This window comes from Xanthomonas codiaei (genome assembly GCF_002939785.1).
Classification (GTDB): domain Bacteria; phylum Pseudomonadota; class Gammaproteobacteria; order Xanthomonadales; family Xanthomonadaceae; genus Xanthomonas; species Xanthomonas codiaei.
On the sequence record NZ_MDEC01000001.1, the window covers coordinates 1 to 57671 of the forward strand.

Consider the following 57671-nt stretch of genomic DNA (forward strand, 5'->3'; position numbering starts at 1 on the left):
CGGCGTTGCTGCAGGATCTGCTCGACCAGTTCCGGCGGCGTGGCATGCGGACAGTGTTGAGGGCGCGAAGAACGGTCCTGCAGGCCATCCTCTCGCAGCAGGCGGTAGCGGGCCAGCCATTTGTAGGCGGTCCGCACGCTCACGCCACTGGCGTGCGCGGCCTCTTCCACTCGCAAGCCGTGCTCCACGATGCGCTGCACGAGCAAGGCTCGACCTCGCGGCGTCAAACGGGCATGTTGATGCAGGTTCATCCGGGGCTCCTGGGGGCTGGGTTGGTGTGGTAACCCCCATCTTCCAGATCGGCCCCGGATGAACAACCTACTGAGAGATCACAGCTAGAGGTGGGTAGGCATCGGTTTGCTCTGCCGCTTCACTGGCAGAGCGACGCGCTTGCTCGCGCTGCGGGAACTCGTCGAGGCTGGTGCCGTCCACGCTTCGGGTGTCGTCGCGAGCGAAAGGATAGGGTTCTCCGCGCTCGCGATACTCCCTCCATTGCTTGTGGAAGCGTTCGTCTTCCCGATCCGCCGCCTCGATCTCCTGTTGCAGTTGACGCAGCGAGCGCAGGGTCTCTTCCAGGAACAGGGCGCCGCCCGGGTCTGTGGTACTGCGGTCCTGCGCCGGGGTCGATTGCGTTCGTTGGTCTTCTGCGTCAGCAGACCCGACGGACACGTGAGTAGCGGCACTGCTTGCCAATGACTGCTCACGCGCTTGCGCGAGGGGTTCTCGGGGCAGCACCGGCGCACCATAATCAGCGAGCAAGGCGTCTGAGGGACGGGGCCGTTCGGCCTCGGCTTCTCGCTCAGGCGTGGCAGACGCTGTGGAAAGCGATGCAATCAACGGTTCTGCTGTCGCAGGCACTGTTGGGGCCATGGTCTGAACCGGCGCTGCCCCCTGCTCATGCGCCTCGTCTTGCTGGCGCACCGACGCTTGCTCCATTTCAGCCGGCTGCGTTTGCACATGGCGAGACAGCGCCGGGGACACCGCATCGGCTTGCACGCTTTGCACAGGTTGGTCGCCGGACTCCCGGCTCCTAGAGGGAGACACTTGGAGGTGCGCAGCATCACGACTCTCCGAGGCCTGTCTTTCCAGTGCGCGTGCCGTTTCTTGTGCTTGATGCGGCTGGACGTCACCTGGGCCCGTCGGCTGCTTTGGTGGGTCAAATGTGTGGTGAGCCAGGTCTTCGCCTGCCTGTTGATTCAGTACCTCTGGCAGCTGACGCGCGTTTTCCTGCGGCAACTCGGGCCGTGGTGCTTGTTGAGCCAGCGCGGCATCTTGAGCGTGCGGGTGAGGGTTCGGTTGCGGCGAGGATTCTTGACGCTGGGCCTGCTGCTGTTCGAGTCCTTGAACTTGTTGCTGCTGATCCTGTGCTAGCCGAGCCTGATCTTCCTGGGCCTCAATTCGCGTTGCTTCTTGAGCCTGGCGGTCTTGCTGCTCACGCTGCTGGTTGTCTTCGGCTCGGCGCCCCTGTGCCTGACGTTCCTGGACATCCTTTTCCTCACGCTCCTGCAGCTCGCGTTGCTGGCTGGTCTGTGCCTGCCTCTCTTGTAGTTGGCGTTCTTCTAGTTCGCGCTGCTGCTCGGTTTGGCGTTGGCCTTCCAACACCGCCTGCGCCCGGACCGCCTGTTCGCTTTGTGACTTCTCTTCGCGCTCAGGCTGTGCCTGTCGGAGGTGCTCGCGCACCTGCGCAGCATGTTGCTCTTGCGCGAGGCGATCTTGCTGTGCGCGTTCTTGTCGCGCCTGCGCCGCGACAGAGGCTTGCATGCGTGCCTGGATATCCAGCACTTGCTGCGGATTGGACGACTCGGAGGCCGAGGCGTCCCCATCTCCCGTCGCTTCGGACGCCCGAGCAAGGGTTGCCGATTCCTGTCGGTGGCCTTGCGCCTCACTCAACGCCTGCCGGATATCCTCGCTGGTGGTCACGGCCACCACGCGAGTGATCCCATCGCTGCCGCGCTGGAGGTATGCAATAGGACTGTCATAGCCGTATTGCCCCGACGCATTTCGCTGCAACTGCTGCATGGTCGGCCCGGTGATGCCGTTGGCCGCCACGGTCCGCTGCGAAGCTAGCTCTACGGCCTGCTGGGTCTGCGGGTTGACGTTCAAATCGACGCCTGCGGCCCGGTAGCGGTGCAGCAGCTCGTTTTGCTCCATCTGCTTAGCAGTGGGCGCGGGAAGCGCTTGAATCGCTGCCAGGGCTTCTTGTGACCGTTCCAGCGAGGGCTGGCGCATCTGGTTGGTGAGCTCCAAGTCCACCGCCAGGTTGCCGCTGGCAACGCCATCCTTGCCGGCCCACTGTCCTGACTCTGTGCGCTGGTAAAGCTGGGCATCCGACCCCAATACCGCGCCGGCCTTGGCTTGCGCCGCCTGAACCGCCGACGGCACTTCTACACCGTAAGACTGGGCCCGCTGAGCAGCATGGTTTTCCAGGTATGCCGCGGCGATGGCTTCGCGCTCGGTGGCGATGTTGCTTTCGATGCGGCCAAGGGCCTCTTGGGTGAGTTGCTGCGCGCGGTCCGGCGAGGCGGTTTGGTGTTCGTAGCTGCCTCGGTCGTTGGCACCGGACATGGCGGTTTTGACTGGGCGCTCCCAAAGCTCGGTGGTCGGATTGCGCCGCCAGTTCTGATTGTCCAACCCTACTTGGTCGCTGGCTCTTGCAGGGAGGTTAAACGGGTCCTGGGGCGCGGGCACCTTGCCCAATGCCAGCTCCACTGCCTTGGCGTTGGCCAGAGCACCCAACTCCTGGGATTTTTCGTAGCTCGCAACCACGGGCTGCTCGCCCGATGTGCTGCCATCATCCTGGGCAAGCTCGATGGCCGCGTCGCGCTGCCAGTTGCGACCATTGAACTGCCACTCCACGCCAGCCTTGTCGGTTTGGTGGTAGATGGCGCGGTTGTCCAGCAAATCGGCGCCTTTGTCGAACGCCTTGCTCATCAGCAGCGCATCGCCGACCACCAACGCCGCAGGCACAAAGCCGCTGCCACCAATCGCAGCGGCAGTAGAGGCGCCACCGGCCCAGCCGCCCGCGTTGCGGGCAATGGCGTGCTGAACTTCCGACTGCGCCGCCGTGGCATTGCCTTGTTCCAGCAACTCGGACGAGCGGCGCGCGGTCAGCACCGCATCGGCACCGGTGGCTAGCAAGCCACCCGAGCGCACCAGGGTGCTGGCGGATGCATTGCCCAGCAACACTTCCATGGCGGCGGCACCGCGTTGGCCTCGGGGGACACGCAGGTTATATGCGGCTTCGTCACCGAGAACCTGCTCGACCTTGAGGATGCCCTGCTCAGACAAGACCACGCGCCCATCGTGATGGGCATTGGCGATGGCGAGCGACAATCCATGACGCTGAAGCTCGATGTCCCCACCTCGAACGATGGCGGTGTTGCTGACATTGATCTGGTTGAGCGTGGTGACAATGCGAGACTCAGAGTTCGTCACACCTGCCCAACCTCGATCAACTCCAGTGAGCCCTTTAAAAGCATCAAGCTGTTGAGAATGGGCTTGGTAATAGTTCAGGCTGTTTTGCATAAAACCGTGAACTTTCATGTTTGCCTGAGCGGGAGTAAGACCAAGTGGCGTGTTGGTGTTCAAGTCATTGTTAATCAGGCCAACCGCAAGAGTATCGCGCAACTGCTCCACACGCTGGACAACGCGATTCAACGCCTCCGGGTCGCCTCGCAAAGCCGCTCGACCATCTCGCGTTTCCTGAATTTCTTCCAAGCGCTTAATTACGCCATACTGATAGGCGCCAAGCGGGCCGCCGCTGTGCGGCGAAATGACCAGAGAGTGAGCGAACTTGGGATCAGACGGCAGGAAGATGCGGTTTTCCTGTGCGTGAATATCGAACCGACCGATCTCTTGCATCTTCGCAAGCAACTTACTGCTTTTAAGCGTTTGTTGCTCAATCTCGTGATGATCTTGAAAAAGTGTCCGATATTTCGACATAAACTAAGCTCTTCTGCTCGTATTCGGCGCGTCAACGATTCACGACGTCGTAGAACCATAGCCCGTCGGAATTCCCGTTAGTGCTAATTCCGGCAGCCTCAACCGCCTCCTTGAATACCCGATCACAAAAAACGCCATCATTAAAAGGAAGCTTAAATACATGCGCATTTCCAAGCACATCACTCTTGAAAGTCAAGCGGCTACCGCCCGCAAGGCTGTAATACTTTCCAGCTTCGTAATCGTCGCTGATTTTTATATCGAGCTCCGATGCTTCCTCATCCAAAGCATCTAATGTGCGAACGACATCGCAGAGGAAGGCGCTCGGACCTTTGGAACCATCGGCCAAGCGATAGTCAGTATCAGCAAATGCGAAGGCATCCGCATCCACAGACTCCATCACCTTGCGAAGCCGCTCGGAGACCAGCCAGTAGCCACTAAAGCCTCCCTCAAGATCTTGAGGTAACGCCCCTTCCATGGGATTGTAGATCAATAGTGGCGTCTCTTTTAACGGAGGAAATCCTCCTTCGTCCGGCTGCAAAATAAGCCGGGGCGGCGTCAAAAGAGCCTGCTCATTTTCGAAGATCACCCCGTGGCCCTTTCCTCCACGCCGGGCGTCCGGCAGCAGCTCGAAAAACTCGCCCTTTCTTGGCTGATTGGTCATGTTGGTTTCCATGTGTTGCATCCCGTCCACAGGCTCGCACCCTGGGATTGCTGTGACCGAAGTCTAGCGTCATCATTGGCGGCATGGGCAGACAAGGGCATGTACCTCGCGCACCGCGCGAGCAACACCATTGCTGCCGCGCTGAAGGTGCGCAATGGGGCTGTCGTAGCCGTATTGCCCCGACTCATTGCGTTGTAGCTGCTGCATCGTTGGCCCGGTCTGGCAACAACGAGCTGTTCGCCCGATGTGCGGCCATCGTCCTGGGCAAGCTCGATGGCCGCGGCGCGCTGCCAGTTGCGACCATTGAACTGCCATTCCACGCCGGCCTCGTCGATCTGGTGGTAGATGGCGCGGTTGTCCAGCAAGTCGGCGCCTTTGTCGAACGCCTTGCTCATCAACAGCGCATCGCCGACCACCAATGCCCACGGCACGAAGCCGCTGCCGCCAAGCGCGACCGCGGTGGAGGCACCGCCGGCCCAGCCGCCGACGTTGCAGGCCAGTGCATGGGTGATCTCGGATTGCGCGGCAATGGCATTGCTTTGCTCCAGTGACTCGGCCGGGCTGCAGGCGGTTGGCACGGCATCTGTGCCAGTGGTCAGCAAGCCGCTGCAACGCACCAGGGTGCCGACTGGCGCTGGAAACATGGCAGGGAGGCAGCGATGCGCTGACCTTGGAGAACCTGCAAACATTCGGTGGCACAATCCCACAATGACGAAGGGCACGTGACAGTCACTGCCGGCTGTGGTGGACTTCGGCGGTTATCCCGACTGGAATCGCCGATGCGCCCTCTTGCCTGCCTGCTTGCTCCTTCCCTTCTTGCGTTGTGCTGCGGCACCGCGCTGGCGCAGTCCTCCGGCGAGCCGGTGCCCAATGGTCGTCTGCCGACCTGGGCGGTCCCCGAGCGCTACAGCCTGGCGCTGAAGATCGACCCGGACCAGGCGCAGTTCAGCGGCCGCACCACCATCCGCGTGCAGCTCAAGCAGGCCTCCGATCACCTGTGGCTGCATGGCAAGGAGCTGAAGGTCAGCAAGGCCACGGTCAAGCCCGGCAAGGGCAAGGCGCTGACCGCGCGCTATGTGCTGGCCGATGCGCAAGCCGGTGTGGTGCGCCTGGATTTCGGCCGCACGCTCAAGCCGCAGACGCTCACCGTGGACATCAGCTATAGCGCGCCGCTCAACCAGCAGCTGCAGGGGCTGTATCAAGTGAAGTACCAGGGCAATGCCTATGCGATGACGCAGATGGAACCGATCAGCGCGCGCTACGCGTTTCCCGGTTTCGACGAGCCGGCGTTCAAGACGCCGTTCGACATCAGCCTGACCGTGCCCAAGGACGACCAGGCGCTGGCCAACACCATCGCCACCTCGACCAAGCCGGCCGGCAAGGGCTGGAAGACGGTGACCTTTGCGCCGACCGTACCGCTGCCCACCTATCTGGTGGCATACGCGGCCGGCCCGTGGGATGTGGTGGATGTGCCCGCAATGCCGGCCACGCCACAGCGGCCCGCCGCCACCCCGCTGCGCGGTATCGCCGCCAAGGGGCAGGGCACGCGCATCACGCCGGCGCTGGATCAGACCCCGGCGATCATCGCCGCGCTGGAGGACTACTACGCGTCCGGCTATCCCTTCGACAAGCTTGATCTGGTCGCCGCGCCGGATTTCAGCGCCGGTGCGATGGAGAACCCCGGCTTCGTCACCTTCCGCGACTGGCTGTTGTTGCTGGACAAGGATTCGCCAGCGGAGAACGTGCAGCGCTCCTTCAATGTCAACGCGCACGAGCTGGCGCATCAGTGGACCGGCGACACCGTGACCATGGCGTGGTGGGACGACCTGTGGCTCAACGAAGCATTCGCCACCTGGATGCAGCAGAAGATCACCATGCAGCTGCATCCGGAGTATCACGCCAACCTGGATCGCATCGGCGGTGCGCAGTATGCGATGAACAACGACAGCCTGGTCAGTGCGCGCAAGATCCGCCAGCCGATCACTGGCAACGGCGATATCGAAACCGCTTTCGACGGCATCACCTACCAGAAGGGTGCGGCCGTGCTGGCGATGTTCGAAGCCTTCGTCGGCGAGGAGGTGTTCCGTGAGGGCATGCGCGCCTACATCGCCAAACACAAGTTCGCCAACGCCACTGCCGACGACCTGGTCGATGCGATCACCGAAGCGGCCGGCAAGGACGATGCGTTCAAGGCCGCCTTCCGCAGTTTCGTCGACCAACCGGGCGTGCCGTACCTGCAGACCCAGGTGGCGCGCGCCGGTGGCAAGACCGTGGTCAACCTGCAGCAGCAGCGCTATCTGCCGGTGGGCTCCACAGGCTCCGCCGCGCAGCAGTGGGGCGTGCCGGTGTGCGTGAAGTACGGCAAGGGCAAGAACCAGGTGGGGACTGCCTGCCAGCTGCTGGACAGTGCCAGCGGCAGCATCGTGCTGGAAGGCGCCGGCAAGAACACCTGGGTGTTCCCGAACGCGCGTGGCGCCGGCTACTACCGTTTCAGCCTGCCGAAGAAGCAGCTGGACGCGCTGGGCAAGCAGATCGACCAGCTCGACGACAGCGAGAAGCTCGCCTATGCCGATGCGATCGATGCGGCCTACCGCCATGGCGATGCCGACAGCGATGCGATACTGGCGGCGATCAAGCAGCTGGCGCCGTCCGCGTCGGCCGCTGTGTCCACCGCGCTGGTGGAACGCCTGGTGTGGATCTGGCAGCACCAAGCCAGTACCGACGCGCAGCGCGCTGCATTGCGCAAGGTGGCCGAGCAGGCCTATCTGCCGCGCCTGCGCCAGTTGGGTTACACGCGGCGCAGCGGCGAGTCGGTCGACGAGGTCGCGTTGCGGAGCTCGCTGGCCAGCCTGTTCGGCCTGCGCCTGCGCAACCCGGAAGTGCGCAAGGCCTTGCTCGCCCAGGGCGATGCCGTGCTGGCCGGCGGCAACGGAGCGCTGGACTTTTCTGCGGCCAATCCCGATCTGCTCGGCCCCGTCTTGGCGGTGACCGTGCAGGAACGTGGCGCCGCCGCGGTGGATGCCTTGATCGCGGCATTGCGCACGCATGCCGATCCGGCGCAGCGCAACGCGATGATCGACGGGCTGGGTGCGGTGCAGGATCCGGCATTGCTCAAGCGGGTGCGGGATTTTGCGCTCACCGATGCGATCAAGGTCGGCGAGATGAAGAGCCTGCTGCGTCGCGGCCATGCCGAGCAGGCATCGCATGCGTCGATGTGGCCGTGGTTCACCGCCAACTTCGACCGCATCGTGCAGCGCAGCGGTTCGTTCGATGGGGGCGGCTTGCCGGCGCTGGCTGCCAGCGGTGGCTGCAGCAGCGAAGAGGCCGAGCGCCTGGAGGCGTTCTTCAAACCGCGCCTGGCCACCCTGAGCGGTGCCGACCGCGGCCTGGCCCAGACCGGCGAGAGCATCCGCCTGTGCGCCGCGCTCCAGCAGGCACAGACCGCCAGGCGTTGAGGCCCGTGCACCGGGCTCGAGCGCCGGGCCCGGGCATGGCAGTGGCGTCGCGCCGACGGCGCGATGCCGCTCGTTGGCGTCACGCGTTGTGCCGGTACGGCAGCCATGCGCTGGGCGCGTAACGTCGCATCGCGGCGCGCTTTCGGCCAGAATCGGGGCACTCCCCACGTCGCTGGGGTCAACGTCCGGCGCGTCGGGGAGATTGCGTGGAAGCACTCATCAATGGCATCAACGGTATCGTCTGGAGCAAGGCACTGATCTTCATGTGCCTGGGCGCCGGCGTGTACTTCACCATCCGCACCCGTTTTATGCAGGTGCGCGGTTTCGTCGAAATGATCCGCCTCACCGTGGGCGGGCAGAAGTCCGATGCCGGGGTGTCCTCGTTCCAGGCGCTGGCCATGTCGATGGCCGGGCGTATCGGCATCGGCAACATCGCCGGGGTGGCCACCGCCATCGCCTTCGGCGGTCCGGGCGCGATCTTCTGGATGTGGGTGATGGGGTTCCTCGGTGCCTCCACCTCGTACGTGGAATCCACGCTGGCGCAGATCTACAAGATCAAGGATGCCGAAGGCAGGTACCGCGGCGGTCCGGCGTACTACATCGAAAAGGCGATGGGGCTGAAGTGGTACGCGCTCACCTTCGCGGTGGCCACCATCATCGCCACCGGCTTGCTGATGCCCGGCGTACAGGCCAACGCGATCGCCGACAGCGCCATCAACGCCTGCCGCGGGACCGCGCTGTGCGGGGCGATGGACGGCCAGTGGATGGGCCTGCCGATGCGCGATGCCGCCAAGTTGGGCATCGGCGTCGTGGTGGCTTGCATGCTGGGGGTGATCATCTTCGGCGGCGTCAAGCGCATCGCCAACTTCGCCGAGATCGTGGTGCCGTTCATGGCCATGGGCTACATCCTGATGGCGGTGGTCATCATGGTGCTCAATGCCGAGCGCGTGCCGGATATGTTCGCCACCATCTTCAGCAGTGCCTTCGGCAGCCATGCCGCGTTCGGCGCGTTGCTGGGCCTGGCGGTGGAATGGGGCGTCAAGCGTGGCATCTACGCCAACGAGGCCGGGCAGGGTACCGGCCCGCATGCCGCTGCGGCCGCCGAGGTCTCGCATCCGGCCAAGCAGGGTTACGTGCAGGCGTTCGCGATCTACTTCGACACCATGATGGTCTGCACCGCAACCGCGTTCCTGATCCTCACCACCGGCAAGTACAACGTGTACGCACCCGACGGCGCAACGCCCGGCCTGTATGCCGGCCTGAGCGGCGTGGAGGAGGGCCCGGGCTATGCGCAGGCAGCGGTGGAATCGGTGCTGCCGGGTTGGGGCGCGGGCTTCGTGGCGGTGGCGCTGTTCTTCTTCGCCTTCACCACCATCATGGCCTATTACTACATGGCCGAAACCAACCTCAGTTACGTCAATGGCAACCGTCGGCGCCCGTTCACAGTGTTGCTGCTGCGGCTGGGCATCCTGGGCATGGTGATCTTCGGCGCATTCCACAACGCGCAGCTGGCCTGGGCGCTGGGCGATATCGGCGTGGGCGTCATGGCGTGGCTCAACATCATCGCCATCCTGATCCTGCACAAGCCGGCGATGCTGGCCTTGAAGGATTACGAACGGCAAAAACGCCAGGGGCTGGATCCGGTCTTCGATCCTGTTCCGCTCGGCATCAAGAACGCGGATTTCTGGACTAAAAATGAAACAGCATGATAGGCGCGGCACACGGCCGACGCGCGACGGCGGCGCGGTTCCTCCGCGCAGTCCCTGGGAACGGGCCACGCCCGGTTCATCGGCAGCGCCGCCGCCGACAGCATCCGCGCGCGCGCCTGCGGCACCTTCCGGTGGCGGCAACGCGCGCGAGTTGCGGCTGTACGGTATCAACGCCGTGCAGGCGGTGTTCAAGGCGCGCCCGCAGGCGTTGCGCAAGCTGTACCTGAGCCAGGCGCGCATTCCGCAGTTCAAGGACGTGCTGGCCTGGTGCGTGGCCCAGCGCATCGGCTACCGCGTGGTGGAAGAGGCCGACCTGAGCAAGCTCGCCGCCAGTGCGCACCACGAAGGCGTGGTGGCCGACGTGCTGCGCGTAGCGCCGCAGCCGCTGCAGCAATGGCTGTCGGCGCTGCCGCCAGGCCCGGTGCTGGCGCTGTGGCTGGACGGCGTAGGCAACCCGCACAACTTCGGCGCGATCCTGCGCTCGTCGGCGCACTTCGGCGTGGCTGGCCTGCTGCTGCCGGCCGGCTCCACGCTGGGGCTGTCCGGGGCGGCGGCCCGCGTCGCCGAAGGCGGTGCCGAAGCGGTGCCGCTGGTGCAGTTGCCCGACACCGACCAGGCGCTGGCGCAGCTGCGCCAGGCCGGGTTTGCGGTGGCCGCCACGCTCGTCGATGGCGGCCAGGACGTGTTCGCCGCCAGCCTGCCGCAACGCCTGGTGTACGTGATGGGGGCGGAAAGCGAGGGCATGGACCGCCAGTTCGCGCGCGACTGCGATCTGCAGCTGTCCATCGGCGGCAGCGGCAAGGTCGAAAGTCTCAACGTGGCCTCGGCCACCGCTGTCTTCCAGGCCGCCTGGCGTGCCCGTGTGATCACTGGAGAGCGTTGATGCGTGTGTCTGCCTGGCTGCTTGCCGCCACCTGCGTTCTCACCGGCAGCGCTGCTGCCGCCACCGCGCCCACGCCCGCCGCGCCGCCGGAAGTTCGTACCGATCACGGTGTGGTACGTGGGCAATGGCAGGACGATGGCAGTGCGGTGTTCCGCAAGATTCCGTTCGCCGCACCGCCGCTGGGCGCGCTGCGCTGGCGGCCGCCGCAACCGGCCCCGGCATGGACACAGGTGCGCGACGCCACCCAGGCAGCCACGCCGTGCGTGCAGCCCGCGCTGGGCTGGAACAACGCCATGGCCAGCCGTGGCAGCGAAGACTGCCTGTATGTGGAAGTGCAGACGCCGCAGTTGCATCCGGCCAAGCCGTTGCCGGTGTTCGTCTGGATCCATGGCGGTGCCAATGTGGCCGGTGGTGCGGACGGGCATCTGCCCACCAACCTGGTGGCGCAGGACATGCTGGTGGTGACGCTGCAATACCGGCTGGGCGCGCTGGGTTTCCTGTCGCTGCCTGAGCTGGGCGATGGCCAGAACGAGGCGGCCGGCAATTACGCCCTGCTCGATCAGATTGCGGCCTTGCGCTGGGTGCGCGACAACATTGCGCAGTTCGGCGGCGACCCGGCGCGGGTCACCATTGCCGGGCAGTCGGCCGGTGGCCAGGACGTGGGCCTGCTGATGCTCAGCCCGCTGGCGCGCGGTCTGTTTTCGGCCGCGATCGAACAGAGCGGCACCGCCGGGTTCGGCTTGCCGGCGCGCAGCCTGGAAGACAACCGCGCAGTAGGCGTGAGCATCGCCAAGCGCGCCGGCATCGACGATCCGGCCACGCGCCTGGCGCAGTTGCGTGCGCTGCCGGTCGACCAGCTGCTCAAGGCCGGGCAGGGCGTGGATGTGCCGGCGCTGGACGATGATGGCTATATCTGGCTACAGGCGGTGGTTGATGGGCGCGTGCTGCCGCGCGCGCCGGCCGAGCTGTTGGCAAGCGGCGCGCAGGCCAGGGTGCCGCTGCTGATCGGCTACGTGGTGCAGGAGCTCACCTATGGCGGCGAGCAGGGAGCGCAGGCGCGCTTGCGCCGCGACTATCCCGATCGTGCCGACACCGTGCTGCAGGCGCAGCGCACGCACGCCGAGCAGCGTGCGGCGCGGCAGGGCAATGCGGCCATGCAGCTGTCCACCGATCTCACCTTCCGTTGCCCGGCGGTGACGGTCGCACAGCGCCAGGCCGCGCTCGGTGTGCCGGTATGGCATTACGTGTTCGATACCGCCGCGCCGGGTGCCCAGGTGACCCATAGCGCTGAGCTGCCGTTCCTGTTCAAGAACCTGCCGATCGGCCAGCCACCGGTAAGCCTGCAGCGTTACTGGGCCGCTTTCGTGCAGAGCGGTAATCCAAACGCCAAAGGCCTGCCTGCATGGCCGGCGTTCGCACCAGGGCATGCGGCATTGCAGTTCGACGCGCGGGGTGTGCAACAGATCAAGGATGCCCGCCCGGCCGTGTGCGCAGGCGTGGATTTGCCGTAAGAAACACCTCCTTGCCGAGGCGAGGGGGTGCGTCTGGTAGACCAACCTGCGTGGTCGTCACTGCACAAGAGAAATTGATAACAGCCCTTCTCCCTTCGGGACATTGTCCTCCTTTATGGGGGAGAAGGTGCCCCGAAGGGGCGGATGAGGGTGCGCCTCAAGCGTCTGTCAGTGCAAGCAATGATAAACGCGTCGCCACGCGCCTCCAGAAGTGACGCTAGGATTGCTTTGCCGCGAACCCTCAACCCATCCCGGTTCGCGCCCTGACTCGCGCTTGCAGCGCGGGCGCTCCACCGGCTGCGCGCCCATGGCGCGGAACCCCTGCCTTGTCACCCCGGAGCAAGATGGGCGCTGACGCTTCAGGTGCTTCCAGACCTCCAGCGCCGCAAGGTCCGGTTAGTGCCTGGCTGCTTGCGCATCGACACACACCCCGCCGGTATGGTGGGAGCCGCGATGCACAATCGATGCTGCGCGGCGACCAACCCTCCAGTTCCGTTGCGCAGGCGTATCGCTGGCCTGGGATACGCCTGCACGATGCGCGCGTCACTGCGCTCATCGCAGGCCGCTACGCGCACTGCAGCAGTGCGCGTAGACCCACGGCTGGCTCAGCGTGCGCAGCCCGGGCCACCGAAGTAGATGCCACCGTTGCGCATCTCGGGCGACAGGCTGGTGCGTGAGACGCCGGCACCCAAGGCATACGGATAGGCGTAGCCGGCAATCGCCAGGGTATAGCAGGCGGGCTGCGCCACGTTCAGCGATGACAGGCGCTGCGCCGGCCGGGTGGCCATGGTTGCGTCGCGGTAGAAATGGTTGGCCTGGAAGGCTGCCTGCCGGTAGCCGGCCGATGCAAACTTCCCGCTGCCCATCGGTGCGCTGGGGCGACCGTCCCAGGTGGAGATTTCGCCACCGGCGGAAATGAAGATGTTGGCACTTCCGTCGGCGATGTCGCCCGCATAGAGCTCGGCCTTGTAGTAGCCGATCCATTCGCCATTCAAGCCGAACCACCAATAGCCTTCGGCATTGCGCTGGAATTCCACATGCAGCAATGCCTGCTGGCCGCCGGCGCTGCTGAAGCCGCCCGCCGGTGCGGCGCCGAGCACATTCGCGCTGCTGGTCTGCACGAAGTCGGCGCAATCCAGGTTATGGCAGCCGGTGGTGAGGTAGCCGTCCTGCGTGGAGTAGATAAACAGGATGGGCGTAGTGCCCCAGCCTGCGCCGGGCTGGGTCTGCCATCCGGCTTCCAGCGTCTGGATCTGACCTTTGGGCGTGTAGCCGCCCAGCCAGATCTGGCTGATCGATTGCGCATCGTTGGCGCGTACGGCGGGCACCCAGGTGTTGAGATCGGCGCCGGCACCGGTCACCGGCGAGCCGGCGGTATCCAGATAGATGGTGGAGTAGTAATGCACCACCGAGGCAGCGTCCTGTGCGGCGGTCATGCGATGCGCGCTCGCTGGTTCGATCGCACGCGGTGTGGTGCCGCGCAGGTAGGCCTGCAGCGTTGCGTGCCGGGTCAGTTCGGTCAGGCCGATGCGCTGCAGCGGCACACTTCCGGCTTCGCAGCGTTGTGCCTTGTCCAGGGTGTCATTGGTGCTGACGCCCGGTGCGATGGCTGGCGGCAGGGCAGGCGTGCTCCCATCGCGCAAGGCCGGCTGTTGCGCGCGCGGGATGCAGTCGAACACGGTGCCGCCTTGTCGTACGCTGCCCAGCACGGTCAGCCCGTTGTAGCGGTTGAACAGATAGCGCTGCATCTGCGCGAATGCGGTAGGGTCGGCAACCTTCGACGCCGCATCGCGCTTGGCATAGCTGGCGCGCGCCTGCGTCTGCAGGAACTGCTGGAATTCGGGCGTTACCTGCGGATACGCGCGCGATACCGCGTCAGCGAGGCGCGCGCGCGCCGCTTGCGGGTTGGCAACGCGCGGCGTGGCTGGCGTCTGCAGCAGCGGTGGCATGACTTGGTCGATGTGCTGGTCGCTGGCTGGCGACACCGACACCGGCAGCAAGGTGGCCGCATAGGCGGGAGCAGCCACGCAAACGACGAGCGCAGCAAGGGCGCCGCGCGATGGCAGCGATCGATGGGAACGAAGAAGCATGCAGAGGGTCCTGGGCGCCGGAATAAAGCGGCTGGCACGCGGCGAACCGTGTCAGCCGCGCCCTCAGGTCGTAGCGGCGCTTGGAACACTGCTCGAAAGCGCACGTCCACAGTGAGGGCGCACGCATCCTAAGTTATCGACTTTGCAAATACTCAGAAGAAGTGCGATTGCGTGACATCAGGCACACGCCAAGCGCAACCGGCTAAGCGGATGCTGCGGCGTATCGGATGACTGAAGGCATGACGCGGGCGCGGCTGCGCAGCAGTACGCGTACTCACTCCAGCGGTTGGCGCAACGAGGCGCTTGCCGATCCGGTTGCCTTGCTGCAGGCGGTGGCATCGCGGCTGCCAATGGGGTGTGGATGGCGAAAGTCGCTACGCGCGCCCGCCGGGACGTTATCCATGTCCCGGCGCGCGATGCGTGCGATTACACCTCGCGGCCGAACGCTGGCTAACGGTCGACGCGGACGCAGCGCGCGATGCACGCACCATGGGTGCGTGCGGTGCGTCCAAGCCGGCCGCTGCGCACCCTACGGCTCAGTCCTTCTGCAATCGCACCGCTGCACCGCCGTTCGCCGCCAGCGCCAGTTGCAGGCTGTCAGCGCCTGTGAGCTTGCGCGTGTCGATGCGTACGTCGGTGGGCGCTTGCCCATCCGCGTAGATCGTGGCGATCCAGCGGCCCTTGCCGAGGAACGCCAACGGGACTTCCAGGGTGCGTGCCTGTTCGTTGGTCATCGCGCCCAGGTACCAGTCCTTGCCGCTGCGCCGCGCCAGGACGATGTGCTCGCCGATGGCGCCGTCGAGTGCGCGTGTCTCATCCCAACTTGCCGGCACGTCGCGCAGGAACTGCGCGGCCGGCACGTTCTCGTATTGCTCCGGGCTGTCGGACACCACCGCGAACGGGCTTTCGTACACCACATACATCGCCAGCTGCTGCGCGCGCGTGGTCATCACCTGCGGGGCGATGTGCTGCATCTTGAAGTCGGCCGGGCGCACGTTGCGGAAACCGCCCGGCGTGTAATCCATCGGACCGAGCAGCATGCGCGTGAACGGCAGCGTGAGGTTGTGCGTGGCGGTGATGCGGGTGGTCCACTTGTTGTACTCGGCGCCCAGGACGCCTTCCTGGGTCAGGTAGTTGGGATAGGTGCGCGTCAGTCCGGTCGGGTGGTACGCGCCGTGCAGGTCCACTAGCAGCTTGTGCTCGGCGGCCTTGCCCAACAGGCGGTGGTAGAAGTCCACCATCTGCTGGTCGTCGCGGTCCATGAAGTCGACCTTGATGCCCTTGATGCCGAGCTGCTGGTACCACGCTAGCGCCTCGTCCATGTGCGCATCGAGCGCGCGCCAGTGCGCCCACAGCCACAGCCCGACCTCGCGTTTGCGCGCGTACGACACCAGGCCCGGCAGATCCAGATCCGCCACCGGGCGGCGGATGTCGGCATCGGCGTTGTAGTGTCCGTCGCCGGTGCTGCCGTAGTACCAGCCGTCGTCGATCAGCATGTACTGCAGCTTCAACTGGTGCGCATGGTCGATATAGCGCCGGATGGTGGCGGTGTTCATGCCCGGATGCTCCACCCCGCTGGCCAGACTGCCCGACCACCAGTCCCAGGCCGATTTGCCCGGCCGCACCCAGCGCGCATCGAACGCCGGCGGCGGATTCAATGCGGAAATCAGGTTGGATTCGATCAGGCTCGCCGGGGTGTCGCCCAGCATGATCACGCGCCAGGGCGTGGCGAAATCGCGGCCCTTCGCATCGATGCTGACCGCCAGCGTGGGGTCGTCCAGGCGCGGCGACAGTTTTGCCGACACCCCCAGCCCGCCATCGGCGCGTCCGGTGAGATACAGGCCGGCGTAATCTCGCAGGTTCGCCTCGCCGATCGCCAGCGTGGTGCCCTTGGCATCGGTCTGGCAGACCAGCGGTAACTCGAGCAGATTGTGCGGGCGCAACTTCGAGGCCGCGATGGCATCGTACTCGCCCTCGTGGCTGGTGCCGAAACGGCCCAGGTTCAGTGTCCAGCACGCGTAATCACGCGGAAAGGCGAAGCTGGTGAGCTCATCGCGAATGCGCACATCGCCAGCATCGGGCAACACGTAACGCAGCGCCACGCCATCGTCGTAGGCGCGTAGTTCAACCTCCAGGCCTCGCTGTTGCGGGTCGGAGAGCTGCACGCGCAATGCGCGGTAATGGTCGCGCGCCTGCCGGGTCTTGCCGACCGGCAATGCGAAGCGGCTGTCATGCGTGTCGGTCGTGCTGCCTTGCACGGTCATGCCGCGACCGAGCTTGCCGGCCTTGCCGAGATCCAGCCCCAGTGGCGCGTCGTCGAGCACGATCGTGTTGCGGTACAGCACGCGGTAGCTCGGCACGCCGCCCTCGGCCAGGGTGAATTCCACCTGGGTGCGTGCGTCGGGCGATTGCACGCTCAAGCGCTGCGCCCATGCAGGTGCAGCGGCAAAACACAGCAAGGCACACGCCATGGGTAGTGCGGACTGGATCAGGTTTCGCATGGGTCCCTCCTCCTGGGGGCGACCACCCTAACGCAGAACGGTTGTCGTCGATATCGCCTTGGGGTAACGTTACCTCGCACCATGGCCGCTGAAACAGGGGCGGCAGCCACGGGCGGCACGACCAAACGCAACGCGCAACACGTCCGCTGGACGTCTGCCGATTGCATGCTGGTGGTGTGCACCGTTGCTTGGCAGTAGAGCTTGGGAGAGGCCTCTAATGCTGATGGTTCGCAAGGCGTTCGGCCGTGGAGCGCTGTGGTTGTTGTGTGGTTGCATGGCCTGGGCTGCAGTGGAGGCTGCGCCCGCTGATGCGCCTTCGCCCGGCCCATACGATGTGCGCGTGCTGGCGGGCGGGATGGGGTTGGCGAAGAAGCTTGCCGCCGATGCGCCGTTGTTGGCTGCCGACGCAGACTGGAGCGTGTCGGGCTGGGTGCGTCCTTCGCGTGCGACCGCCGGCCCGGCCTTGATCGCCGGCATTGGCGAACCGCAAACCGCAGGCCGCTATTTCACGATCGACAACGGCAGGCTCGGCTTCGTGCAGGGCGCCGACACCGTGCTGCGCAGCAGGCAGGCACTGCGTGCCGGTACCTGGACACAGATCGCGGCGGTGGCGCAAGGCGGGCAGTTGACGCTGTACGCCGACGGCCGCCGGGTTGCCAGCGGCGCACTGCGCAAGAAGGTAGTCGCACCGGTGCTGATGTTCGGCCCACGCGAACAGCCGGCCGCGTATACGCAGCACTTCGGTGGCGAGATTGCCGGTTTCGTCGCGCAAGCCGGCGCACTGGATGCTGCAGCTGTCGCGCAGCTCGCAGGCAGGGCACCTGACGCGGCCTTGCAGCGTTTCGAAGACGCCTCGCCGGCCTGGCAGGTGCAGGTCAGGCAGATGGCTGGCCAGGTTGCACCGCAGGCGCCGGCAACCTTGCCACGCAGCGCAGCGGCCTTTTCTGCGCCGGTGGCAACGCCGATACAACAGGCGCCCGCATTGCAGCCGCTGGATGCAGCGGCGTGGCGGGTGGGTGCGTGGCAGCTGGCTGCCGCACCGGATCTGGGGCAGGCCACCGGCGCCAGCCTGTCGCGCGGCGATGACGCAGGCGCTGCCGCTGCCGCGGCCTGGCATGTGGCCACCGTGCCGGGCACCGTGCTCACCACGCTGGTCGATCGTGGCGTGTATCCGGATCCGGATATCGGCCTCAACAACATGGTCATTCCCGAATCGCTGAGTCGGCAGGACTGGTGGTACCGCAGCAGTTTCGATCTGCCCGCGGCAGCGCAGGACAGGCGGCTGGAACTGCTGTTCAACGGCATCAACTATGCCGGCGAGATCTGGGTCAATGGCACCCAGGTGGGGCGCACGCGCGGTGCCTTCGCACGTGGGCGCTTCGATGTCAGCAAGCAGCTCAAGGCTGGCCGCAACGTGATTGCGGTACGCGTCTCTCCGCCGCCGCATCCTGGCATCGCGCACGAGCAGTCGATGACCGCAGGCGTGGGCGAGAACGGCGGCGTGCAGGCGCTGGATGGGCCAACCTTCATCGCCAGCGAAGGCTGGGACTGGATTCCGGCGGTACGTGATCGCAACACCGGCCTGTGGCAGGACGTGCAGTTGCACGCCACCGGGCCGGTGGCGCTTGGCGACACCCAGGTCGTCACGACCCGGCTGGCCCCGGATCATCGGCGTGCCGAACTCGAAGTCAACGTACCGTTGCGCAACGAGACCGCCGCAGTGGTACAGGGCACCGTGCAACTGGCCGTGGGCGATGTGCGCATCCAGCGCCAGGTCGAGGTGCCGGTCGGTGGCACCACACTCAAGCTCACCGCGGCCGATACGCCGGAACTGGTCATCGCCAACCCCCGGCTGTGGTGGCCCAACGGCTATGGCGAACCGGCGCTGTATCCCTTGCAGGTCGGCGTGGATGTGGCCGGTACCCGCTCGGACACCCAGCGCCTGCGCTTTGGCATACGCGAAGTCAGCTACGAACTGTCGCTGTTCGACCAGGACGGCGCGTTGCGCCGCGTGCTGGTGGATTTCAACAAGGCCCGGCAGCGTGGCGAACGCATCGTCGATGCGCGGCACAGCGCAATTCGCCCCGTGCCCGGCGGCGATGCGCAGTCGTTCTACCCGGGTGCGCAGGCCTCGCCGGCGGTGACGCCGCTGAGCGATGACGCGCTGGCGCCTTATCTGGCCATCCGCATCAATGGCGTGCGCATTGCCGTCAAGGGCGGCAACTGGGGCATGGACGATTGGCGCAAGCGCGTCTCGCGCGAACGGCTGGAACCGTATTTCCGCCTGCAACGCGACGCGCACTTCAACGTGGTGCGCAACTGGGTGGGACAGAACACCGAAGCCAGTTTCTACGAGCTGGCCGACGAATACGGCATGCTGGTCTTCAATGACTTCTGGCAATCCACGCAGAACTACAACATGGAGCCCGCCGATGCGGCGCTGTTCCTGGACAACGCCGCCGAAGTGATCAAACGCTTCCGCAATCATCCTTCCATCGTGCTGTGGTTCGGGCGCAACGAAGGCGTTCCCGCACCCATCCTCAACGAGGGCCTGGATAAGCTGGTCGCCGACCTCGATGGCACGCGCTGGTATACAGGCAGCTCCAATCAGGTCAACCTGCAGGGCAGCGGGCCGTACAACTACCGTGAGCCGGTGGCCTATTTCAATGCCCTGGCACAGGGCTTTTCGGTGGAGGTGGGCACGCCGTCGTTTTCCACCCTGGAGTCGTTCAAGGCATCGGTTCCGGCAGCGCAGGACCAGTGGCCGATCAGCGATGCCTGGGCGTATCACGACTGGCATCAGTCCGGAAACGGCGATACCGCCAGTTTCATGCGCTCGCTCACCGACAAGCTTGGTGCGCCGACCAGCCTGGACGATTTCGAGCGCAAGGCGCAACTGCTCAACTACGACACCCACCGCGCCATCTTCGAAGGCTTCAACGCGCAGCTGTGGACCAAGAACAGCGGGCGGCTGTTGTGGATGAGCCATCCGGCATGGCCCAGCAACATGTGGCAGGTCTACAGCCACGATTACGACACCCACGCGGCGTATTACGGCGTGCGCAACGCGGCCGAGACCCTGCATGTGCAGATGAACCTGCCGGGGCACGAGGTGGTGGTGGTCAACAACGCCAGCACGCCGGTGCGTGGCCTGCGCGTGCGCGCGGAGGTCTATGGCAGCGATGGCGCCCTGCTGCAGCAACGCGAGCAGGCCGTGGATGCAGCGCCTGTGGCGGTCTCGGCGCCGGTGCTGCAACTGGCGCCGTTGCTCAAGGACACCAACGGGCTGGGCTTCGTGCGGCTGCAATTGCTCGACCGCGATGGGCTGGTGCGCTCGCGCAATTTCTACTGGGTGGCCGGGAACGACTCCGCCATGCGCGGCCTCACTGCGCTGGCCGCGGTGCCGGTGCAGCTCGCCACGCGGCTGGATGACGGTGCCGAGCCGGTATTGCGCGCCAGCGTGCGCAATCCATCGCAGCAGGTTGCGCTCAATACCAAGTTGACCCTGGTGGATGCGCACGGCCAACGCATCCTGCCGGCGTATTACAGCGACAACTATCTCAGCCTGGTGCCGGGCGAACAGCGCGAGATCGAGATCCGCGGCCCGTCGGCGTCCGTCTTGCGCAACGCCACGCTGCAGCTGCGCGGCTGGAATGTCCAACCATCAAGCGGCGCGGTCAGCGGGTCCCCGTAACGCGCCAGCAAGTTGCCACGCCATGCCGGTGCATGGCGTTGTGCAGTGACGTGCGGGTTCGCGCGTCAGCCAACACCGCAGTGCCCCCCGCATTGCCATTCGAAACGGTCGTGGAGTGTCGTCATCCCTGGGAGGGGACCATGAACAAGCTGCATCGCAGTACCCGTCATACGCCGCTGGCCGCCGCGCTCGCGGTAGCACTGACCCTGGCGGCCGCACAGGCCGCCGCGCAGGACGCAGGCAGCACCGCCGGCGTCACCGAGCTGGACAAGGTCATGGTCAAGGGCGTGCGCGGCGCGCAGGCCGAGGCCATCGAAAACAAGCGCACCGCCGCGCAGATCATCGATTCGATCTCGGCCGAAGACATCGGCAAGTTGCCCGACGTCACCATCACCGATTCGCTGCAGCGCGTGCCCGGCGTGCAGATCCGGCGTTCGGCCGGCGAGGGTTCGCAGCTCAACATCCGCGGCATGCCGCAGGTGCAGACCACCATGAACGGCGAGTTGTATCTGAGCGCCGGCGGCGGCGACCAGTTCGGCCAACCGAACATCGGGCGCGCACAACCGGATTTCGTCGACATCCCGCCGACGCTGTTCAGCGGCGTGGACGTGATCAAGTCGCCCACCGCCGCCGACCTGGATGGCGGCATCAGCGGTACCGTCTCGCTGAAGACCCGCCGCCCGTTCGACCTGCCCGAAGGCTGGACCTTCAGTGGCCAGGCCGAAGGCTCCTACGGCGATCGCGTGCAGGAACTCAACGAGCTGTATTCCGGGCTGGCCAGCTTCCGCACCGAACGCTGGGGCGCGCTGCTGGCGGTCTCGTATTCCGATGCCACCCTGGAAAACAAGCACCCCAGCGTGTATTCCAACGGCGCGCAGAAATCCACCGAGCAGAACGTGGGCTTCGATTTCAACGGCGACGGCCGCATCGGCAGCAACACAGACCCGTCCAACCTGCCGCGCGACTATTTCTACAACTGGGTGGCCACCGAGCTGGACAACCGCAGCACCGATCGCCAGCGGACCGGCGTCAACGGCTCGTTCCAGTTCAACATCAACGACTCCTGGACGCTGCTGGCCGACGCGGCCTACACCAAGCTCGAAGATCACGACACCTCGGTGGCCGCGCAGCTGCACACCGGTTGGGCAACCAATCAGTTGCAGCCCGGATCGGTGGTCGATTCCAACGGCGTACTCGAATACGGCCAGTTCCGCTACAACCGCTTCCAGGCGCATTCGATGGCCGGTGTGGCCGATTCGGATTCGCTCAACACCAATCTGGAAGTGCGCTTCGATGACGGCGGTCCGTTTCGTGCGTCGTTCCGCTGGGTGCACGGCGATGCGCAGCGTACCTACGACGAAGCGCGTGCCGATGCGGTGGTGACCCGTGGCGACCGGATCACGCGCGCCAATGGGGTGACCCAGTGGGCGAACGCCAACGGCCTTCCGACCGTGGATGCTTCGGTGGATTTTCGCGGAAGCTACCCGGCGGTGAATCTGGGCACCGATGTGTCCAACCCGGACAACTGGCAGCTGATGTCCACCTGGGCGCAGGGCAACAAGATCGAGGCGAGCATGGACGCGTTTCGTGCCGACGGCACCTTCGAGTTCGATGAAGGCGTGGTGCGCGGCTTCCAGTTCGGCATCCGTTATGGCGAGCGCGAGGTCAAGCTCGATACCTATCGCTACCTGTCGCCGGTATCGACCACCTGCGCCGACCCGAATCGTTCGCTGTACTACTTCAAGGATCCGCTGATCGTGGATACCTGCAGCGGCGTCTCCGAAGCGCGGCTGCTGCCGTTCAATTCCATCCCCGGTTACTGGGCCTACTTCAACGACTTCGATCCGCTCAAGGTGACCGGCCTGGGCAGCCAGGGCTTGCCGGCGATCAACCCGCAGGTCATGAAGGACCCGGTGGGGTATCTCAACAGCCTGTACCCAGGCAACGTGGCGTACCAGCAGGCGGCGGACTCCTACAAGGTCACCGAGAAGAGCACCGCGGCGTACTTCCTGGCGAACCTGGAAGGCGGCACCGGCAGCGCGCTGCCGTGGACGGCCAACATCGGTGCGCGCATCGTGCAGACCAAGCTGGCGATCGATCAGTATCTGAGCAGCGGCAATGTGTTTATCGGCAATGTTGAATGGAACGGCGTGAGCCCGGCCATCGGCACCAATCGCCTGAACCGTCAGTACACCGACGTGCTGCCCACCGCCAATCTGTCGCTGGACATCACCGACGCCCAGAAGCTGCGCTTTGCCTACAACAAGGCGGTGGCACGTCAGGACCTGCCCGATCTGGGCCGTGGCCTGGTGAGCTTCTATGCGGTCAACGGCACGCCGCCACGCAATCCGTCGTTGCCGTCGGATGCGGTGTTGTTCCTCAATGGCCGCTCCGGTAATCCGGATCTGGATCCGTATCGCGCCACCAACTACAACGCTTCATGGGAGTGGTATTTCTCCGATGCGTCGCTGGTCAGCGTGGGCGCCTTCCTGATCGACGTGAAGTCCTTCCCCACCACCGTGACCAACATCGAGCTGTTGCCCGACGCCGATGGCGTGGCGCGTCTGGGCGGCCCGGTGGAACGCATCGTCAACGGCGGTGGCGGCAAGATCAAGGGCTTTGAAATCGGCTATCAGCAGGCCTTCGACTTCCTGCCGGGCTGGTTGAGCGGCTTCGGCACCAACATCAACTACACCTTCTCCGACGCCGATACCGACAACACCGATATCGAAGGCAACACGCTTCCCATCGGCGACAACTCCAAGCACCAGGCCAATGCGGTGCTGTGGTACCAGAAGGACAAGCTGCAGGCGCGCGTAGCCTATAACTGGCGCAGCAAACGCTTCAGCCAGATCAACAGCGGTGCCTGGGGCGACGAGCTGGCGATCTGGAACGACGACGTCGGCTATCTGGATGCCTCCTTCAGCTACGACGTCAACGACCATCTGACGCTGTACGCCCAGGCCACCAACCTCACCGGTGAAAGCGAACGCCGTTACGCGCAGTGGACCAATCACTACTACGACCAGAACATCTTCGAGCGTCGTTACTACGCCGGTCTGCGTCTGCGTTTCTGATCCGATGTACCGATGTGCGACACGGCGCACTCCCGCGCCGTGCCGCACATGGTCTTCTGTCGTCCCTCTCCAAGCGGTCATTGCGCGTTCTTCCCGTCGCCGGTGTTTTTCGGCGCTGCAGTACGTTCGACGGTAACGTCGGGCACCCTCCCATTCGGCCGCATCGTCGGGAAGCGATGTGGCCGTTTTTTTGTGCGTAATGGCACATCGATTTGTGGCGTAATGCCTGCAGTTGAAATGTCGCCATGGACAGTCGCTGGATCTGTGCCCAACCGCAATATTTGAAGATTGCTTATGGCTGATATGCGGCGTAGTTTCCGCATGGCGAACACACCACCCCCGTTCGCAGGCACAGCATCCCCATGCTGATCGCTCATTCGCTCCCTGGAGATACTCCGAACATCGCAGAGGCAACCGTCGCAACGATTATCTCGACGCGACCAGGTTGGCCTCCAAGGAATCTGAGGTCTTAGGCGAATCGTCCCCGAATGCAAGCAGGCCAACAGCCTGGTTTCTGTCTGGGCGTCGCTGAATTATTGCCGCGCAACGACTCTTCGGCGGGACGCTGACGGAGCGTCATCGAGTGGCTCCAGAAATCTCTGATGGGCGCACTGAAAAAAGGACAAGGCAGGCCAAAAAAGGCAGTGCTTCAATGCGTGTCGATAAACACCATCCAATCCTCAAGGTGAATCTCATGAAATCCAGCAAAGGCATTCGTCGTCACTTCAAGCGCACGCTGGCGCTATCGCTGTTGGCAGTGAATCCGCTGTTCGTCGCTACCGTTTGTGCGCAGGTTCATGTCGATAATCCCTTCGTGGGCGCGACCGGTTATGTGAATCCGGATTACGCCAAGAAGGTCGATGCATCGATTGCAAAGGTGAAGGGCGCGCCGCTGAAGGCCAAGATGGGTGTGGTCAAGACCCATCCCACGTCGGTATGGCTGGATCGTATCGCCGCCATCGGTGGCGGGTCGCAGAATGCCGGAAGGCTTGGCCTGCGCGGGCATCTGGATGCCGCGTTGGCGCAGAAGAAGCCCAATACGCCGATCACCGCCAGCTTCGTCATCTACAATCTGCCGGGCCGCGATTGCCATGCGCTGGCGTCCAACGGCGAATTGCCGCTGACGCCGGCAGCGCTGGAACGCTACAAGAAAGAATATATCGACGTGATTGCCGGGATCTTCGCCGATCCCAAGTACAAGGACATCCGCATCGTCAACGTGATCGAGCCGGACAGCCTGCCGAATCTGGTCACCAATTTGAACGACATGCGCTGCGCCCTGGCCAGTTCCACCGGTATTTACGAAGAAGGCATCAAGTACGCCCTCAACAAGCTGCATGCCATCCCCAATACCTACAATTACCTGGATATCGGTCACTCCGGGTGGTTGGGCTGGGACAGCAATCGCGGCCCGTCGATTTCGCTGTATACCCGGGTCGTGCAGGGCACCAATTCCGGTCTGGCGAGCGTGGACGGGTTTGTCACCAATACCGCAAATACCACGCCGTTGAACGAGCCGAATCTTCCCAATCCCGAGCTGAGCATCAACGGGCAGCCGATCAAGTCGTCGAAATACTACGAATGGAATCCGTATTTCGACGAAACCGACTTTACCCAGGCGCTGTATAACGGTTTTGTCGGCGCAGGCTGGCCGAGCACCATCGGGTTTATCGTCGATACCGGTCGCAATGGCTGGGGCGGCCCCAATCGTCCGGTCGGTGCGTTCGGCAGCGATATCAACAGCTACGTCAATTCGGGCCGCATCGATCGCCGCCTGCATCGCGGCAACTGGTGCAATCAGAAGGGCGCGGGCATCGGCGAACTGCCGACTGCTGCGCCAGGGCCGCACCTGGACGCCTACGCCTGGGTCAAGCCGCCGGGCGAATCGGATGGCTCCAGCAGCCTGATTCCGAACAACGAGGGCAAGGGCTTCGATCGCATGTGCGATCCCACCTACACCACCTCCGATGGCGTGTTGAGCGGTTCCTTCCCGGGCGCGCCCATCTCCGGCGCCTGGTTCCACAATCAGTTTGTCGAGCTGGTGAACAACGCCTACCCGGTGATCGCCACGGCCAGCACCGCAAGCGTCGTAGCCGCGCCGCGCGTCGTTCCGGGCGCCACCCGCGGGCTGACCGCCCTCGGCGGCGATCGTCTGGTCAGGCTGAGCTGGTCGCCGGTCGCGGGAGCCAGCACTTACACGGTGCGGCGTCGGACCGGCAGCGGCGCGTTCGCGATCGTCGATGCCAACGTGACATCTGCGTCCTATCTCGACCGGGCCGTCACCAACGGCGCCAGTTACGACTATGTGGTGAGCGCCAATGGCGTGGCGGGAGCGGGTGCGCCATCGGCGCTGGTGCGTGCCAGGCCGGGTGAATGACGAGGTCGCAGGGCAGCGGTATCCCGGTGTCCTGCGGCGGTGGCCAGTGCGTTGGTTGCATCGTGCGCTGGCCCCGTTGATGTAGTCGATGCGTTGTTCCATGGCGGCCACCCGGCCGCCATGGATGCGTTGCAGGCAGGCATGGAGCGCCGCGTCGCTCGATCATCAGGCACCTTCCTGGCGCAGCGCCCAGCACCTGCGAGGCGGTTTCGATCCAGCGCCACAGGCGCCTGTCCGGGTCCAAACGCAGCATGACCCGACGCCGATCGACCGCGGCGGCACGGCACCTGGAGTACCGACGCGATTACCCGGAGGACGGGCCGGCCGTCGAACCGCGCTTGACCACGGTGTATTTCATCACCTGGTGCACGCCGGCGGCCGCATCGCCCTTGCGCCGTTGCCGAATGGCATCGGCAAGCAGCGACACAGCCGCACGGCCCATCGCAGTCACCGGCTGATGCACGGTGGTGAGTTCGGGCCAGATGGTGGTGGCTACCGGCGTGTCGTCGAAACCGGCCACCGACACATCTTCCGGCACCCGCAGGCCCAGGCCGTGGGCAACGGCCACCGCGGCAGCGGCCATGTCGTCGTTGCTGCAGAAGATGGCCGTTGGCGGCTGCGGCTGGGCGAGCAAGCTGCGTGCGGCCAGCAGGCCGGAGCGATAGGTGAACAGCCCATCGGCGATCAGGTCCTCGGCAAGCGGCAGCCCGGCGGCCTGCAGGCTGTCGACATAGCCGTTGGCGCGCAGCGCGCTCGGAGTGTGCTTCGGATCGCCCTTGATCAAGGCAATGCGGCGATGACCGAGTTCGATCAAGTGGTCGACGATGGCGCGTGCGGCCTGGTAATCGTCGATCCGCACCGAACTGATCTGTGCCATCGGCGCGCCGCTGGCCACGGCCACGACAGGAATGCCACGTGCATCCAGCTCGGCGATGGTCTGGCGCGAATCGCATAGCGGCGGCGGCAGGATCACGCCATCCACGCCGGCTGCCAGTAGGCGTTCGGTGGCGGCACGCTGGCTGCGGATGGCACCGCATTTTTCCACCAGCACCTGGCTGCCATTGAGGCTGCTCTGCTCGAGCAGGCCCAGCATGAATTGATTGAGATAGGCGGCGCTGGGGTTGCTGTACAGCACGCCGATGCGCAGCAGGCCACTGGTACGCAACGAACGGCCGGCCAGATTGGGCCGGTAGCCCAATGCCTGCACCGATGCCTCCACCCGCGCCCGCATGTCCTGTCCGACATGCGGGTGGCGGTTGATCACGCGCGATGCGGTCATCGGCGACACACCGGCGTGTTTGGCGACATCCAGCAAGGTCGCCGCATTGTTCGCACTGCGTTGCCGCTTGGCCACCATCGTGTGTGCTCGTCCTGGAGTTGAAGCGCAAGCGTGCGACGCGGTGCCAGCTTACTCGTTCGGCGGCTGCACGGCGCTGGCGCGGCTGCCGAAATCGCCCTCGGCTTCGGCCGCCAGATACGCGAACACGGTGTAGGCGGCCACGTTTTGCGCGAGCGCCTTCGGGTCGATCTTGTCCAGCGTGTCGTCGGCGGTGTGGTGCAGGTCGAAGTAGTCGGTGCCATCCTGCGCCAGCCACGCCCAGGCGCCGCCCTTGGCCGAGATCGGGCCCACGTCCGGGCCGGGGCCGCCCTTGCCCGGTGCGTACTCGATGCCCAGCGGCGCCAGCACCTCGGCAATCTGTCTGGTCGCCGCGCGCGAGTCGTCCGGCGCCGCGGAGCCGGTGTTGAAGGCATAGATGCGCCCGGCGCCGAAATCGCTCTCCGCACCGATCTGATGCCGCGCCATGTCCTTGGCATCGGTGCCATGCGCGGCGGCATACGCCTTGCCGCCATACAGGCCCTGTTCTTCGTTGGCGAAGGCCACCACGCGGATGCTGCGCTTGGGTGCCTGCTTGAGTTGCCCGATCAGGTGGCCTGCCGCCATGGTGATCGCCACGCCGGCACCGTCGTCGATCGCGCCGGTGCCCAGATCCCACGAATCCAGATGCCCACCGATGACCACCACTTCCTTGGGCTTGCTGCGCCCGGTGATCTCGCCGATCACGTTGTACGAAGTCGCAGTGCCGTCCCAGCCGCAATCCAGTGCCAGGCGGATGCGCGTGGCACCCAGGGCAGCAAGGCGGGCCAGCTGGTTGGCATCGGGCACCGACAGGGCCGCTGCCGGCACCGGGGTAAGCCCTTCATCGAACCGGGTGATGCCGGTATGCGGCACGCGATGCGAATCGGTGCCGGCCGAGCGCATCACGAATCCGATCGCGCCCTTGCGGATCGCTTCCGACGGCCCCTTGCTGCGCACCGCGCCGCCGTTGCCGTAATCCTTGCCGTCGCGCGCCTTGACCATCTGGTAGTCGACGAAGGCGATCTTGCCGGTCAGTGACCCTGCAGGTGCGGCCTGCAATGCGGCGAGATTCTCGAAGCGCACCACCTCGCCTTCGACGCTGCCGCCCGGGCTGCCGCCCAGTGCGGTGATGGTCAGCGGCTGCGCATGCGCGCCGAGCACGGCGGCGCGCTCGCTGCGGCGTTCCCACTTGGGAAAGGTCACCGGCTCGGTCCACACCTTGTCGAAGCCCAATGACTGGAACTTGGCCTTTGCCCAGGCCACGGCACGCGGATCTGCTTCTCCTCCGGCGATACGCGGGCCCACTTCGGTGGTCAGCGATTCGACCACCGCAAAACCGGTGCTGTCGGCCAGCGCCTGCTCGCGCAGCTGCGCGGCGATGCGTAGCGCGCTGTCGGGGATGGTGGTCTGTGCGGCACTGGCGGACGCGCAGGCGAGCAGGGCGGAGATGGCAACAGCGAGGCGACGCATGCAGGGCGGCTCCTAACGACAAGGGGGACCCCGAGCTTATCAGCGCAAGGTCCCCCGTCTGCGTGCGAAAGGTCATCCTTCTGCGCGAAGCGCGCAACGGATGTGTCCGGTCAGGGCGTGGTCGGCGGCTTGAGCGTGTCGTTCTTGAGCGAGTCGCGGATCTCGCGCAGCAACAGCACTTCTTCGCTCGGGCCCTTGGGTGCATCGGGCTTGCGATGGCTGAGGCGGTTGATCAGCTTGACCACCAGGAAGATCGCGAAGGCGATGATCACGAACTGCACCACGGTGTTGATGAAGTCGCCGTAGCCGACCACGACGGCGGGGATCTCCTTGCCGGCGGCATCGACCTCGGCCGGCTTGAGCACCCATGCCAGCCGCGAAAAATCCACGTTGCCGACGGCCCAGCCGATCGGCGGCATGATGATCTTTTCGACCAGCGCGGTGACGATCTTGCCGAACGCCGCGCCGATGACCACACCGACCGCAAGATCGATGACGTTGCCGCGCATCGCGAATTGCTTGAACTCGCTGACCATTCCCATAGAGCATCTCCAGATGCGGTCGCGGACCAACTGCCGCTGTGCCGATCCTAGCCCGGCAGATGTCAGCCGGCGATGATGCCGTGGCGTTCGGCCACGTTTTCCAGGCGCGCACTGAACTGATCGCCGGGCAGCAGCGGGCCGACCCCGGCCGGCGTGCCCATGAAGATCAGATCGCCCGCGCGCAAGGCGTAGAGCTTGGAGAGCTCGTGCAGGATTTCCGGCACGTTCCAGATCATCTGATCCAGCAGCGATTGCTGACGCACCTGTCCGTTGACTTCCAGCGACAGATTCAACGCCTCCAGCGCGCCCACTTCGCCGGCATGCACCAATTCGCTGATCGGTGCGGAATGATCGAAGCCTTTGGCGATATCCCACGGCAGCCCCTTGGCCTTGGCGGCGGCCTGCAGGTCGCGGCGGGTCAGGTCCAGGCCCACGCCATAGCCGTAGATCAGCGCGTCGGCCTGCTCCACCGGCAACTCACCGGCCGGCGCATCGCGACCCAACGCCACCACCAGCTCCACTTCGTGGTGCAGCTCATTGGTGCCGGGCGGGTAGGGGATGCGGTCGCCATGACCGACCACGATGGCATCGGCAGGCTTCATGAAGAAGGTCGGCTGCCCGCGTTCGGCCTTGGAGGCCGGCGCGCTGGCGCCCATCTCGCGCGCGTGGTCGGCGAAGTTGCGGCCGACACAATAGATGCGGTGCACCGGAAACGTACCGCCGCCAACCACCGGAATGCGCGGAACGTCGGTGGCGGGAATCACATCGTGGGTCATGCACGCATCCTCGAACAGGGGACGCGTGAGTCTAGCCGCTAGCCCGTGTACGACGGAACCTTCGTTGCTGAAACGCGCAAGGCCACATCGGCCGGCTTCGCGCCGCCCGAGTGGTCGGGCAGGTGCCCAAACGCATATCGGCACGTGCGAGCACATGCCGATATGTGAGGCCTAGCTTGGGAGCCCAGCGCAAGGTGCCGCCAGGGTGCAGCGACGCGCAGGTGCTTAGTGCGACATCGGCAGCGCGGGCTTGCGCACCACGCGGTACTCGGCCTCGACCACGCGCGCCTGCGGCGACGCACGTCGGTTCGACTTGCTCAACAGCTTCCAGGCGATGCCGCCCAGGATCATCGCCGCGCCGACGAACACGCTGAAGAAGATCAGCACCGCCAGGATGGCCAGGCCTGCGAGGCCCGCAGCGACGCGCACCAACGGATGGCGCGGCTTGCGTGGCGCAAACAGGTGATGGAGATTGCCGAATTGGAAGAGGCGTGCAGGCATGGCGGTGGGCTGCCGGGCAGGAAACGAGCGCGCAGTATCGTTGCGGTTTCATGTCATTGAGTGAAAAGTTCGTTAATTTGACGCCTATTTTGTTAAGTGAATCACAATGCGTGTGCTAGCCGGGGTCTGCCATAAGCGTCCCTTCCATCGCTGCCACCGTTGGCTGTCGGCTCGGATACGGCGCCAGCATCGAGCAGGCGTGGCAGCACGCGCATGCCACAATCGGCAACCCTTTCCCCACCCAGCCCTGGCCTATGTCGTCTCCACCTACCCCGCTCGCCAGCCTGGCGCAGATTCCCGATGCGGGATTTCTGGAGGTGGAAGCGTGCTGGGAAGAAGCCTGCGAATCGCTGGTGTTGTATCGCGAAGGTGCGCAGGTGCGTGCCTGGTTGAACGTCTGCCCGCATGCCGGCAGGCGGCTGGACTGGGCGCCAGGCCAGTTCCTCAAGACCAAGGAGGGCCATCTGGTCTGCGCCGCACATGGCGCCGCGTTCGAGCTGACTGCCGGCGAGTGCATCAGCGGTCCCTGCCGCGGCCAATCGCTGGTGGCTGTGCCGGTGCGCATCGACGGCGAACAGGTGGTGCTGGCATAACCGGCGGCCGATACAGCGGCAGTGCGACACCGTCGCAGCGGCGAGACAGCCAGCCCCGCTCCGACCATGCAATCGCTACGCGGCGCGATCGCAGCCCGCGCCAGGCCTCGCGTCCTCAGCGCGCGGCCCACCAGAACATCAGGTTGATCACCGACACCATCACCACGATGTAGATCAGCGACAGCGGCGCGCCCACGCGCCAGAGTTCGCGCGGTTGATAGTTGGCCGGGCCGGCCACCATCGAGATCACCGGGTTGGAGGCGGTCATCAGGTTGTTGGAGGCCGACAGCGCCACGATCAGCGCGAACGCCGTGGGGTTGCCGTTGGCCGCCAATGCCAGGTTGACCGCGATCGGCACCATCACGATGGTCGCGCCCACATGGCTGATGACCAGCGAAAATGCAGTGGTCAGCAGCGCCAGGCTGATCTCCAGCGCCCACACCGGGACGCCTTCGGGCAGGCGGTCGATGGTGTGGCCGGCCACCCAGGCCGCGGTGCCGCTGCTGTCCATCGCCCAGCCCAGCGGAATCAGCCCGGCCATCATGAAGATGGTCTTCCAGTTGATCGAGGCGTAGGCCTCGTCCATGCGCAGCACGCCGCTGACCAGCATGCAGGCCACGCCGGTCATCAGCGTCAGTGCCACCGGCAGGCGGGAGGTGAGCGCGATCAGGATGGTGAAGGCGAAGATCGCCATGGCGATCTTGAACTTGTGCGGGCGCTGCTCGCCCTTGGGGAAGTCGGTCACCGGTACGAAATCGCGGCTTTCCGCCGCCTGCGCCAGGTCCTGCCAGATGCTGTGGAACACCAGCATGTCGCCGGCCCGCAGCGGCACGTTGCGCACGTCCTCGCGGATGACCTGCTTGTCGCGGTTGATCGCCAGCAGGCTGATGCCGGCCTGCTTGCGCAGCCGCAGCTCGGCGGCGCTCTTGCCGATCGCGCGCGAATTGGGCGGGATCACCGCTTCGGAAATGCCTGCAAGGCTGGGGTTGAACAGGTCGCCCAGATTGCGCAGCCGCGAGGACATGCGCAGGAAGTGGTTCTGCGCAAAGTCGGCCACGTCCTGGCGCTGGCCCATCGCGCCAAGCACGCTGCCCACCCAGATGCGCATATCGGCCGGCGGTGCCAGGCGGGTGTCGTTGCCGGTCTTCAGCGCCAGCAGCAGCGGCGCGTCGTGCAAGGCTTCGGCTTCGCCCAGGGTCATGCCGACCAGCGGGCTTTCGGCGGTCACGGTGAGCTCGAATACATCGCCATCGATGCCGTAGGTCTTGGCGAAATAGCTTTCGGTGCGCGAGGGTGTGACACCTTCGTTGATCAGGCGCTCTTCTTCGATCAGCTTGCGGTCGCCGTAGAAACGGAAATACAGCAGCGCGGCGATCAACAAGGCCACGCCGATCGGCAGCGGCGCGAACATCGTCAACGGCTCGATGCTGGCCATGCCCGAGGGCAGGTTGTTGTTGGCCGACACCAGCAGGTCGTTGAGCAGGATCAACGGCGAATTGCCCACCATGGTGAGCGCACCGCCCATCACGATGGCCGCGGCGATCGGCAGCAACATGCGCTGCAGGGTGAGCCCGGTGCGCGCGGCCAGCCGCGAGGCCACCGGCAGGTACAAGGCCATCACCGAGGGGTTCTGCATGAACGAGGAGTTCAAGCCGGAGATGGCCAGCGTCATCATCATCAGGCGCTGCTCGCTGCCGTGCGAACGCCGCAGCAGCCAGCTGGCCAGCCGGTTCAAGGCGCCGGTGCGCTCCAGCCCCGCGCCCAGGATGGTGGTGGCGATGATGCTCATCACCGCATTACCGGAAAAGCCGCCGAACAGTTCTTCCGGCGCCACCAGCCCGGTGACGCCCAGCACCACCAGCACGATCAAGGCCACCACATCGGCACGGATGCGCTCGAACAAGAACATCGCCATCGTGAAACCGACCAGCCCGAGGACGAGCTTCATGTCGTTGGTCAGCGTCAGCGCGGTGTCCATTGGGGGCCGGGATTCGTGATTCGGGAGTGGGGATTCGTTGAGCTGCTGCGGCGTCGAGTGTGCGGGAAGGCGCTGTTACGAATCCCCAATCCCCACTCCCGAATCCCGGTCATAGAGCAGATCCCACACGCCATGCCCAAGCTTCTGGCCGCGGGTTTCGAAGTGGGTCTGCGGACGCCAGGCAGGGCGTTCGACGTGGCCGCGCGGGCCGGCGCGGTTGACCAGGCCGGCGGTGGCATCGAGCACGTCCCACATCTGTTCGGCGTAGTCGGCCCAGTCGGTGGCGGCATGCAGGCGGCCGCCATCGCGCAGCTTGCGCACCAGCAACTGCGCAAACGCCGGCTGGATCAGGCGGCGCTTGTTGTGGCGCTTCTTGTGCCACGGGTCGGGGAAGTAGATGCGCACTTCGTCCAACGCGCCATCGGCGATCTCGCGTTCCAGCACTTCCACCGCGTCGTGGTGATACAGGCGCACATGCGTGCTGCCGTCTTCGTCCAGCGCGTTGAGCAGCCGGCCCACCCCAGGCGCATGCACCTCGATGCCGATGTAGTCGCGGCTGGGGTCGTGCCGGGCGGCAAAGCGCAGTGCGGCGCCGTTGCCGAAACCGATCTCCAGCACCTTGGGCGCGTTGCGCCCGAATGCGGCATCCAGATCGCGCGGCGTGCCGGCGTAGTCCAGCCCGAGCCGCGGCCACAGTTCGTCGAAGGCGCGCTGTTGCGCAGGGGTGAAACGGCCCTGGCGCAACACGAAGCTGCGCACCTGGCGGCGCCCCTCTTCGATGGTGAAGGGCTTGGGCGGCATCTTGGCGCCGTCGCTGGTAAACGGGTCGGTCATGAAAGCTCGGTCATGTCAGCAAGCGCACGCTCTGCGCGTGCGCGATAACGCGTCGCCCAGCACAGGAGCAAAGAGTCTCTCTCCCGCCGGGAGAGCAAAGACTGTCGCTCTCCCGCTGGAAGAGCAGTAAAGAGCCCCTCTCCCGCTGGGAGAGCAGAAATAGCCCCTCTCCCGCTGGGAGAGCAGAAAGAGCCCCTCTCCCGCTGGGAGAGCAGAAAGAGCCCCTCTCCCGCTGGGAGAGGGGTTGGGGTGAGGGCACGGGCGAAGCGACGCCGGATCCGGTCACACCTATCGTCGAGCGGCCACTGCCTGGCGGCTGCGCAACGCAGACGGTCGAATGCACGGCGCCAGCAGACCACCCACTCATCCAATCACGCCATCCACCGGGCTCGATGCCGAGGCATAGCGCTTGCGCGGAATGCGCCCGGCCAGGAACGCTTCGCGGCCGGCCTCGATCGCCTTGCGCATCGCGCTGGCCATCAGGATCGGATCGCGTGCGCCGGCAATGGCGGTGTTCATCAGCACGCCATCGCAGCCCAGCTCCATCGCAATCGCCGCATCGGAGGCGGTGCCCACGCCGGCATCGACGATGATCGGCACCTTGGCGTTCTCGATGATTTCCAGCAGGTTGTACTTGTTCTGGATGCCCAGGCCCGAGCCGATCGGCGCGGCCAGCGGCATCACCGCCACGCAGCCGATCTGTTCCAGCCGCTTGGCCAGGATCGGGTCGTCGGAGGTATAGACCATGACCTCGAAACCATCGGCCACCAGCTGCTCGGCGGCCTTGAGCGTTTGCACCACGTCCGGGTACAGGGTCTTCTCGTCGCCCAGCACTTCCAGCTTGGTGAGGTTGTGGCCATCCAGCAGCTCGCGCGCCAGCCGGCAGGTGCGCACCGCATCTTCGGCGGTATAGCAGCCGGCGGTGTTGGGCAGCAGGGTGTAGCGGTCCGGCGGCAGCACATCGAGCAGGCTGGGCGCGTTGGGGTCCTGGCCGATGTTCACGCGGCGGATCGCCACGGTCACGATCTCGGCGGCGGCGGCCTCGGTGGCCAGGCGGGTTTCGTCCAGATCCTTGAACTTGCCGGTGCCGGTGAGCAGGCGGGAGCGGTAGCGTTTGCCGGCGATCAGCAACGCATCGGAGGGGGCGGGAGTGGTCATGGCGCAATTATCACCCATCACGCGCGGGTACGTTGACTGCCGCGCGAGCGCGTCGTCAGGCTGGATCGTCACCGCTGGTCCTGGAACACACGACTTCGACGTACTCGCCGCCGCGCCCCGCCGTTGCGGCCCAGGCATTGGTGAGCCCCTCCAGCGGAATAAGAAGCACAAGGTCCGCGGCGCTGACATCGGGCGCCAATGCCCCGAAGGCGTCCTCACGAATCGACGGGTACGTCCTGTCGAAAAACTGCCTCACGCCTGCGAGTGCGTCCGGCGCGGTGAGCTGGGTTGAAAACCAGTCGAGCTCGTAGCGAACAGTGAGCGTGAAAAGTGGCACCGGTAGCAAGCCTGGCCTGACGGTCAGCCGCCGCCCAAGGCATGCACGATCTCCACCACATCGCCCTCGTGCAGTGCGTGCTCGGCATGCCGCCCGCGCGACACGATTTCGCCGTTGACTTCCACCGCAACGCGGCGTTGTGCCAGGCCTTCCTGTTCCAGCAGCGCGGCCAACGGCAGATTGTCGGGCAGCGTACGCAGGCTGCCGTTGAGTTGAATGTTCATGTCATCATTGTGGCATCGCGCGCCGTCCGGGCGCGCGTTCGCGTTATGCGGCACTGCAGCGTGAGCACGGACGGCGGGGATGAAACCATTGCCATTCGCCGGCGTACGTATGCAGGCCGGTCCGGTCCCATTCACTCCAAGCAGGCACTCCCATGGCTTCAACACTTCGCCCGATCCGCTCCCTGATGGCGGTCGCCATCGCTATCGCGGCCACCCCGGCCATGGCCGAGTCGGCCTTCGACCGGACCGTGTTCTTCGGTGACAGCCTCACCGACAGTGGCTACTACAACCCGCTGCTGCCGGCCGCCTCGCGCGCGGTCACCGGCAAGTTCACCACCAACCCGGGCTGGGTGTGGGCCGAATATGTCGCCGATCATTTCGGCACCAACGCCGCCCCGAACGGCAACGGCCAGACCGGCGACAACTATGCCGCCGGCGGCGCGCGCATCCAGGCCAGTTCGATCAGCGCGCTGGGCGCCGCTCCATCGGTGACCAGCCAGATCAATACCTACCTCACCGCCAATGGCGGCCGCGCCGACCCGAACGCGCTCTACACCGTGTGGGGCGGCGCCAACGACCTGCTCGCCGCGTCCCTTGCACCGGCACAGGCGCAAGCCATCATCGGCAGCGCGGTCACCGCCCAGGTCGGTGCCGTGGCCACCTTGCAGAACGCCGGCGCACGCTACGTTATGGTGCCCACCATTCCGGATGTGGGCCTCACCCCGCGCTTCCGCGCTGGCGGCGCTGTGGGCATGGCGCAGGGCACCGGCGCGGCCACCGCCTACAACACCGCCTTGTTCAACGGCCTGGAGTCGGCCGGCCTGCGCGTGATCCCGGTCGATACCTTCCACATGCTGCAGGAGATCGTCGCCACGCCGGGCACCTTCGGCTTCAGCAACGTCACCAGCACCGCCTGCAACCCGGCCGTGCCGCTGCCGGCCTGTAACCCGACCAGCCTGGTCGCCGCCAACGCCCAGAACACCTATGTGTTCGCCGACGGCATCCACCCGACCACTGCCGTACACCAGATCCTGGGCCAGTACGCGATCTCCTTGCTGGAGGCGCCGCGTCTGCAGCAGGTGCTGACCCATTCGGCGCAGGCCGGTGGCCGCGCGCGCGCCGACCAGGTGGCCTGGCATCTGGACGGCAAGCCGGACGCCGACGGCCTGCGCTGGTGGGGGAGCGTGCGCGGCGACATGCAGCGTTACGACCACGCCGACCTGTACGACGGCATGGCGCCGGCCGGCCTGTTCGGGGTGGACTGGACCGCGGGCGACCTGGTGTTCGGCGGCTTTGCCGGTTTCGGCCGCATGGACGCCGACTTCGGCAAGCGCAACGGCAGCTTCAAGCAGGACGACACCACCCTGGGCGGCTTCTTCGGCTGGTACACCGGCCCGGTGTGGGTCAACGCCCAGGTCAGCTACAGCTGGCTCAGCTACGACGTGGACCGCGAAGTGCAGCTCGGGCCGGCCACCCGCGTGCATAGCGGCTCGCCGGACGGCAGCAACCTCACCGCCGCGCTCAATGCCGGCTATTCGCTGGGCGAAGGCAACGTCAAGTACGGCCCGGTGGCCGGCCTGACCTGGCAGAAGATCAAGCTCGATGGCTACACCGAAAGCAACGAGCGCGCGACCGCATTGGGTTACGCCGACCAGGACATCGACTCGCTGGTGGGACGCGTCGGCTTCCAGGTGCGCCTGGACGGCGCCATGGTCAAGCCGTACCTGCAGGCGACCTACGACCACGAGTTCAAGGACGGCGGCGAAGCCAGCGCCTGGCTGCAGTCGATGCCGGAAGTGGGCATGTACACCGTTCCCGGCCAGAACTTCGACCGCAACTACGCCACCGTGGTGCTGGGTGCGCGCACCGGCCTGTGGGGCCTGCAGAGCAACGTCGGCCTGAGCACCACCACGGCCCAGCGCAGCGCCCGCGATGCCACCTTGTTCGTGAACTTCAGCGGCAGCTTCTGATCCACGCACTGCAGATCGCGCAGCACCCGTAACACACGAGGGCCGGGCAACCGGCCCTCGTCGTAGGTGGACTCCGTGTGTCGCGCCTGGCTGCACACGGCAACGGCTGTCCTGTCCTGGTGCCGATGGTGTTGAGGTGGGCCCGGCAGGCGCACAATCTGCCACACGCACATTGCGCCCGATGCCCGCACCCGCCTAAACTCTCCCCACGCCACGCGGGCGTAGCTCAATGGTAGAGCTGTAGCTTCCCAAGCTACTGACGTGGGTTCGATTCCCATCGCCCGCTCCAGAGCTTTTACTCAGTTTGTAAGTGATTGACTGGGTTGAATATTTTGGCCGATTGATGATTCCGAGCGATGCCCCTTGAGGTATCAATCGAGGTATCAATCTTGCCCAAGCCTCTGATGATGTCGCGCGCTGCCGGCCTGTATGCGCGCTTCTTTGTCCCTACCGATCTTCGAGCCTCCATCGGCTCGCGTTACCTTGTCCGATCGCTGGGAAACCGTCGTGGTGACCACGCCAGGCTGGCGGCCGCCACGATGGGGATGGCACTATCGATGGCATTCGATGCCATGCGGAAAGGGATGACCGTGGATCTGGAAGAACTGCTGGAAAAGGTTCGCAATGGGGACATTAAAGAGCTGACCCTAAAAGATGTGACGCTGCCGGACGGCACGCGCATCGCGCAGGCGCAGCTGGACAACCCCGCCGATGCCGAGATCTTCGGAGACCTGATGGTGCGGGCGCGGCAGACAGAGCCCACCGAGGTCACGGCGGCAAGGGTGGCCAAGCGTCGTCAGCAGTTGCGCGAGGGCAGTCAACGCATCTCCGGCGATGCGCCCAAGGCGCTGATGCTGTCCAAGGCGATGGCCGATCATTTGAGGGACCTGGCCGGGGCACGTCTGCATCAAAAGACCGTGCTCGAAAGCCGCCACACCCTGCGCCTGTTCGCCGGGATCATCGGGAAGGACGTGCCCGTGGCCTCGCTGACCCAGGATCACGTGCGGGCCTTCTTCGGGGGCGTGCGTTACTGGCCGTCGAATGCGACCAAGCGGCCGGCCTACCGAGACTTGTCGGTGCCTGAGGTCATCAAGCTGGCGAAGAAGAACGGCGAACCAGAGCCGGCTGCGTGGACCATGGCCAAGCACCGGCAACGGTTGAGCGTCTTTCTGGTGTCGCTGGTCGAGGGTAAGCACCTGGCGGTAAACCCGCTGGCAGGCATCCGAGCGATTTCCACGCCTGACTCGGAAGACACGGGCTCGCCGTTTACCGATGCCGAGTTGAAGGCCATCTTCGATCCGGTGGAGTTCCCGAAGTGGGCGTCGAAATACCCCCATCGGTGGTTTGGCCCGATCCTGGGGCTCTACTCGGGCGCTCGCGTCAACGAGATCGCGCAGCTGCGGCTTGAGGACATCGACACCATCGACGGCGTGCCCGGCTTCTTCGTCCGCAAGATGGGCAAGAAGCAGAGCATCAAGAACAAGCACAGCCGGCGGTTCATCCCGCTGGCTCAGCCGGTGATCGATTGCGGCTTCCTGGATTACGTGAAAGAGGCACGGCAGGCTGGGGTTGAGCGGTTGTTTCCAGACCTGCCTAACTCTACCGGGCTGGGCTATGGGCGGCAGTTGAGCCGGCAGTTCTCCGTCTACATCAAGCGGCAAGGGGTCTCGGAGAAGGGGCAGGGCTTCCATGGCTTCCGCCACACCATCGCTTCAAAGCTGGACGAGGCAGGGGTTTCGGCTTCCGCTATTGGGGCGCTCACGGGACATGGGACTGGGCAGACCGTATTGGAGAAGTTTTACATCGACCGCCGGAGCCTGCCGGACCGGGTGGCTACGCTTGCTAGGTTCAGTCCGCTACTGTCCCTTCCTGTTTATAGTTCTGGAAAGTTTGCGGACAACTTGAAATAGTTAGTTATGGAGTCTAGCCAGCAGCGGTTGAGCTGGTCGCGTATGAACTCTACCTGACAACGTTATGACCAGAGTGGGAGCGAAGCCAATTTAGCTAGCCCATAGCTGGCGAGGCGTGGCCGATGCTCGGGAGACACACTGCGAGTTCATTCATTGGCGACGAAGTTGGATGCCATTCGACGAGGCAACGGGCACATCGTTTGGAGAATAATGCGGCACGTTATGCAGCATTATCCAGTTTATCGAATCCATACCGACTGCGGATTGCACGGAGTTCTTTTCTAGTAATTTTTTCTTAAAATATTACGGTAAATTATTCAGCGCTTGACGGGGTTAAAGTTTTAATGTCCTGTGATAAATAACATCTTTGTTTCGCTCATCTCGGTGAATTCCAATATAGAAAACTGCGGCATGAAAACTGTTTTCAATTCTAAACGCTTGAAAGTAATACCGAGTTGCCGCAGCGGGGGTGGTGGCATCACCTTCTTTGAGATGATCCTCTTTTTCGTCCTGGTAAACTTTCTTATCATCCTTGAGGACGGTTAGATTATACTTAATTCCGCCGCCGGTTGCTGCATATTTAACTCCCCGACTTTTAAAATAGTTGGCAAGTGTCCCTTCTGATTTGTTATATCTAACAAGATCTCTCAAGGCAAATGTCGCCTTTATGGCAAAGTCAAAGCGATGTTTTGGTATTTCGTCGCAAGTTTCAAACGCATTCTCAAAGAGATTCAGGTTTTTTACTGAGCGAGCTATGGCTTTTATCTTTTCAGATAAAAGTGATTCTTGTGGAAAAAAAAGTTCGCATAGTTTTTTATATAGAGCCTCTAAGAAATCTCCATGTTCAGCGAAGGCTGTATATTTTGGCCAGCTTACTTCATTCATGCCGTCACTTTTTGGGCCTTGGATGTCCTTGATTTCAATCAGTTCCTTTCGGAGCTCAAGAGGAAGTGGGGCATAGGGCAGGGCAAAAATCCTTACTTCGCTATAGTCGTCGTGTGAGTTCTGATAAGCATGGACCGCGGCAGCAGCATGGCTTGGATTAGGAACTATAATATATTCTCCACTCTTGGTTCTCTCGGCTATAACCACTGTTGCATCTAAGTTATAAAGGCCGGCTTGTGTGATGAAGCGTGTTCTCAGCTCCCGAGGAAGTCCAATTATGCATGCAGTGCTCATTTTGCGCTCCTTAAGTGCGAGTGCGGATGAGGCTCGTTGCCACCAATATTGGAAGAACTATTTTCTCGAGATCTGCGTCGGAAGTTATCTCTAAGAGCTTGAATATGTGCTCTCGAATGTGTGAAATTTTTTCCTCTGGAGAATCAGTAGTCCATTGCTTTTGTTGGACCAAAAGATGTGCTGCATCAATTCCGTTAGCAGCCGACCACTGCGATATCTCCCGATAAACCCTTTCTATTCTGAAAGACTTCCATTGAGGAGCATTTTCTCCTAACGCTTGTGTAAAAGTTAGGTTCAATGCGCTGGAGTATTCGGCGTTGTTTAGCATTTCATCAAGAATTAATCGATGATCTTCAGCGAGTCTTGTGTCTCGCAAGAATTCGAGCATCCATTTTTTCAAAATGTCTTTGCTTAGCGGAAGTATTTCGATAAATTTTGAGGGGTCAGGTGCTAAAAAATTTTCTCCATCGGTCTTGAAATGCACAACATCAAACGAATCTTTGTTGAGAAATCTTTTTCTGGCGGCGTCCTGGTTTAAGAAGGCCTGCCAAACATCGCTTCTAATAACAACTGATTTTCTTTGCTGAATCGGTGTTGAGGGTTCAACTACAGCTTTTGGATTAAGACTGACGATTATATCGCCCCCTTCCGCAGTTGAAATTGCAGTCAACCCTCCCTGTGAGCGCTCTAGGAAATCTTTAAACTTTTTGTATCCCATCGCTTTTTCGTCAAAGCGTCCAAGGCCCGCCAGCGAATATTCTGCTATCAAACGTTGTTTCAGTCGGGCAGCTTTTTCTGGTCCTGATTGCAATAGGCGAGTCAGGATCTTTCCAGCTTGGATTTCTGTAGTATTCATTTGGCTATTCCTTTATACCTGCGCATACTAAAAAACCACTACGCAGGGTAGTGGTTTTTAGTTTGAAATCATACTTTTTGAGATTCCCTAACTTGCGGACGTCGTATGAAAAAGAGAACCTCGACCTTTTCCATCACTTTGGCCCCCGACAAGCGTCCTAGAAGTAGTCAGATTCATTGATCTGCTGATTCTTTGGACTGATTTCTATCAGCCGAACATTATAGCTAATGTGAGTGAGGCTGTCAACCCGTCGTCTTCATCATCTACGTCTGTGTTGGCGTCCATACTTGCGCTAGATGGCACGCCTTGTCAACTGGCGTGAGAATGGGTCGTCTACTGCTTGCAGCCAAGTATAGCTTGACAGGACTCGCCTTGACCTTGGCTCCGTCACAGCAGTGGCGGCGTGGAGGAGATCGTCAGATGTTTCCAGTAATCGGAACGCCTCGTCGAGCACCGTGCGCTTTAGGTTTTCAGGCGTGGGTGATCGTCAGCTGGTCAGCTGCACCCAGAGCACCACCAGCACCATGGGGAGCCCGCTAAGCATTGACGTGACCCAAAAGGCTCCCATGACGGTCAGCGGCGTCATGACCCACCACTGCCACCAGCTGAAGCCACGGTCACGCTGGCGTGCCATATGAGCCTCGAGAGCGTAAAAGCGCTCCGCTTTCCGCAGGCCCCGGCGAGCCATCAGCGGCCCGACGACGAAGCCAAACGGGCCGAGGAAGAGCAGGCTCAGCGAGAACCACCAGAAGAAGCGGTTGTGCGGGGTCATGACCTTCTTGGGAGCCGCGCGCCGCGCGGCGTCTCCGCCAGCCCCCAGGGCGTCGACGGACGTTCCTGCCACCGAATCGGTCTTCATGCTCATTTGGCGTAGGCCCTCCAGGTTCCGGATTCCTTGGCATACCTCAGGTTCTTGCTGACGGGGATCGGCACCTGCCGGCCCTCAATGTTGAGCAAGGCTTGGCCACGGGTGTCGCACCGGTAGCCCTCGGCGCCCTCCGCTTCCACGCAGCCGGTGAGCTCGAAATTCTGAACGTCGGTGACTTGGCCGGCACCGCTGTCTTGTAGCAGCCGGACGAACGCTTCTTTGGCATTGTCAGAAGATGGCTTGCCGCCGCAGGCGGTCAGGCCCAGGGCCAAGGTCAGGAAGACCAAGGCGATTCGTGCATTTTTCATGTCGTTCCTTTGCTGAGGCGGAAACAGGGTTGGCGAAGGGGGCCTTACTTGTCGCGGTTCCCGTCGGGCTTGAAGGCAGCGATCCAGAGCCTGGTGTCTTTGAAGGGCGTCAGCATTCCCGATGGGCCTAGGTGCAAGTCCGCGGTCTGGAGGAATCCCGAGACCCAGGCGACGCGCAGCGACACGTCCACGGCGCGGTCAGCAACCCCTGCTCGGCTTACGTTGACGACAAAGGGCTGGGCCGGAGGGTTGGGACCGGTGGAGCGTTGTGCGCCCGTGTTGGGCTTGCTGGGAGGCACGCGGATGCCGTTGAGGGTGTCTCGGCCTTTCCAGAGAGCTGAGGTGTTGAGCTCCGCCGTCTCACCCAAGTCGTCCGTTTCAGTCACAGCAGCATCGAAGCAGGTGCGGAAGGTCTCGGTCGTCGAAGCCGTGGGGCTGGTCCAGATGCGGGCCTCCGCAGTCCAACAGGGAAGGGAGGCGCCCCACTCGGTGAAGGTCAACGCGACTCGGGGCCACTCCAGCTTCCCGAGCTGGGCTTGCTGGTGGTTATCACCCTTGAAGAGGCCGGGCAGCTTTCCGGCGCCACTGATAGGCGTGTAAATCGCGCCCGTTCCCTGGCTCCCAGCCTTCGTGCCGGAGCTCGGCTGGATGCCAACCATCTGCTTCCCCGAGTTGGCCAAGCTCTTTCCGAGCTGGCGGAAGAAGCCGGGCTTCTGTGCCGGCACATCTTGGGCGAAGGTGCTGAAAGGCGAGACTAGCGTCAACGCCAAGAGCGCAGCGAGCGCTCCTTGTCCTGCGTGCTTCATGAGGAGCCCCGGTAAGGTCGCCACGCTGGCGATGTTTGCCATATTGGCAAATGCAATGCAAACTTGGAACAGTCAGACTGCGGGCTCAGTCAGCAATCGTTCGATCTTTGCCACAGTGCCCGCTCCTATTCCTCCTGCCCGAACATTGGGACGTCGCCTGCGTGAGGCACGTCAGGCCAGGGGGATGACTCAAGCTGAGTTGGGAGCGGTGCTTGGCCTAGAGGACGAGAACTCGGCAGCGCCGCGGATATCGCGATATGAGCGCGGGGATCGGATGCCGGATGAAAAGACTATGGAATCGCTGGCGAAAGCGCTTGATCTACCGGTGGCGTATTTTCATGCCACCTCGGATGTTATTGCTGATGCGATCCTCTTGATGGCGGGCTTACCTGTAGATAAGCAACAGGAAGTTTTATCTAAACTTCGCGAGTGGGTCTCATCGGGAAAAGAGTGACGGAGGAAGCGTGGCACATCGAACGTTTTCAGTAGGAGATAGGGCTGTTGAGCACAACTTGGAACGCTTGGACCATTTGTCGCGTCAAGACTACCCCATGGAAGAGCAGTTGCTTGACGACCTCGTGGTCGCAGTCATCGAGTCCTACGAATTGCTCCCTGAGACTTATAAAAAAGTTCTTCGCCTTTCCAGTTGCTACACCCACGGGACTCACTGGGGGACCACCCAAGACCGTCGTGATGCCATTTGGGCGCGGGTTCGAAGCGAGTTGAATGCTGGTTTGGATGTAGTGCATTCTCAGCGCGAGAGTTTGGCACTTGGGTGCGCCGACCGGCCCCAAACTAAAGGGGAGCGAATCCTCGCATTGATAGAGGAGTTCCGAGCGCAAGGTCCTGATGTGCGGACTGCACGGCAGTTAATATTGGAAGGGGCTGGAACGGACGTAGCAACAGATGCGCGGAAGCTAGTCAAGCTTCTTGACAAAAAGCGAATCTCGAACGGAGACGCTCACAACTTGGAGATCGGTCGTTTAATCATGCACATCGAGATTGTGGCTCGTCGTCTCCATCACTTCAAATAAGCATCCGTTGATCAAATAGGCTGCTATTCCGAAAGTCCTGGCTCAAGAGTGCCCAAAGAATGGTTGTCGCTTGCGCTACGAGCCATTCGATGTAAGGGGGCTTGTCTGGGGGAGTCGGCTCTCTTGGTATCAGGGCTGTTGAATGAATGGGGGAGCTGATTCTCCCCCGAATTATGTGTTGGAAGAATTGAAATTAACTCTTCGTTCTCTTGTTGCTTCTCCTTCCCTTGGTTGTGCCTGACTCACCAAACATATCCTCAGTTGAGGGGCGCTGCATATGCACAATGCTTTTAGCCTTCTCTGCGTATCTGTGTAGCTGCTCAATCACTGCTACAAGCTCTGGAGAGATTCCTGTCTCCATGGGTGGAGGCGAGACGGGCGGGGGCGTGTTGGACTGCTTGCGATTGTCGTCCGTGTGTAATCGCATCTGGCACGACACTCCGGGGAATATTTCGATCGAAAGTGAGGTTTGCACTTGTCGCGAGATTCCTTGAAATGCCTTAGGTCCTCGAATGGCATTGGTGATCCAGTTGTGTTCAATCCAAGAAATGTCGGAGATCGGAGGGTCAGACCATGAGAAAGATGCTTTTACGTGCTTCTCAGCTCCTTTCAGGGCCTTAGTCCAGGCGGAGTCCCAATATTTTCGGCCGGCCAGCCCGGCAATTAGGCCGAACCACACTTGGGCCAGAGGGGCTAGTTTTTCGGACTTCTTGATAAGAAAAGCATGGCTAGTTCCTGGTCCAACGAGAAAGGCAGCGGCTGCAATAATGGCTGCGTGTTGTGAAGCATGGTTGGGCGAAGTCTGGCTGGTCTTTAAAATGAGTGAGACTAAATGCTGAAACGCAATCACGCGTTCCTCGATTGATTCGCTGCGAAGGCCCTGGGGAAGGGTCTCTATTGATACTGGAGTGTGTTCTTTTTTGTCATGGTAAGCACTTGCAGCTGACGCAATGAATTCCGCTAATTCCCAAACATCGGACACAGGCCCGATGTTTGTGGATGCTAGCGACCAAATCGGCACCAGAGCATCGACATTAACGCTGCGTCTTAGGAATCTGGGGTCAGACTCAATTGATCTTAATCTCTCTGTTGATGCGCGTGTTACCTTATGCGAGTCATAAAACTTATGAGCTCGCGCAATCGCTATAGAGAAGCAAGCTTGCACTCTCGAAAGCGAAATTGTATCAAGGCTAATGTCTTGTTCGCTCTGCGCAAGAAGCTCTCCGAGAACAACGCTGGCCCACCGGTCGTCGCGGAATGAATAGCTTGGACTGTCCTGATTAGAAATCATCTCCCAATCGTCAAAAGAAAGCACTCGGCCAAATTGGCTCAAGGGAAATGCTTCGGTAGCGTAAACACGAAGCCAAGAGAGAGTCTCGGCAGCACTTTGTGTTTCGAGCACGAATGCTGTGGGGGCTTGATTCTCTATCTCGTCCAGCGCATCCCAGGAAAATCCCGCGCTTAAAACCTTGCCAGAATTTGGAATCAGCGAAGGTGCGTTATCTTGATTCTTTCCGCGATATACGCTTGGCCCGTTAGTGGAGTCTGGAATTTCATCTCGGCTCAATTGATACCAGACAAATTTGGGGGTATTCATTAGTGAGCGCCTGGGAATAATGAGTCAATATCAAAAGGCTTATTTTCGGCAAAAGCCTGTTCCAGCTCGGGATTGGTTTTTCCTGAGGTGTAAGCATTCAAGGCGGTCTTTGCTCGGGTGACCGCAGTGTAGGAAAGCGTTGGATTGTTCATATGTCCGTGCTTTAATTCTTCAATTCCGAACATGTGAACTGCTCTGAATTCCACTCCCTTGGATGAGTGCATGGTCATTACATGGATTTGAGCATCGTTGGAGAAGTCGGTTCCCTCAATAAGGTGGCTACAGGAGGTTGTGCCCAAGTCAGAGGACAACAATCGCCCAAAGACTTCCTCTGCAGTGCTTCGCTTGCCGCATAGGACCCCGATTCGGTCACCTGCATAAGCCGATACCTGGACGTTCAATATCTCAAGCATCTTCTCGAACTGTGCGTCTCTATCAGGCAGTCTATGAAGTTCCGCAGTTGACTTTCCTAGTTTCTTCTCATCGTAGTTCGAAGTAGCTTCGAGAGATTCAGCAGCTGATGAGGGGGCGATTATTCGATCGGCAATGCGCGCAATTCGATGGCCAATTCTGTAATGGTTAGAGAGTGTGTATTTTGTGAGGCCTAGTGTCTCCGCTCCCTTTAGACCAGTCTGATGATAAATGCTTTGCTTTATGTCGCCGCAAACGCATATGTTATCTGAGATTTCTGCAAGGCATTCGATTTCCTCAGTCGTCAAGTCTTGCGCCTCGTCTATAAAGACAGAGCTAATCAATTTTTTTGTCGGAATCTTCTTATTCGCTTCCCTTAAAAGTTCTACAGTCGCTTTTCGAGCGGCTTCATCAAAATCACCCCCGTCAACGATGTCTTTGTTTAGGTAAAGTTTTACATGTTTACGGGCCCATGAGTGGAACGTGCGAACTTGGTCGTCTTCAATAAAGCCTGTGGCTACTAAGCCGCTTCGCAAGAAGCGACTCAGGGATTTCGTATAAGTCACCACTAACACATTTTTGTCTCCTTGACCCGCGACAAATTGGGCGCGAAGAAGAAGAAGATTAGTTTTTCCAGAGCCAGCCGGCCCTTCAAGTTGGTATCGTCCTTTAGCGGGAAGATTGATGAATTCTAACTGGGTTGGGTCTAGATCATCCTTTGATTTCCACCAGCTCGTGATCATCATTCCTCTCCTTTTTGGCCTGCCGACAGCAGGTCCATTTCATGAATTTCATCGCGGCCCTGGTTGGCTTCCCAGACGTCGATGGCGGCTATCGTTATATCTGCTATCTTGTTTGCGAGAATGTTTACAGAAATTTCTTCTGAGGCACCGATCGTCGCTTCGGTAACGGGTATTTTTGTTAAGTCCTCTGGAAGATTGTCGATTGAACATATTGCTGCTTGGAGCATTATGGCTGCACGTGTAGTGTTGATTTCAGAGCCCCACTCGAATGAAACTCTGCACACAATGCTGGGTCCCGAAGCGCAGGCTACTTCGTATATATACACGGCTGAAGACGTTTCCCCAAGTGGATGCATTTTTATACGAATCCGACTTTTGCCGCTTGAGATAAGTTCCATTTTAGCGGAGTCACACAGGCGTTTCATAAATGTTGTGCGTTCGAATTCGATCCTTCTCTCCGAAGCAGTCAAGGACATCGCGCCTGCGGAGTTCTGTATTTTGCTAAGACGTGCGTGGAGCGCTGATACTCCGTCGGCTGGTGCATCTATATAAAAATCACTCCAGCTTGCTATTTGAAGCCGGACATTGCCGTCCTTCGCGAGGCATCTTGCCGCGAGCGCTTTCTGACGAGCTAGCCTGGCGGGGTCCGCATCTGGAAACGATGGGGTTTTCTCCAAGACCGCTCGAGCGAGTAGCCAGCGATTGCCTTTGTCTACTTCTTCTTGAAAAAGTGGTCGCTTGTTTATCAGGTCGTGCAACACCGCGCCGACCTGATAAATGTTGAGTGCTTTCCATAGGGTTGGAGATGGTTCATCCAGCCTGAATAGATACTCTGGAGAGCTGTATTGTGCGGTAGATATAAAAGGGCGTGTTTCTCCGTGGTCGGTGCCTTGTCCAGAATCATCCTCATCATTTCCGATTTTTCTTGCTACGCCTAGATCTAAAAGCGACAGCTTGGAAAAGTCAGGTGAGACATGGATGTTTTCCGGCTTTATGTCTCTATGCACAATTTCTAGCTTCTCCAGATAGGTTACTGCCGATACCAGTTGTTGTATTAATGTGGATACGGAGCTATCCGGGACAGCGGAAGTCACATCTTTAAGTCTGGGCCATTCAACAAACTCCATCTCCACAAAGGCTGTTCCTTCACTTTCGTCTACAGAATAGACCGTGACCAACTGTTCGCATGAGTGGCCGATTAGGCTACGCTGGAGGTTGAGGCGTCTTCTCGTTGAGTCGGCAATGTCGCCCGATAGGAATTTGGGGTCATAACCCTTAATGGCGCGCTTTCCGTGAGGCGTCATTACAGAGTATGTCGCTGCTGACCCCCCTGCTGCGATATAAGTAATAGAGTCATAGCCATCTCTTGAGGCGATATATCGACTCAGTCGTTCTTGGATGTCTTGGCACACATCGGTAGGCAAGTCCGGCACTTACTGTTCCTTCAGTCTTCCAGCATAGGCCCAAGGCTAGCAGTTCCCAAGTGCGGTGCGTATCTCAAGTTGTGGAGCCCGCAATCGGTTGAGGTCGGTCACTTGGGGCGACTCGCTACTTCTGAAGGGGTATACCGCTGTCAGACAGTCGGGTTCAGCTAGTCTGGATGTGCCCGAGGCCTTAAGGATAGAACCTGCTCGGATCAGCCAAGCACTGAGCGAACTGCCCCCGCTGGTAGCGCGGCAGCTCCACGTTGGGCTGATAGAGCTCCAAGGCGCTGATTTGCTTGCTTCGTGTCACCTGCGGTTTCTTGTGCAGGTAGTGCTGGCGCAAGACCTGGACCCGGTCGCGGGGATCGGTGCTGTGGCCCGTGACCAGGGCAATCTCCCTCTCCGGCACGTCGTTGACGTCGAGCTCGGTGGCCAGCGTATGGCGGAAGGCATGAAATCCGACGCCCTTGGGGAAGCCGAGGCTCTTCAGGTAGCGCCCGAAGTCCACGACGAACTGCTGGCTGTAACGCGCATTGGTTTCCCCTGTCGTGCGGTTCACGCCGGCGGAGAGCAGCGGGAACAGCCGCGGATGGCCCGTCTCCTTCATGTCCTCCACGAATTCGAGGAATCCTGCCTCCAAGAGCGGCTTGGCGATGGGGATGATGCGCATGCACCCCGCGCCTTTCATGCTTTGCCGGCTGCGCCGCCGGCGCTTTGGGTCTGCGGCCAAGTCTTGGTCCAACGTCTTTTGGAAAGCGATGCACCACACCCCGCGTTCCTCGATGATGTCGGTCAACTTCAGCTGGCAGACTTCGTTGACCCTGGCTCCGGTGTAGAGGCCGATCATCGGTGCCCACCAATATTGAGGTTTCTTGGCCCAGGGAATAAATGTCGCCGGGTCAAAAATGGCTTGCAGGTCTGCGTCCTCGAACAGGCGGATCGCCTTGTTTGGATCGATGGTGTCGTCCTTCTTGGGCTTTCGGAATGCCTTCATCGGTGACACGTCGATGGTCTGTCCGTTGACCAGGTGGTTGAAGAAAGCGACGAGGAACCGGCGATGACGCTCTTCAGTGGCAGGCGCGAGCGGCGGCACATCCTGCTCCTTCCCCAGCGCGAGCGCTTCATCAAAGGAGAGGTCCTTCAGCAGCGGATCCGACAATAGGTTCCTTGGGGCCCAGCGCAGGAGCTTCCAGAGCGCTTGGATGTGGTAGTAGTCGACTCGAGCCGCCGAGATATTGCCGCAGGTGAGAAGCAGCAGCTTCAACGTGCGCTCGGTGGACTGGACGGTCTTCGGGTCAAGCTGGCGTCGGCGCATGTCTTCCAGGTGATCTTCGATCTCCTTGGCCAGAGGGCGCGACGGGGTGCCCATGGGGAGCTGGGCGGGATAGCGCGTGCTGTTCTTCAGGCCGCTCTTGCGCCTGGTTTCATCGAGCGCAGCGAGGATGCACTCTTGGAGATTGATGGCGGCTTCCCTGCCTCGGATGATGGCGCGGTCGATGCGGAACCGGCCGATGTGGATGCCTTCCAAGTGCAGGAGGCCGTAGGGCGAAGCGATGTAATCGTTGAGTGCTGCGGAGGGTAGAACGGTCATGGGTCACTTCCATCGAAAGATGGAAGTAGGGATATGACAGGAAGAAAATTCGTCAACGGGGTCGATACAAAAATTTGCGGCGGCGGCGCAGTCCTTAGGTGTTGGGATATTCCCAATGGAGTGCTTCCTGGGTCCGCCAATTCGTTATCCGGTGAGAAGCCTTGTAAACCAAGGGTTTCAAGAGAATTTGTGTCGATTTATCGCAGTCAATTGCGTACTGTTTGCAGTAAATAAGCTAACTAAATAGGTTTGGTTGTTCATTTTAAAAATGAACTTGAGTTAAATGTTAGCTTGTTACTGTTAGTCTGATTTATGTTCAGAGCAGCGATCTGCTTGGTTCAGAACTTTCTGACATCCGATGGGGCGCGACACCGATGGCGCGACGAATGCCAAGAGCGCAATCTGACCTTGCCGGACGTGGGACCCAATGGTCGCTCACCCCACGCGGCGCTTGAGCAGCGTCAAGCCGGCAACCAGAGTATCTAGAGTAGAGATCCCGTGCACGGGCAGCGGCTAGTGACCATCCAAGACTCCTCAAGTTGAGCTATGCTCCAGCACTGGGTCAGGTAGACAGTATTGTTCTTTAGCTGCTTGCGGCAGAATTCTTAGTCGACTGCTTGTCCATCAGACTCAAAACAGGTATGGAGGAGAGCGAGGCACGTATCGATTCCTGGTTGCATCGACGGGCTCACAAATGTGTGCACGGCCTGTCATCCCGGGAACACTTACCTGCGGTAGTAGTCGAAGATACATCGGAAAAAGGAGCAGGGGGAACGAAGGCCTCTCGTTTGGAGGTCAGAATGGTAGGAAATAAGGGAAGGTGCATGATGCGCGCAAGACATGGAAAGACGTTGGTGACGTGTGTGGTGGGGGCTGTGCTCACTTGTGTGTTCAGCGCAGGCGCATACGCACAAGCGGGCGTGAGTTCGGATGTTCCTGCACTCACTGCTCAGAGCGGCCGAGCTGTCGCTAAAGAAATTGAGCCGGCTCTGCAACGATTTGTGGACCAACAAAAGCGCTTGCCGACCCAGGCCAAGCAAGTGCTGGTGAAGGCTACCCCAGACCCCGTCACGGGTATCGTGTGGATTGATCTCGATTCTGGTTACCTGCCAAAGGATGCGCCGGTCTTCACTGAAGATTTCGGTGCAATGGTGAGGGATATTGAAAACGAAGGCTATGAGCTGATAGCGGGAGTGGTGAAGTTTCGCTACATCAAGGTGCGTATCGGCGGTAAGGAGATCAATGAGATCTATCCACCGGAGCATTCGAAGAAGAAAAGGGCGGGGGCAAGCGCAAGTGCCGCCGCTGCTCCTGTAGCAGGTTTGGTTGTTCTGAATCCCGGGCATGGGAAGTATCTCAACCACTCCGACGAAACGTGGCGCTATCAACGCCCGACGCCCTATGTTGGGACCACTGATATTTATGAAGACACTGTCACGCCAGGCTATTCCTCCATGCTTGCAAGCCTGTTGACGGAGCGAAGTGCCAACACTGCAACCAGCATCAAGCACACGCGCGATATAGGCAACACCAACGTGGACCCCGAGAGCGGCCTGGCTTGGGCTGCACTTGGGGCCCGTTACTACTTAAAGCGGCTCTACCCTGCCTTAGGTGCAACCATTTGGAATAAATTTCCAAATGGATCTCCTTCGCGGAAACAGCCGGACAGGGCTAACCTTCGCGAATACGACGATGACATTCGGGCCAGGCCGGAATACGCAAATTATCTCAATGCTGAGACGTTGATTTCGCTACATACCGATGCTAGTGACAATGTTTCCGCGCGCGGCGCAACCGTCATCGCTAACATAAGCGACGCTGATTCAAATCAGCTTGGGTTGAATATCCACTGCTACGTCACCGAGCAGATTCGACAGCTTCCCGCTTACTCCACATATCCAATTCGACCAGGAGTTAGAGATGGCGCTAACTACGGTGAAGTCCGGGAGGCATCAATGCCAACGGCCCTTATCGAAGTTGGCTTTCATAGCAATGCTGACGACTCGACAGCCCTTCGAAATTCGGTTTTTCGTGCTGCTGCCATGCGTGGTGTTGAAAAGGGCTACAGGACATTTAAGGCAGGTGAGACCACATGCTTGCCTTTCAAAATCGCATCCATTCCCGCTGCGTCCGGTAAGTTTCGAGTCCGGTTTCCAGTGCCGGTTACACTTCAAGGCCATCCCCGTTTTCCCGTCACCGTTGTAACAGTGCCTGTGAGCTGTCCGTCGTCTTGGACGTGTGGCAGCAAGACGAATTCGTTCTCAAAAGCGATCAATAATGTGGTAACGCCGATGTATTACTGCGATGCATCAAACACCAAGCCTGCGGCAAGCTTCAAATGGAAGACAACCGTCAAAGATGCGGATGGAGTGGTGACGGCTGCCGTTGAGCACATGACGTCGTGCTCTCCGGGCACGTAAGTTAGATGTTCTGAATACCACTGTTGCACAGAAAGGGCCGAAAGGCTCTTTTTGCTTCAGTCTACTATTTGCAACCAGCGCGGCTTACTCGCTGGGAAATCCGGATGGGCCAGGCGCGAGCGCTGGGCGTCTCAAGCAATGCGACCGCACTGCCGATACTCAGGCCCATGGACAGAGCCGAGCTTCGCCGTCACCTCGAACGCCTGGATGCTGCGGTGCCCGCCCTGCGGGCCTCCAGTCCTGATCGCCGTCATTTTTGGCAAGCCTTTGCCAATATGGCTGCTGCCATCGAGAGCAAGGCGATGACGAGCGAGGACGCGCAGTTCGTCGGCCGTCGGGCCGAGGAAATCTTGTCGTGGCACGGACTGGGAAACATAGACGAACACGTCTGAGTCCATCGGTGCCGACCAGTCTATCCCGGTGCCTACGTGCTTCTCATGTGCAGCGATGCTGCGGAGGGCAAGCATGCACAGGTCAGAAGTAGCCCATCACTGGCTGCAAAGCCTAGGCATCGTCTGCTGCCATCAGTCTGCCTCGTCCATCCGAATGCCTCTTAACCAGCAGGCCTTGTAGGGCATGCATGGGGCTGTCTCCGCCAACGCTGGGCCTCTTGAAGGGGATCCTAGCTCCGCTGTCCCGACCGCAAGGGCAGGCCTCCTTCTCGTCGCTGGCGCTTTGTTGCGGCCCTTCGCTGTGCGCCGCTGCCGCGGTGCTCACTCCCGGGTGCGGTAGGGCCGGACGCTCCGCCTGTCGGTTCCCACGAGGCGCACAACGCGCTGGTGGAGAAGAACCGATGAAGCGCACCCAAGACCTGAAGGCTCAATACCAACTCCAGATGGACGAGGAGGGCATCTTGCTCGCCGCCGCGACCATCCTGGAGCAACGCCTTCAACGCCAAGGCCGAATCCATAGCCCCGAGCAGGCCGGCAGCTACCTGGTCGCCCGCTGCGCTCACCTGCCGCACGAAGTCTTCGGCGTCGTCTTCCTCGACACCAAGCACCACATCCTGGCCGCCGAGCATCTGTTCACCGGCACCATCGACGGCTGCGAAGTCCATCCCCGGGTCGTCGCCAAACGTGCCCTGGAGCTCAACGCCGTCGCCCTCATCCTCTTTCACAACCACCCGAGCGGGAACCCGGAGCCCAGCGAAGCAGACCGCAAGGTCACCCAACGCCTGCAGGAAGCCCTCGGCCTCCTGGACATCCGGATCCTTGACCACCTGGTCATCGGTGGTCAGAAGAGCGTCAGCCTGGCCAGCAGGGGGTGGGCATAGCCCGCCCCTTCACCTATGCAGTCAGCCAACGCTAGACTGCGAAGGCAGATCCACATCCATGGAGCAGGAATGAAGGCGTTTCACGTGCGTGGGATCGTGTGGGAGACCGACGGCAAGCGTCCTGTCTTGCCCGCTGAAGCCAAGGTGGAATGCGAGAGCGAAGACGGTATTGCCGACGCCCTCAGTGACACATTTGGCTGGCTGGTGAGCGGCTTCGCCGTCGTAGAAGAGGTCGAGATTGGTCATTCCGATGAGTCGGAGCAAGGCTGATCGAAGTGCGTTGTCCAGCGCTTCTGAGCGTTGTGCCTCAACCGGTTGCCTACGGTTCGATAGTGACGTTGACGAAGTTGGTTCGTCCTTTGCCACTTCCGCTAAAATCTTGGACCCTGTGCGAACTGGCGCACGCGGCTAAATTTGTTTGGAAGGAAGTGGCTGTCGATGGTGTTGAAAGGTCTGGCGGTCCTGCTTTTGGCTTTTTCTACGTTTCCTAGCGCAGCGGCTGAGCTGGTTGGCCGTGCGACCGTTACGGATGGGGACACCATTACGATCGCGAAACAGCGCATTCGCTTGTGGGGCATCGATGCCCCGGAAAGCGCCCAGCAATGCATCACCAAGAACGGACTCTCCTGGCCCTGTGGTCGGCGGTCCGCCGCCGCGCTGGACAGCTACGTGCTGGACAAGACTGTTCGTTGCGAACCAAAGGACACCGACCGCTACGGCCGGGTGGTCGCGGAGTGCTTGGTCCAAGGGCAGTCCGTCAACCGCTGGATGGTGCGCTCAGGCTGGGCGGTCGCGTATCGCCAATATGCAAAAGCGTTCATCGCTGACGAAGCCGATGCGCGCCAGCAGCGGCGCAATCTTTGGCAAGGGCCTTTCCAGATGCCTGCGGACTTCCGCCGAAGCAAGCGTGAACAGACGGCCCGCCAGGCCCAGGTGACCACGCCGCCCGTGTCCAGTGGATGCCGCATCAAGGGCAACATCTCTCGTCAGGGCAAGAAGATTTACCATGTGCCCGGTCAGCAAGACTACGAGCGCACGAGCATCGACCTGAGCCACGGCGAGCGGATGTTCTGTAGCTCTCAGGAGGCCTTGAGGGCAGGGTGGCTGCCGGCAAAGCGTTGACACCTCGGCGCATACCGGAGTAGCAGGGGCGGTGCTTCGCCGATTTGTCTGCCCAAGCAGCCGGTGTTGGCGCTAGACTTTGGTCACAGCGATCCAAGGGTGTGAGCCGAGGGACGGGATGCAACGCATGGAAACCAACATGACCAATCAGCCAACAGAGCGCGAGTTTTCCGAGCTGCTGCCGGAGGCCTGGTGTGGAGTAACGGACGACGGGATGGTCTTTGAAAACGAAAAGGTTCTGCGAACACCTCCTCGTCTCATCGTGAAGCCAAAGGAGGGTGGGTTTCCACCACTGCGCGGAACCACGCACCTCGTTTACCTATCCAGTGAGGGGGCGTTGCCCCAAGACCTAAAGACGGCTTCAGCGCCTATTTTTTGGTTTCCGCACGGCTGCACCTTGTAATGAATTCTTTTCGCCAAGGACGTCGCATTGCCACTGCTCTTTCAAGCAGCGCCTTGCTGCTGGGATTGGTCGCGTGCGCGGAGCCTTCAAACGCCCATCAGGAGAAAGCCATGCAGGATGTGACCTCCGCTGAACTCAAAAGCGAACAGGACAGGGTTGCCGCCATCTCGGATGCTGCGCTTCCCCCTGGTTCGGCACCCATGATGACGTGGAAGGGCTATCCTGCTTTGCAGCCCGGTCCTGAGCTTTCCCCTCACCAGTTGCTGGAGCAAGTCCAGGCGCTCGCCAAAGCCATCCGTGGTTACAGCGATTCTGACCCAAGCAAGGTGGAACAAGTGCTGGGGCTTGTGTTGCCGCCCGACGCAGAGCAAGAGCGCAGAGGAGTGTCGGGGCGTGTCGGCAAGGGAAGCTATTCCTGGGCAGTCTGGAAGCCGTATCCGGAGAGTCCCGGCCATACCGTCGAGCTAACGTTAACGGCAGACGCTTGCCTGGTTTACGACGCTATCAGAGTCCCGCTGGAGGCCAATAGCTTCCGCGTCTATGTGCCCACGTTTGGAGACGATCACCGGATTTCGTTTGACACGGAGGTGGGTCCTTTCCTAGGCCTATTCATCGCGGTGACGCCAGACCGTCGGGACGCGCCTACGTGCGTCACCGTGGTGAGCTTCGAGCTGGGCCGCCGCGATGCTTGATTCCCGCATCGAGCGCATGCTGCAGGAAACCGAGCGTCAGTCGGCATTGCCCACTTGGGCTGCTCAAAACCTTCGGGAGGCCGTTGAGTCCTCACCCTACTTGGTTGAGGTCATGACCAAGGCCATCGACAACGGCGATTTGAAGCACATCACCGTTTCAAAGACTCCCAACGAAGGGGGGCACTACAGCCATGACACTCGGTCCATCAGCATCAATGCCGATATCTTTTTGAGGCCAAGCCCAGAAGAGCGGGTGGATCAGCTTACCGGCGTTCTGGGACATGAAACCGGTCACGCCTTGATGACCCGCTCCAACGAAATCAGCACATATAAGCTGTCCTATCGAATCGACGAGGCGCTGAAAGAGGGCGCGCGCTACGGGGACACGACCGTCGATATCACCCCGTTGGCAAAGGACTACATCCAGGCATCGCGTGAGAACGAAGCGTTCGCCGAGCTGGTCTCGATGAATTCAGTCGCGAGCCGCGTCAAGCAACAGCGGCCCACTGCGAGCGAGGCCTATTTGTTGCGGCGGATGGATCCCACCACCCCCTGCGTAACCAATGGCCAATTAGAGCCAGGCATACGATTAGACAAAGATGGCATCCAGCGCACGGAAAACCGCATTGACAGCCCGGCGTTAAAAGCCGTGGCGATTTGTCAGTTCGATCAGTCCGGCAAAAGCCTGGGCGCTTTAGGGCAGTCCAACTACAACGCTTTTTACTTGTCCTACGTTGTGTCCGCGGGCGCCGCCGTGTCCCGTGGATTGGAACGGTCATCCAGCCAGTCGATCCCTAGCCTTGGCTTCAACCTAAAAGAGCTCGGCAGTTCAGCGGAAGAAATCCAAGCGGCAGGGCTCTCCTTGGGCGGGCAAGGGAAGGCCTTCGGTTTCACCGACACTTCCGACGGGCAGCTACGCCCTACGGAGGTGCGGCAGATCGGGAAAGGCGGCGCCGGTCAGCCGGACGTCGAACCCCAAGCCATTGCTGGCAACGAAGCCGTGCTGGCCGACAACCCCGCTCATGCAGACCATCACACCTATGCCCGCATCCACGACTGGGTCAAAGGCACGGGCAACTGGAACGACGAGGAGAGCAGGAACGTCGCGGCCGCACTTTACAAGCACCAGTTGGACGACTCGATGGTCATGCGAGTGGACGGGGTGGTCGGAGGCATAGGAAACGACGGGGCCCAAAACGTGTTTGCTGTCTACGCGCCTTATGGGATGGGGGTCGCGCCCATGTTCCATGCCCACGTGGATGGGCGCGTGGCTGCTCAGGAGCCGGCCCAGCAGAACCTTCAGCAGGCCGAGGTCATCAAGCAAGATCAGGTGCGTCAGCAGCAGATGGAACAGACCCAGCAGCAGGCTGTGCAACAGGAGCAGGGACCCACGA

General features: G+C 61.9%; 43 protein-coding genes, 1 tRNA gene and 2 pseudogenes (1 of these 46 running past the window's edge). 21 read left to right on the forward strand and 25 right to left on the reverse strand.

The window, feature by feature from the left end; genetic code table 11:
- From XcodCFBP4690_RS00005 to XcodCFBP4690_RS00020, 4 genes and pseudogenes are all read right to left on the reverse strand, one after another.
- A partial coding sequence (locus XcodCFBP4690_RS00005) for a leucine zipper domain-containing protein (RefSeq protein ID WP_146091784.1) occupies positions 1–251 on the reverse strand: 251 nt, incomplete at its 3' end.
- A 67-nt stretch (positions 252–318) separates the two neighbouring features.
- Positions 319–3942, reverse strand: coding sequence for a hypothetical protein (locus XcodCFBP4690_RS22970; protein WP_430523605.1), 3624 nt, complete (start codon positions 3940–3942; stop codon positions 319–321).
- 31 nt (positions 3943–3973) lie between these two features.
- Positions 3974–4615 carry a DUF1629 domain-containing protein gene (locus XcodCFBP4690_RS00015; RefSeq protein WP_104539048.1) on the reverse strand — a complete coding sequence of 214 codons (642 nt, stop codon included), beginning with the start codon at positions 4613–4615 and terminating at the stop codon, positions 3974–3976.
- Positions 4616–4824: 209 nt separating this feature from the next.
- Positions 4825–5292: pseudogene (locus XcodCFBP4690_RS00020) on the reverse strand (hypothetical protein); the annotation flags it as partial.
- A gap of 90 nt (positions 5293–5382) precedes the next feature.
- Here XcodCFBP4690_RS00020 and XcodCFBP4690_RS00025 point away from each other — a divergent pair.
- From XcodCFBP4690_RS00025 to XcodCFBP4690_RS00040, 4 genes are all read left to right on the forward strand, one after another.
- On the forward strand, positions 5383–8058 hold the full coding sequence (locus XcodCFBP4690_RS00025; RefSeq protein ID WP_104539049.1) for a M1 family metallopeptidase: 2676 nt from the start codon (positions 5383–5385) through the stop codon (positions 8056–8058).
- A gap of 206 nt (positions 8059–8264) precedes the next feature.
- On the forward strand, positions 8265–9767 hold the full coding sequence (locus XcodCFBP4690_RS00030) for an alanine/glycine:cation symporter family protein (RefSeq protein WP_104539050.1): 1503 nt from the start codon (positions 8265–8267) through the stop codon (positions 9765–9767).
- Positions 9754–10650, forward strand: a complete 897-nt coding sequence (locus XcodCFBP4690_RS00035) for a TrmH family RNA methyltransferase (RefSeq protein WP_104539051.1) — start codon at positions 9754–9756, stop codon at positions 10648–10650. The genes XcodCFBP4690_RS00030 and XcodCFBP4690_RS00035 overlap by 14 nt, the downstream gene beginning before the upstream one ends.
- Positions 10650–12161 carry a carboxylesterase/lipase family protein gene (locus XcodCFBP4690_RS00040; RefSeq protein ID WP_104539052.1) on the forward strand — a complete coding sequence of 504 codons (1512 nt, stop codon included), beginning with the start codon at positions 10650–10652 and terminating at the stop codon, positions 12159–12161. The genes XcodCFBP4690_RS00035 and XcodCFBP4690_RS00040 overlap by 1 nt, the downstream gene beginning before the upstream one ends.
- A gap of 605 nt (positions 12162–12766) precedes the next feature.
- On the opposite strand, the gene XcodCFBP4690_RS00045 is transcribed toward XcodCFBP4690_RS00040, so the two are convergent.
- Together XcodCFBP4690_RS00045 and XcodCFBP4690_RS00050 are read right to left on the reverse strand one after the other, a co-directional pair.
- Positions 12767–14188 carry a neprosin family prolyl endopeptidase gene (locus XcodCFBP4690_RS00045; protein ID WP_244183539.1) on the reverse strand — a complete coding sequence of 474 codons (1422 nt, stop codon included), beginning with the start codon at positions 14186–14188 and terminating at the stop codon, positions 12767–12769.
- A 599-nt stretch (positions 14189–14787) separates the two neighbouring features.
- Positions 14788–16752 (reverse strand): glycoside hydrolase family 97 protein, encoded by a 1965-nt coding sequence (locus XcodCFBP4690_RS00050; protein WP_104539053.1) that lies wholly within the window; start codon positions 16750–16752, stop codon positions 14788–14790.
- A gap of 217 nt (positions 16753–16969) precedes the next feature.
- Between XcodCFBP4690_RS00050 and XcodCFBP4690_RS00055 the strand changes: the two genes are divergently transcribed.
- The 3 genes from XcodCFBP4690_RS00055 to XcodCFBP4690_RS00065 all read left to right on the forward strand — a co-directional run bounded on the left by XcodCFBP4690_RS00055 (position 16970) and on the right by XcodCFBP4690_RS00065 (position 25900).
- Entirely contained in the window at positions 16970–20446 is a 3477-nt protein-coding gene (locus XcodCFBP4690_RS00055; RefSeq protein WP_104539054.1) for a glycosyl hydrolase 2 galactose-binding domain-containing protein, read from the forward strand.
- Positions 20447–20586: 140 nt separating this feature from the next.
- Positions 20587–23523, forward strand: coding sequence for a TonB-dependent receptor (locus tag XcodCFBP4690_RS00060; protein ID WP_104539055.1), 2937 nt, complete (start codon positions 20587–20589; stop codon positions 23521–23523).
- Positions 23524–24271: 748 nt separating this feature from the next.
- A complete protein-coding gene (locus tag XcodCFBP4690_RS00065) occupies positions 24272–25900 on the forward strand; it encodes a glycoside hydrolase family 6 protein (protein ID WP_410049669.1) in 1629 nt (542 codons plus the stop codon).
- A gap of 304 nt (positions 25901–26204) precedes the next feature.
- On the opposite strand, the gene XcodCFBP4690_RS00070 is transcribed toward XcodCFBP4690_RS00065, so the two are convergent.
- The 5 genes from XcodCFBP4690_RS00070 to XcodCFBP4690_RS00090 form a co-directional block, all read right to left on the reverse strand.
- Positions 26205–27257 (reverse strand): LacI family DNA-binding transcriptional regulator, encoded by a 1053-nt coding sequence (locus tag XcodCFBP4690_RS00070; RefSeq protein WP_104539057.1) that lies wholly within the window; start codon positions 27255–27257, stop codon positions 26205–26207.
- Between the two features lie 51 nt (positions 27258–27308).
- Complete coding sequence (locus XcodCFBP4690_RS00075; RefSeq protein WP_104539058.1) at positions 27309–28727, reverse strand: M28 family peptidase; 1419 nt, start codon at positions 28725–28727, stop codon at positions 27309–27311.
- A gap of 110 nt (positions 28728–28837) precedes the next feature.
- On the reverse strand, positions 28838–29269 hold the full coding sequence (gene mscL / locus XcodCFBP4690_RS00080) for a large-conductance mechanosensitive channel protein MscL (protein ID WP_104539059.1): 432 nt from the start codon (positions 29267–29269) through the stop codon (positions 28838–28840).
- A 62-nt stretch (positions 29270–29331) separates the two neighbouring features.
- On the reverse strand, positions 29332–30045 hold the full coding sequence (locus tag XcodCFBP4690_RS00085; RefSeq protein WP_104539060.1) for a fumarylacetoacetate hydrolase family protein: 714 nt from the start codon (positions 30043–30045) through the stop codon (positions 29332–29334).
- Positions 30046–30270: 225 nt separating this feature from the next.
- A complete protein-coding gene (locus XcodCFBP4690_RS00090) occupies positions 30271–30546 on the reverse strand; it encodes a hypothetical protein (RefSeq protein WP_104539061.1) in 276 nt (91 codons plus the stop codon).
- Between the two features lie 254 nt (positions 30547–30800).
- Here XcodCFBP4690_RS00090 and XcodCFBP4690_RS00095 point away from each other — a divergent pair, with 254 nt between their 5' ends.
- Positions 30801–31139, forward strand: coding sequence for a Rieske (2Fe-2S) protein (locus tag XcodCFBP4690_RS00095; RefSeq protein ID WP_104539062.1), 339 nt, complete (start codon positions 30801–30803; stop codon positions 31137–31139).
- Positions 31140–31254: 115 nt separating this feature from the next.
- Here the strand turns inward: XcodCFBP4690_RS00095 and XcodCFBP4690_RS00100 are convergent, their stop codons facing one another.
- The 5 genes from XcodCFBP4690_RS00100 to thiS form a co-directional block, all read right to left on the reverse strand.
- A complete protein-coding gene (locus tag XcodCFBP4690_RS00100; RefSeq protein WP_104539063.1) occupies positions 31255–33117 on the reverse strand; it encodes an SLC13 family permease in 1863 nt (620 codons plus the stop codon).
- A 75-nt stretch (positions 33118–33192) separates the two neighbouring features.
- The gene (trmB, locus tag XcodCFBP4690_RS00105) at positions 33193–33951 is read right to left on the reverse strand and encodes a tRNA (guanosine(46)-N7)-methyltransferase TrmB (RefSeq protein WP_104539064.1); all 759 of its coding nucleotides are present in this window, start codon (positions 33949–33951) and stop codon (positions 33193–33195) included.
- 363 nt (positions 33952–34314) lie between these two features.
- Positions 34315–35109, reverse strand: coding sequence for a thiazole synthase (locus XcodCFBP4690_RS00110; RefSeq protein ID WP_104539065.1), 795 nt, complete (start codon positions 35107–35109; stop codon positions 34315–34317).
- Between the two features lie 55 nt (positions 35110–35164).
- Complete coding sequence (locus XcodCFBP4690_RS00115) at positions 35165–35446, reverse strand: hypothetical protein (RefSeq protein WP_146091786.1); 282 nt, start codon at positions 35444–35446, stop codon at positions 35165–35167.
- 23 nt (positions 35447–35469) lie between these two features.
- Positions 35470–35670, reverse strand: coding sequence for a sulfur carrier protein ThiS (thiS, locus tag XcodCFBP4690_RS00120; protein ID WP_104539067.1), 201 nt, complete (start codon positions 35668–35670; stop codon positions 35470–35472).
- A 185-nt stretch (positions 35671–35855) separates the two neighbouring features.
- Here thiS and XcodCFBP4690_RS00125 point away from each other — a divergent pair, with 185 nt between their 5' ends.
- The 3 genes from XcodCFBP4690_RS00125 to XcodCFBP4690_RS00135 all read left to right on the forward strand — a co-directional run bounded on the left by XcodCFBP4690_RS00125 (position 35856) and on the right by XcodCFBP4690_RS00135 (position 39550).
- Positions 35856–37640, forward strand: coding sequence for an autotransporter outer membrane beta-barrel domain-containing protein (locus XcodCFBP4690_RS00125; RefSeq protein ID WP_104539068.1), 1785 nt, complete (start codon positions 35856–35858; stop codon positions 37638–37640).
- Between the two features lie 215 nt (positions 37641–37855).
- Positions 37856–37929, forward strand: a tRNA-Gly gene (locus XcodCFBP4690_RS00130).
- 67 nt (positions 37930–37996) lie between these two features.
- Positions 37997–39550, forward strand: a complete 1554-nt coding sequence (locus tag XcodCFBP4690_RS00135) for a site-specific integrase (RefSeq protein WP_104539069.1) — start codon at positions 37997–37999, stop codon at positions 39548–39550.
- Positions 39551–39883: 333 nt separating this feature from the next.
- Here XcodCFBP4690_RS00135 and XcodCFBP4690_RS22265 read toward each other — a convergent pair whose 3' ends face one another.
- The 5 genes from XcodCFBP4690_RS22265 to XcodCFBP4690_RS00150 form a co-directional block, all read right to left on the reverse strand.
- On the reverse strand, positions 39884–40729 hold the full coding sequence (locus XcodCFBP4690_RS22265; RefSeq protein ID WP_146091787.1) for a hypothetical protein: 846 nt from the start codon (positions 40727–40729) through the stop codon (positions 39884–39886).
- 10 nt (positions 40730–40739) lie between these two features.
- Positions 40740–41585: a hypothetical protein gene (locus tag XcodCFBP4690_RS22270; protein ID WP_146091788.1), complete on the reverse strand. Its 846-nt coding sequence runs from the start codon at positions 41583–41585 to the stop codon at positions 40740–40742.
- Between the two features lie 487 nt (positions 41586–42072).
- Positions 42073–42450, reverse strand: coding sequence for a hypothetical protein (locus tag XcodCFBP4690_RS00140; protein WP_167394400.1), 378 nt, complete (start codon positions 42448–42450; stop codon positions 42073–42075).
- The gene (locus XcodCFBP4690_RS00145) at positions 42447–42761 is read right to left on the reverse strand and encodes a hypothetical protein (RefSeq protein WP_104539070.1); all 315 of its coding nucleotides are present in this window, start codon (positions 42759–42761) and stop codon (positions 42447–42449) included. Before XcodCFBP4690_RS00145 ends, XcodCFBP4690_RS00140 begins: the two co-directional genes overlap by 4 nt.
- A gap of 44 nt (positions 42762–42805) precedes the next feature.
- Positions 42806–43567, reverse strand: a complete 762-nt coding sequence (locus XcodCFBP4690_RS00150) for a hypothetical protein (RefSeq protein WP_104539263.1) — start codon at positions 43565–43567, stop codon at positions 42806–42808.
- 55 nt (positions 43568–43622) lie between these two features.
- Here XcodCFBP4690_RS00150 and XcodCFBP4690_RS00155 point away from each other — a divergent pair, with 55 nt between their 5' ends.
- Together XcodCFBP4690_RS00155 and XcodCFBP4690_RS00160 are read left to right on the forward strand one after the other, a co-directional pair.
- Positions 43623–44021 (forward strand): helix-turn-helix domain-containing protein, encoded by a 399-nt coding sequence (locus XcodCFBP4690_RS00155; protein WP_244183540.1) that lies wholly within the window; start codon positions 43623–43625, stop codon positions 44019–44021.
- A gap of 97 nt (positions 44022–44118) precedes the next feature.
- Positions 44119–44601 carry a hypothetical protein gene (locus tag XcodCFBP4690_RS00160; RefSeq protein ID WP_104539071.1) on the forward strand — a complete coding sequence of 161 codons (483 nt, stop codon included), beginning with the start codon at positions 44119–44121 and terminating at the stop codon, positions 44599–44601.
- Positions 44602–44794: 193 nt separating this feature from the next.
- On the opposite strand, the gene XcodCFBP4690_RS22275 is transcribed toward XcodCFBP4690_RS00160, so the two are convergent.
- From XcodCFBP4690_RS22275 to XcodCFBP4690_RS00175, 4 genes are all read right to left on the reverse strand, one after another.
- Positions 44795–46198, reverse strand: coding sequence for a hypothetical protein (locus XcodCFBP4690_RS22275; RefSeq protein WP_146091789.1), 1404 nt, complete (start codon positions 46196–46198; stop codon positions 44795–44797).
- Positions 46198–47352: a UvrD-helicase domain-containing protein gene (locus XcodCFBP4690_RS00165; protein WP_104539265.1), complete on the reverse strand. Its 1155-nt coding sequence runs from the start codon at positions 47350–47352 to the stop codon at positions 46198–46200. Before XcodCFBP4690_RS00165 ends, XcodCFBP4690_RS22275 begins: the two co-directional genes overlap by 1 nt.
- Entirely contained in the window at positions 47352–48785 is a 1434-nt protein-coding gene (locus XcodCFBP4690_RS00170; protein WP_146091790.1) for a protein kinase domain-containing protein, read from the reverse strand. The genes XcodCFBP4690_RS00165 and XcodCFBP4690_RS00170 overlap by 1 nt, the downstream gene beginning before the upstream one ends.
- 181 nt (positions 48786–48966) lie before the next feature.
- Entirely contained in the window at positions 48967–50367 is a 1401-nt protein-coding gene (locus XcodCFBP4690_RS00175; protein ID WP_104539073.1) for a site-specific integrase, read from the reverse strand.
- A gap of 920 nt (positions 50368–51287) precedes the next feature.
- Here XcodCFBP4690_RS00175 and XcodCFBP4690_RS00180 point away from each other — a divergent pair.
- The 8 genes and pseudogenes from XcodCFBP4690_RS00180 to XcodCFBP4690_RS00215 all read left to right on the forward strand — a co-directional run.
- On the forward strand, positions 51288–52787 hold the full coding sequence (locus XcodCFBP4690_RS00180; protein ID WP_244183541.1) for an N-acetylmuramoyl-L-alanine amidase: 1500 nt from the start codon (positions 51288–51290) through the stop codon (positions 52785–52787).
- Between the two features lie 167 nt (positions 52788–52954).
- A complete protein-coding gene (locus XcodCFBP4690_RS00185) occupies positions 52955–53179 on the forward strand; it encodes a hypothetical protein (protein WP_025989212.1) in 225 nt (74 codons plus the stop codon).
- A gap of 401 nt (positions 53180–53580) precedes the next feature.
- On the forward strand, positions 53581–54060 hold the full coding sequence (locus XcodCFBP4690_RS00190) for a JAB domain-containing protein (RefSeq protein WP_104539075.1): 480 nt from the start codon (positions 53581–53583) through the stop codon (positions 54058–54060).
- A 69-nt stretch (positions 54061–54129) separates the two neighbouring features.
- A complete protein-coding gene (locus XcodCFBP4690_RS00195; RefSeq protein WP_104539076.1) occupies positions 54130–54330 on the forward strand; it encodes a hypothetical protein in 201 nt (66 codons plus the stop codon).
- Between the two features lie 168 nt (positions 54331–54498).
- Complete coding sequence (locus tag XcodCFBP4690_RS00200) at positions 54499–55182, forward strand: thermonuclease family protein (RefSeq protein ID WP_104539266.1); 684 nt, start codon at positions 54499–54501, stop codon at positions 55180–55182.
- 127 nt (positions 55183–55309) lie between these two features.
- A pseudogene (locus tag XcodCFBP4690_RS22975) lies at positions 55310–55593 on the forward strand (imm11 family protein); the annotation flags it as partial.
- Positions 55585–56277, forward strand: coding sequence for a hypothetical protein (locus XcodCFBP4690_RS22890; RefSeq protein ID WP_244183548.1), 693 nt, complete (start codon positions 55585–55587; stop codon positions 56275–56277). The pseudogene XcodCFBP4690_RS22975 and the gene XcodCFBP4690_RS22890, both read left to right, overlap by 9 nt.
- Positions 56270–57671, forward strand: the 5' portion of a protein-coding gene (locus XcodCFBP4690_RS00215; RefSeq protein ID WP_104539077.1) for an XVIPCD domain-containing protein. The gene runs 11 nt beyond the window's last position; 1402 of the gene's 1413 nt are visible here — the first part of the coding sequence; its start codon is at positions 56270–56272; the stop codon falls past the right edge of the window. Before XcodCFBP4690_RS22890 ends, XcodCFBP4690_RS00215 begins: the two co-directional genes overlap by 8 nt.

Excerpts from the sequence above, each read along its gene's own strand:
- XcodCFBP4690_RS00070 (WP_104539057.1), bottom strand. The coding sequence starts at position 27,257 with ATGGTGGCCAAGCGGCAACGCAGTGCGAACAATGCGGCGACCTTGCTG.
- XcodCFBP4690_RS00195 (WP_104539076.1), top strand. The coding sequence starts at position 54,130 with ATGAAGGCGTTTCACGTGCGTGGGATCGTGTGGGAGACCGACGGCAAG.
- XcodCFBP4690_RS00125 (WP_104539068.1), top strand. The coding sequence starts at position 35,856 with ATGGCGGTCGCCATCGCTATCGCGGCCACCCCGGCCATGGCCGAGTCG.
- XcodCFBP4690_RS00110 (WP_104539065.1), bottom strand. The coding sequence starts at position 35,109 with ATGACCACTCCCGCCCCCTCCGATGCGTTGCTGATCGCCGGCAAACGC.
- XcodCFBP4690_RS22270 (WP_146091788.1), bottom strand. The coding sequence starts at position 41,585 with ATGAATACTACAGAAATCCAAGCTGGAAAGATCCTGACTCGCCTATTG.
- XcodCFBP4690_RS00185 (WP_025989212.1), top strand. The coding sequence starts at position 52,955 with ATGGACAGAGCCGAGCTTCGCCGTCACCTCGAACGCCTGGATGCTGCG.
- XcodCFBP4690_RS22275 (WP_146091789.1), bottom strand. The coding sequence starts at position 46,198 with ATGAATACCCCCAAATTTGTCTGGTATCAATTGAGCCGAGATGAAATT.
- XcodCFBP4690_RS00015 (WP_104539048.1), bottom strand. The coding sequence starts at position 4,615 with ATGGAAACCAACATGACCAATCAGCCAAGAAAGGGCGAGTTTTTCGAG.
- XcodCFBP4690_RS00190 (WP_104539075.1), top strand. The coding sequence starts at position 53,581 with ATGAAGCGCACCCAAGACCTGAAGGCTCAATACCAACTCCAGATGGAC.
- XcodCFBP4690_RS00155 (WP_244183540.1), top strand. The coding sequence starts at position 43,623 with ATGCAAACTTGGAACAGTCAGACTGCGGGCTCAGTCAGCAATCGTTCG.
- XcodCFBP4690_RS00035 (WP_104539051.1), top strand. The coding sequence starts at position 9,754 with ATGAAACAGCATGATAGGCGCGGCACACGGCCGACGCGCGACGGCGGC.
- XcodCFBP4690_RS00095 (WP_104539062.1), top strand. The coding sequence starts at position 30,801 with ATGTCGTCTCCACCTACCCCGCTCGCCAGCCTGGCGCAGATTCCCGAT.
- trmB (WP_104539064.1), bottom strand. The coding sequence starts at position 33,951 with ATGACCGACCCGTTTACCAGCGACGGCGCCAAGATGCCGCCCAAGCCC.
- XcodCFBP4690_RS00055 (WP_104539054.1), top strand. The coding sequence starts at position 16,970 with ATGCTGATGGTTCGCAAGGCGTTCGGCCGTGGAGCGCTGTGGTTGTTG.
- XcodCFBP4690_RS00025 (WP_104539049.1), top strand. The coding sequence starts at position 5,383 with ATGCGCCCTCTTGCCTGCCTGCTTGCTCCTTCCCTTCTTGCGTTGTGC.
- XcodCFBP4690_RS22265 (WP_146091787.1), bottom strand. The coding sequence starts at position 40,729 with ATGAGCACTGCATGCATAATTGGACTTCCTCGGGAGCTGAGAACACGC.
- XcodCFBP4690_RS00140 (WP_167394400.1), bottom strand. The coding sequence starts at position 42,450 with ATGAGCATGAAGACCGATTCGGTGGCAGGAACGTCCGTCGACGCCCTG.
- XcodCFBP4690_RS00040 (WP_104539052.1), top strand. The coding sequence starts at position 10,650 with ATGCGTGTGTCTGCCTGGCTGCTTGCCGCCACCTGCGTTCTCACCGGC.
- XcodCFBP4690_RS00160 (WP_104539071.1), top strand. The coding sequence starts at position 44,119 with ATGGAAGAGCAGTTGCTTGACGACCTCGTGGTCGCAGTCATCGAGTCC.
- XcodCFBP4690_RS00175 (WP_104539073.1), bottom strand. The coding sequence starts at position 50,367 with ATGACCGTTCTACCCTCCGCAGCACTCAACGATTACATCGCTTCGCCC.
- XcodCFBP4690_RS00090 (WP_104539061.1), bottom strand. The coding sequence starts at position 30,546 with ATGCCTGCACGCCTCTTCCAATTCGGCAATCTCCATCACCTGTTTGCG.
- thiS (WP_104539067.1), bottom strand. The coding sequence starts at position 35,670 with ATGAACATTCAACTCAACGGCAGCCTGCGTACGCTGCCCGACAATCTG.
- XcodCFBP4690_RS00100 (WP_104539063.1), bottom strand. The coding sequence starts at position 33,117 with ATGGACACCGCGCTGACGCTGACCAACGACATGAAGCTCGTCCTCGGG.
- XcodCFBP4690_RS00135 (WP_104539069.1), top strand. The coding sequence starts at position 37,997 with ATGCCCCTTGAGGTATCAATCGAGGTATCAATCTTGCCCAAGCCTCTG.
- XcodCFBP4690_RS00200 (WP_104539266.1), top strand. The coding sequence starts at position 54,499 with ATGGTGTTGAAAGGTCTGGCGGTCCTGCTTTTGGCTTTTTCTACGTTT.
- XcodCFBP4690_RS00075 (WP_104539058.1), bottom strand. The coding sequence starts at position 28,727 with ATGCGTCGCCTCGCTGTTGCCATCTCCGCCCTGCTCGCCTGCGCGTCC.
- XcodCFBP4690_RS00145 (WP_104539070.1), bottom strand. The coding sequence starts at position 42,761 with ATGAAAAATGCACGAATCGCCTTGGTCTTCCTGACCTTGGCCCTGGGC.
- XcodCFBP4690_RS00050 (WP_104539053.1), bottom strand. The coding sequence starts at position 16,752 with ATGCGAAACCTGATCCAGTCCGCACTACCCATGGCGTGTGCCTTGCTG.
- XcodCFBP4690_RS22890 (WP_244183548.1), top strand. The coding sequence starts at position 55,585 with ATGAATTCTTTTCGCCAAGGACGTCGCATTGCCACTGCTCTTTCAAGC.
- XcodCFBP4690_RS00085 (WP_104539060.1), bottom strand. The coding sequence starts at position 30,045 with ATGACCCACGATGTGATTCCCGCCACCGACGTTCCGCGCATTCCGGTG.
- mscL (WP_104539059.1), bottom strand. The coding sequence starts at position 29,269 with ATGGGAATGGTCAGCGAGTTCAAGCAATTCGCGATGCGCGGCAACGTC.
- XcodCFBP4690_RS22970 (WP_430523605.1), bottom strand. The coding sequence starts at position 3,942 with ATGTCGAAATATCGGACACTTTTTCAAGATCATCACGAGATTGAGCAA.
- XcodCFBP4690_RS00060 (WP_104539055.1), top strand. The coding sequence starts at position 20,587 with ATGAACAAGCTGCATCGCAGTACCCGTCATACGCCGCTGGCCGCCGCG.
- XcodCFBP4690_RS00165 (WP_104539265.1), bottom strand. The coding sequence starts at position 47,352 with ATGATCACGAGCTGGTGGAAATCAAAGGATGATCTAGACCCAACCCAG.
- XcodCFBP4690_RS00150 (WP_104539263.1), bottom strand. The coding sequence starts at position 43,567 with ATGAAGCACGCAGGACAAGGAGCGCTCGCTGCGCTCTTGGCGTTGACG.